The sequence below is a fragment of the Vibrio sp. 14G-20 genome, assembly GCF_026241515.1.
GTDB lineage: Bacteria > Pseudomonadota > Gammaproteobacteria > Enterobacterales > Vibrionaceae > Vibrio.
Genome location: NZ_JAPHPW010000009.1, coordinates 172,325 through 216,261, shown reverse-complemented (window position 1 = coordinate 216,261; position 43,937 = coordinate 172,325). Strand labels below are relative to the sequence as shown.

44 protein-coding genes and 3 pseudogenes (1 of these 47 cut by a window edge) are annotated in these 43,937 nt (G+C 43.7%); 29 read left to right on the top strand and 18 right to left on the bottom strand.

Annotated features, from left to right (window positions below; genetic code table 11):
• Positions 1-991 (bottom strand): IS110-like element ISVisp6 family transposase (locus tag OQJ75_RS10875; protein WP_266067178.1); only part of this gene is annotated, 991 nt, incomplete at its 3' end.
• A 106-nt stretch (positions 992-1,097) separates the two neighbouring features.
• Between OQJ75_RS10875 and OQJ75_RS10870 the strand changes: the two genes are divergently transcribed.
• On the top strand, positions 1,098-1,769 hold the full coding sequence (locus tag OQJ75_RS10870; RefSeq protein ID WP_265974970.1) for a hypothetical protein: 672 nt from the start codon (positions 1,098-1,100) through the stop codon (positions 1,767-1,769).
• Positions 1,770-1,901: 132 nt separating this feature from the next.
• Positions 1,902-2,372 (top strand): hypothetical protein, encoded by a 471-nt coding sequence (locus OQJ75_RS10865; protein WP_265974971.1) that lies wholly within the window; start codon positions 1,902-1,904, stop codon positions 2,370-2,372.
• Positions 2,373-2,726: 354 nt separating this feature from the next.
• Here OQJ75_RS10865 and OQJ75_RS10860 read toward each other — a convergent pair whose 3' ends face one another.
• Complete coding sequence (locus tag OQJ75_RS10860; protein ID WP_265974972.1) at positions 2,727-3,755, bottom strand: IS110 family transposase; 1,029 nt, start codon at positions 3,753-3,755, stop codon at positions 2,727-2,729.
• A 155-nt stretch (positions 3,756-3,910) separates the two neighbouring features.
• Between OQJ75_RS10860 and OQJ75_RS10855 the strand changes: the two genes are divergently transcribed.
• Positions 3,911-4,375 (top strand): DUF2846 domain-containing protein, encoded by a 465-nt coding sequence (locus tag OQJ75_RS10855; protein ID WP_265974973.1) that lies wholly within the window; start codon positions 3,911-3,913, stop codon positions 4,373-4,375.
• 397 nt (positions 4,376-4,772) lie between these two features.
• Here OQJ75_RS10855 and OQJ75_RS10850 read toward each other — a convergent pair.
• Positions 4,773-5,798: pseudogene (locus OQJ75_RS10850) on the bottom strand (IS110 family transposase).
• Between the two features lie 97 nt (positions 5,799-5,895).
• Between OQJ75_RS10850 and OQJ75_RS10845 the strand changes: the two are divergent.
• Entirely contained in the window at positions 5,896-6,657 is a 762-nt protein-coding gene (locus OQJ75_RS10845; RefSeq protein ID WP_323054478.1) for a PhzF family phenazine biosynthesis protein, read from the top strand.
• Positions 6,658-6,792: 135 nt separating this feature from the next.
• Here the strand turns inward: OQJ75_RS10845 and OQJ75_RS10840 are convergent, their stop codons facing one another.
• Positions 6,793-7,071, bottom strand: a complete 279-nt coding sequence (locus tag OQJ75_RS10840) for a type II toxin-antitoxin system RelE/ParE family toxin (RefSeq protein ID WP_265972914.1) — start codon at positions 7,069-7,071, stop codon at positions 6,793-6,795.
• Entirely contained in the window at positions 7,068-7,352 is a 285-nt protein-coding gene (locus OQJ75_RS10835) for a type II toxin-antitoxin system RelB/DinJ family antitoxin (RefSeq protein WP_265972916.1), read from the bottom strand. Before OQJ75_RS10835 ends, OQJ75_RS10840 begins: the two co-directional genes overlap by 4 nt.
• 184 nt (positions 7,353-7,536) lie before the next feature.
• On the opposite strand from OQJ75_RS10835, the gene OQJ75_RS10830 reads away from it, so the two are divergent.
• Positions 7,537-8,238, top strand: coding sequence for a lipoate--protein ligase family protein (locus OQJ75_RS10830; protein WP_265972918.1), 702 nt, complete (start codon positions 7,537-7,539; stop codon positions 8,236-8,238).
• 57 nt (positions 8,239-8,295) lie between these two features.
• Here OQJ75_RS10830 and OQJ75_RS10825 read toward each other — a convergent pair whose 3' ends face one another.
• Positions 8,296-8,697 carry an SAM-dependent methyltransferase gene (locus OQJ75_RS10825; protein ID WP_265972920.1) on the bottom strand — a complete coding sequence of 134 codons (402 nt, stop codon included), beginning with the start codon at positions 8,695-8,697 and terminating at the stop codon, positions 8,296-8,298.
• 35 nt (positions 8,698-8,732) lie between these two features.
• Positions 8,733-9,221, bottom strand: a pseudogene (locus OQJ75_RS10820) (EamA family transporter); the annotation flags it as partial.
• Between the two features lie 51 nt (positions 9,222-9,272).
• Here OQJ75_RS10820 and OQJ75_RS10815 point away from each other — a divergent pair.
• Positions 9,273-9,857, top strand: a complete 585-nt coding sequence (locus OQJ75_RS10815; protein ID WP_265972922.1) for a TetR/AcrR family transcriptional regulator — start codon at positions 9,273-9,275, stop codon at positions 9,855-9,857.
• 131 nt (positions 9,858-9,988) lie between these two features.
• Here the strand turns inward: OQJ75_RS10815 and OQJ75_RS10810 are convergent, their stop codons facing one another.
• From OQJ75_RS10810 to OQJ75_RS10800, 3 genes are all read right to left on the bottom strand, one after another.
• On the bottom strand, positions 9,989-10,864 hold the full coding sequence (locus tag OQJ75_RS10810) for a radical SAM protein (RefSeq protein ID WP_017087617.1): 876 nt from the start codon (positions 10,862-10,864) through the stop codon (positions 9,989-9,991).
• Between the two features lie 202 nt (positions 10,865-11,066).
• Positions 11,067-11,936 (bottom strand): SDR family NAD(P)-dependent oxidoreductase, encoded by an 870-nt coding sequence (locus OQJ75_RS10805; RefSeq protein ID WP_265972926.1) that lies wholly within the window; start codon positions 11,934-11,936, stop codon positions 11,067-11,069.
• A 172-nt stretch (positions 11,937-12,108) separates the two neighbouring features.
• Positions 12,109-12,954: an enoyl-CoA hydratase/isomerase family protein gene (locus tag OQJ75_RS10800; RefSeq protein ID WP_265972928.1), complete on the bottom strand. Its 846-nt coding sequence runs from the start codon at positions 12,952-12,954 to the stop codon at positions 12,109-12,111.
• A 330-nt stretch (positions 12,955-13,284) separates the two neighbouring features.
• Between OQJ75_RS10800 and OQJ75_RS10795 the strand changes: the two genes are divergently transcribed.
• Together OQJ75_RS10795 and OQJ75_RS10790 are read left to right on the top strand one after the other, a co-directional pair.
• Entirely contained in the window at positions 13,285-14,658 is a 1,374-nt protein-coding gene (locus tag OQJ75_RS10795) for an MATE family efflux transporter (protein ID WP_265972929.1), read from the top strand.
• Positions 14,659-14,667: 9 nt separating this feature from the next.
• Positions 14,668-15,582, top strand: a complete 915-nt coding sequence (locus tag OQJ75_RS10790; protein WP_265972930.1) for a LysR family transcriptional regulator — start codon at positions 14,668-14,670, stop codon at positions 15,580-15,582.
• Positions 15,583-15,713: 131 nt separating this feature from the next.
• Here the strand turns inward: OQJ75_RS10790 and OQJ75_RS10785 are convergent, their stop codons facing one another.
• Positions 15,714-17,786, bottom strand: a complete 2,073-nt coding sequence (locus OQJ75_RS10785) for an alkyl/aryl-sulfatase (protein WP_265972931.1) — start codon at positions 17,784-17,786, stop codon at positions 15,714-15,716.
• 189 nt (positions 17,787-17,975) lie between these two features.
• On the opposite strand from OQJ75_RS10785, the gene OQJ75_RS10780 reads away from it, so the two are divergent.
• Positions 17,976-18,878: a LysR family transcriptional regulator gene (locus OQJ75_RS10780; RefSeq protein WP_048610395.1), complete on the top strand. Its 903-nt coding sequence runs from the start codon at positions 17,976-17,978 to the stop codon at positions 18,876-18,878.
• Here OQJ75_RS10780 and OQJ75_RS10775 read toward each other — a convergent pair.
• Positions 18,875-19,774 carry a DMT family transporter gene (locus tag OQJ75_RS10775; protein ID WP_416340675.1) on the bottom strand — a complete coding sequence of 300 codons (900 nt, stop codon included), beginning with the start codon at positions 19,772-19,774 and terminating at the stop codon, positions 18,875-18,877. The two genes, OQJ75_RS10780 and OQJ75_RS10775, sit on opposite strands and share 4 nt — an antisense overlap.
• A gap of 196 nt (positions 19,775-19,970) precedes the next feature.
• Between OQJ75_RS10775 and OQJ75_RS10770 the strand changes: the two genes are divergently transcribed.
• The 5 genes from OQJ75_RS10770 to OQJ75_RS10750 all read left to right on the top strand — a co-directional run bounded on the left by OQJ75_RS10770 (position 19,971) and on the right by OQJ75_RS10750 (position 24,428).
• Complete coding sequence (locus tag OQJ75_RS10770; RefSeq protein ID WP_265972935.1) at positions 19,971-20,360, top strand: VOC family protein; 390 nt, start codon at positions 19,971-19,973, stop codon at positions 20,358-20,360.
• A gap of 51 nt (positions 20,361-20,411) precedes the next feature.
• Positions 20,412-20,936, top strand: a complete 525-nt coding sequence (locus OQJ75_RS10765; protein ID WP_265972936.1) for a hypothetical protein — start codon at positions 20,412-20,414, stop codon at positions 20,934-20,936.
• Between the two features lie 169 nt (positions 20,937-21,105).
• Positions 21,106-22,545 (top strand): 6-phospho-beta-glucosidase, encoded by a 1,440-nt coding sequence (locus OQJ75_RS10760; protein ID WP_265972937.1) that lies wholly within the window; start codon positions 21,106-21,108, stop codon positions 22,543-22,545.
• A gap of 110 nt (positions 22,546-22,655) precedes the next feature.
• Positions 22,656-23,654 carry a LacI family DNA-binding transcriptional regulator gene (locus OQJ75_RS10755; protein ID WP_265972938.1) on the top strand — a complete coding sequence of 333 codons (999 nt, stop codon included), beginning with the start codon at positions 22,656-22,658 and terminating at the stop codon, positions 23,652-23,654.
• Positions 23,655-23,867: 213 nt separating this feature from the next.
• Positions 23,868-24,428: a sugar O-acetyltransferase gene (locus tag OQJ75_RS10750; RefSeq protein WP_265972940.1), complete on the top strand. Its 561-nt coding sequence runs from the start codon at positions 23,868-23,870 to the stop codon at positions 24,426-24,428.
• 68 nt (positions 24,429-24,496) lie between these two features.
• Here the strand turns inward: OQJ75_RS10750 and OQJ75_RS10745 are convergent, their stop codons facing one another.
• Entirely contained in the window at positions 24,497-25,684 is a 1,188-nt protein-coding gene (locus tag OQJ75_RS10745; protein ID WP_265972942.1) for an MFS transporter, read from the bottom strand.
• 281 nt (positions 25,685-25,965) lie between these two features.
• Here OQJ75_RS10745 and OQJ75_RS10740 point away from each other — a divergent pair, with 281 nt between their 5' ends.
• A complete protein-coding gene (locus OQJ75_RS10740; protein ID WP_265972943.1) occupies positions 25,966-26,847 on the top strand; it encodes a LysR family transcriptional regulator in 882 nt (293 codons plus the stop codon).
• 46 nt (positions 26,848-26,893) lie between these two features.
• Here the strand turns inward: OQJ75_RS10740 and OQJ75_RS10735 are convergent, their stop codons facing one another.
• The 5 genes and pseudogenes from OQJ75_RS10735 to OQJ75_RS10715 form a co-directional block, all read right to left on the bottom strand.
• On the bottom strand, positions 26,894-27,805 hold the full coding sequence (locus OQJ75_RS10735; protein WP_265972945.1) for a LysR substrate-binding domain-containing protein: 912 nt from the start codon (positions 27,803-27,805) through the stop codon (positions 26,894-26,896).
• A gap of 165 nt (positions 27,806-27,970) precedes the next feature.
• Entirely contained in the window at positions 27,971-29,155 is a 1,185-nt protein-coding gene (locus OQJ75_RS10730) for a GGDEF domain-containing protein (RefSeq protein WP_265972946.1), read from the bottom strand.
• Between the two features lie 66 nt (positions 29,156-29,221).
• The gene (locus OQJ75_RS10725; RefSeq protein WP_265972948.1) at positions 29,222-29,980 is read right to left on the bottom strand and encodes a helix-turn-helix transcriptional regulator; all 759 of its coding nucleotides are present in this window, start codon (positions 29,978-29,980) and stop codon (positions 29,222-29,224) included.
• Between the two features lie 281 nt (positions 29,981-30,261).
• Positions 30,262-30,763, bottom strand: a pseudogene (locus OQJ75_RS10720) (transposase); the annotation flags it as partial.
• Between the two features lie 340 nt (positions 30,764-31,103).
• Positions 31,104-31,961, bottom strand: coding sequence for a LysR family transcriptional regulator (locus OQJ75_RS10715; RefSeq protein WP_265972950.1), 858 nt, complete (start codon positions 31,959-31,961; stop codon positions 31,104-31,106).
• A 412-nt stretch (positions 31,962-32,373) separates the two neighbouring features.
• Between OQJ75_RS10715 and OQJ75_RS10710 the strand changes: the two genes are divergently transcribed.
• The 14 genes in view from OQJ75_RS10710 to OQJ75_RS10645 are tightly spaced (at most 49 nt apart) and all read left to right on the top strand, a layout consistent with a single transcriptional unit that may run on beyond the window.
• Positions 32,374-32,598: a Flp family type IVb pilin gene (locus tag OQJ75_RS10710; RefSeq protein ID WP_265972952.1), complete on the top strand. Its 225-nt coding sequence runs from the start codon at positions 32,374-32,376 to the stop codon at positions 32,596-32,598.
• Positions 32,598-33,068, top strand: coding sequence for an A24 family peptidase (locus OQJ75_RS10705; RefSeq protein WP_265972954.1), 471 nt, complete (start codon positions 32,598-32,600; stop codon positions 33,066-33,068). Before OQJ75_RS10710 ends, OQJ75_RS10705 begins: the two co-directional genes overlap by 1 nt.
• A gap of 49 nt (positions 33,069-33,117) precedes the next feature.
• Entirely contained in the window at positions 33,118-33,960 is an 843-nt protein-coding gene (gene cpaB / locus OQJ75_RS10700) for a Flp pilus assembly protein CpaB (RefSeq protein WP_265972955.1), read from the top strand.
• A 2-nt stretch (positions 33,961-33,962) separates the two neighbouring features.
• Positions 33,963-35,327 (top strand): type II and III secretion system protein family protein, encoded by a 1,365-nt coding sequence (locus OQJ75_RS10695; protein WP_265972956.1) that lies wholly within the window; start codon positions 33,963-33,965, stop codon positions 35,325-35,327.
• Positions 35,324-35,809, top strand: coding sequence for a hypothetical protein (locus OQJ75_RS10690; RefSeq protein WP_265972957.1), 486 nt, complete (start codon positions 35,324-35,326; stop codon positions 35,807-35,809). The genes OQJ75_RS10695 and OQJ75_RS10690 overlap by 4 nt, the downstream gene beginning before the upstream one ends.
• Entirely contained in the window at positions 35,809-37,053 is a 1,245-nt protein-coding gene (locus OQJ75_RS10685; RefSeq protein WP_265972959.1) for an AAA family ATPase, read from the top strand. The genes OQJ75_RS10690 and OQJ75_RS10685 overlap by 1 nt, the downstream gene beginning before the upstream one ends.
• Positions 37,050-38,324, top strand: a complete 1,275-nt coding sequence (locus OQJ75_RS10680; RefSeq protein ID WP_265972961.1) for a CpaF family protein — start codon at positions 37,050-37,052, stop codon at positions 38,322-38,324. Before OQJ75_RS10685 ends, OQJ75_RS10680 begins: the two co-directional genes overlap by 4 nt.
• Positions 38,325-38,326: 2 nt before the next feature.
• Positions 38,327-39,232, top strand: coding sequence for a type II secretion system F family protein (locus tag OQJ75_RS10675; protein ID WP_265973175.1), 906 nt, complete (start codon positions 38,327-38,329; stop codon positions 39,230-39,232).
• Positions 39,229-40,080 carry a type II secretion system F family protein gene (locus OQJ75_RS10670; protein WP_265972963.1) on the top strand — a complete coding sequence of 284 codons (852 nt, stop codon included), beginning with the start codon at positions 39,229-39,231 and terminating at the stop codon, positions 40,078-40,080. Before OQJ75_RS10675 ends, OQJ75_RS10670 begins: the two co-directional genes overlap by 4 nt.
• Positions 40,080-40,793, top strand: coding sequence for a tetratricopeptide repeat protein (locus tag OQJ75_RS10665; protein WP_265972965.1), 714 nt, complete (start codon positions 40,080-40,082; stop codon positions 40,791-40,793). Before OQJ75_RS10670 ends, OQJ75_RS10665 begins: the two co-directional genes overlap by 1 nt.
• A 3-nt stretch (positions 40,794-40,796) precedes the next feature.
• Positions 40,797-41,318, top strand: a complete 522-nt coding sequence (locus tag OQJ75_RS10660) for a TadE/TadG family type IV pilus assembly protein (RefSeq protein WP_265972967.1) — start codon at positions 40,797-40,799, stop codon at positions 41,316-41,318.
• Complete coding sequence (gene tadF / locus OQJ75_RS10655) at positions 41,305-41,889, top strand: tight adherence pilus pseudopilin TadF (RefSeq protein ID WP_265972968.1); 585 nt, start codon at positions 41,305-41,307, stop codon at positions 41,887-41,889. Before OQJ75_RS10660 ends, tadF begins: the two co-directional genes overlap by 14 nt.
• Positions 41,890-41,891: 2 nt before the next feature.
• A complete protein-coding gene (locus OQJ75_RS10650; protein ID WP_416340676.1) occupies positions 41,892-43,535 on the top strand; it encodes a TadE/TadG family type IV pilus assembly protein in 1,644 nt (547 codons plus the stop codon).
• Between the two features lie 8 nt (positions 43,536-43,543).
• Positions 43,544-43,937, top strand: the 5' portion of a protein-coding gene (locus tag OQJ75_RS10645; protein ID WP_265972972.1) for an OmpA family protein. The gene runs 227 nt beyond the window's last position; 394 of the gene's 621 nt are visible here — the first part of the coding sequence; the start codon lies at positions 43,544-43,546; its stop codon lies off the right edge, out of view.

The following is a 43,937-nucleotide window of genomic DNA, read 5'->3' as shown; positions in this document are numbered from 1 at the left end:
GTAAAAGCGACCATATAATTCGTGCGTTCTTCGCGGCCAGTGCCACTATCGCTCGGTTCATTCCTCTCCGTTCTAGAACGCCTCGACACCATTGACTTAGCTTATCTTGCTTGTCGCCAAGGTTGGCAATCACGGTCCTTGCTCCGTGAACTAATAGCGTTCGTAAATATTTATCTCCGTGTTTGGTTATTCGGCCTAACCGAGGTTTTCCTCCTGTGGAATATTGCTTTGGTACGAGTCCTAACCAAGCTGAAAAGTCACGGCTTTTATCAAATTGAGAACCATTGCCTATCGAAGCAAGTATCGCAGTAGCGGTTTGCGGTCCAATTCCTCGAACTTTCATCACTCGTTGAACATTAGCGCTGACCTTAGCAAAAGAATCAAAGACTTGCTCAGTATCGGCGATACGTTGATTTAATTCTCCAAGGTGGTGATAAGCATCGGCTATTACTGTTCTAGCGAGATGTGGCAGCTCATTTTCTGCGTCTTCCAGCATTAAGGGAACGTGTTTCATTAACGAAGAGCGGCCAACAGGAATGATCAACCCGAACTCAGAAAGTAGGGCGCGCATGCGATTCATAAGCGCGGTGCGTTCACGAACCCAATGCTCTCTCATTCTATGTACCGATAAGATGGCTTGTTGCTCGGGGGATTTTACGGGTACAAAGCGAGTGGATGGACGCTGAACAGCTTCGCAGATAGCAACAGCATCATTAAGGTCGTTCTTTCCCTTAGTTCGATAAGGAATTACGTATTTAACGGCCATAATACGGGCGTCGTGACCCAGTTTATTGAGTGTTCTTGCCCAATAATGTGCACCACCACACGCTTCAACGCCTATACGCATGAGTGGCATATTTGCTATTGTAGTCAGTAGTTTAGAGCGGGTTACTGACTTATGAAGTATGACCTTACCATTTTGGTCTACGGCATGAAGACTAAAGTGGTTTTTAGCTAGGTCGATACCGCAGAAATAAGAATAATCAGACATGGTGCCTCCGATGCATTTAAGTACCACGTAAGTGTGGCAGATCCTCGGTAGGGGGAATCCATGTCATTCGTTAGGCCCAAATTGTAAATTTAAGTAAGGAGTTATTTTGATTTCAGGTACAGTATCATCAATATTAGTTTCATTAGGTGGAAGCGCAGCAATTTTATTAGCTTTTGGGAAGTTGTTTGAAAAATTACTAATCGATCAAGTATCTAAAAGAACAGCTGCAAATTTAAACCAAGATTTAGCAATATTGAAGTCAAAACACACTAATTCATTAGAAGAATTCAAAGCTAAAACAGCTACAGTATTAAAAGAAAGAGAATCTTTCGGAGCTATATCAACAGAGCTGTATCAAATATTTTTTAAAAAACGCATTGAAACATATCAGTTATTATTAAATTGGGATAATGAATATACAAAAGATATGTTAGAGGATTTTTCTTTAGCATTAACAGATGCTTATGGTGATAAATATTTTAAAGCTTATTCTGACTTAAGAGAGATAATAGTTAAAAATAAATTATATATTTCAAATGATTTAGATATAGCTTTTCAAAAATTTAGATACTCTGCGGCGGACTATATAAAAAAGGCAGATGAACATGAAGTAATGTCTGAAGCTCACGGTATTGAACCACAGGAATATTTCAGCGAGGTTTCAGAGATCTATAATAGTTTTGCTTTTGGGACAAATGACCTAATGGAAGAAGTGATAAAACAAATAAGTATTGATGTGGCAAAAATAAGATCCAGGGTTGAGGTTGATAAGGCCTAACAATCGCATCAACACGATTTGCTACATTCGGCATTCTAGATTTCTTTGGGTTTATCGTATTAAGTGGTAAATTTGGGCTTAATCTGTATGGTAGCAAACGTGTTATGCAGGCGTTAGCTTAAAGGAGAAAAAATGAGTGTAGAGGACGTTTCTTATTGGAGTATGTTAGGCACATGGTTAGCTGCAATCGCTACCACTTTTGCAGTCTTAGTCGCGTTATTTTTACCTAGCTATCAGAAGAAGCAAAATGACATAGAGAATAACCGAAATGCCAAGAAGCTATTGAGATCGCAGTTGGTCAACATTAATGAAAACGCTATTCTACATCAACAAGCTTTAGCGAAAATGGTGATTGCCGAAAATCCAGTTTTTAATTTCAATTACTTGCCTCACGAAGTTTTGAGTGCTTTGTCTTCTGCTGAGTTAACGACTATTTACAAACTAAAATCAGATCTCGATTTAGCTGAACAACTGAGAAAAAGTGCGTTACAAGCTAGTAAGGTTAATTGTTCAGGAGAAAATACAATTTTCTTTGCGGAAAGTTATTCTGAATATATCGATAAATTGGTTATGAAAACGCATGAAGCTTTGCGTGTGTGGTAAGTTTTTAAGCTAACAAGCAATTTAAGAGTGACTCCCAACGCGTGGCGGCTTCACTTCGAATTGAATTTTGTGTTTACGGTGCAATGGTTTAGTTTAGGTGTTACAGCGTTGTCGCACCTTAATTGGGCTACATGGACTCCCTCTTTTGTCAACAATAACTCCCGCTGACAACAGTGGATCGGACAGCAGCTCTACATTCGGTGTTTAATCGGATTCGTTCCGTCACCTTGATGATATTCGCTTGATGCCTGCCTCATTCGTTAAACAGTATTTATTACTTCCCAATTAAACAGGTTTAGGCATCTCGGTCTGGTCGTATTGTCATCATTTGCTATTGCTTTGACTCGGTGAGTGTTAACCGTTTACATAATTAATCTTGTACTCTTTTCCTGTTGTTAATAATGCCCATATTATACGAGCGTTTTTTGCTGCTAGGGCGACAGCTGCTCGTTTATAACCTCGTCGTTCAACGAGTTGATTTAACCAAATACTGTTGCGATCGGTTTTCTCTTTACATCGTGCAATAACGGCTCTTGTGCCATGAATAAGTAGAGTGCGAATATGTTTTTCGCCTCTTTTGCTGATGCGACCAAGATGAACATGACCACCTGTTGAGTATTGTCTTGGCACCAACCCTATCCAAGCGGCAAATTGGCGGCTAGAGCCAAATTGTTTGGCGTCATTGACGGTCGCGACAATGGCACTTGCACTGTGTTCACCGACACCTGGAATATCCATGAGGGCTTTGGCTGAAGCCATCTCACGAACTAAAGCAGAGACTCTGCGATCATAGTGCAATACTTCTAGGTTAAGGTTTTGAATCTTGTTCGATAGATCTTGAAGTAGCTCTCGAGCGAGTATAGGCAAACCATTTTCTGCATCTTCAAGAACGCTACCAATGGTGTTTTGAGCCGAGTAGCGACCCTGCGGCATCACAATGCCAAATTCGGAAAGCAAACCTCTGAGTTGGTTAATGGTCGCTGTTCTTGTTTTAATTAGCCCCTGCCGAATACGATGCAGGCAAAGCATAGCTTGTTGCTCTTCACTTTTGATAGAGACAAATCGTGTTTTGGGTCTAGATACCGCTTCACAGATAGCCTCTGCGTCATTGGCATCATTCTTCTCATTTTGTCTATATGGAATAACGAATTTGGACGCCATAATTTTTGGGTTATGACCGAGTTTCAGTAGCTCTCTCGCCCAGTGGTGTGCGCCAGAGCACGCCTCCATACCGATGAGGCAGGGCGGTAACTTCGCGAATGTTTCTAAGAGTTTGTTTCTTTTGACAGTTTTGCGTAGGACGCACTTGCCATATGCATCAACGCCGTGAATACTGAACACATTCTTGGCGAGGTCAACGCCAATAGTTTGAATGGTGGACATAGTAACCTCCAGTTCTTCAGTGTGTACTTAGTAAGTATGGCACGCAGAGTGTCAGGTAGAGGGAGTCCATATCATTCGTTATAACACTTCATTAATTGATCGAGTCAATAAGGTAATATAGAATTCATCCCTTCAATCAATGCTAGGTTAACATAATGAAAAATAAAGTAATATTATCATCAATCGTTCTTTCAATTTTGTCGGGTTGTGCTTCTGTTCCAACTGTAGATGCAGAAAAATCGAATCAAGCTAAAAAATTTGAATCTCCAGAAAATGGTAATGCAGGCGTTTATGTTTATAGGACGGATTCTCCTGTAGGAGGAGCCCTTAAAAAAGATATCTATATTGATAATGAATGTATAGGCGAAAGTGCTCCAGGGGTATTCTTTTATCATGAGGTTGAAGGAAACAAAACTCATATTGTTGGTACAGAATCAGAGTTTTCCGCAAATGAGTTAACGATACTAACTGAAGAAGGTCGGTTATATTTTGTCAATCAATACATAAAGATGGGCGCTTTCGTTGGAGGTGCTAATGTGGAGCTTGTTGATGAGGCAAAAGGTAAGGCAGAAGTTCTAAAAACAGATATGGCGATTAAAGGAACATGCACATCAATGTAGCTCTACAAGTGTTATAACAAAGCGTTTAAGACAGATTCCCAACGCGTGGCATTCTCAGTCCACGGTTGGGTTTTGTGTTTACGGTGCAATGGTTTAGGTTCACTGATTGCGTTGCTCACTACTTAACGCGGCTACATGGATTCCCCCGGTTGTCAAACATCCGCTAAACTTACGTTGATGGGTTTTGGACTGCCGCTCTACATTCGGCCTACTTATCGACGATTCGCATACGTCGTGGCCCTGATGACTTGCGCGACTGCGGTGCCTTATTCGTTAGATGACATCTAGTGTGTCCGCCGCATTAACAGGCTCTCCGCAAGTGGTCTTAACCTATCTCCATCATTAGCGTCTGCAATGACCCGGTGGGTTTAACTCTTTATGCTGCTTAGGTTTCTACTTAAGCAGCATAGTTTTCATATTCGGTTTGATTGTGTAAAAGCGACCATATAATTCGTGCGTTCTTCGCAGCAAGTGCCACTATCGCTCGGTTCATTCCTCTTCGTTCTAAAACGCCGCGACACCACTGACTTAACTTATCTTGCTTGTCGCCAAGGTTGGCAATCACGGTCCTTGCGCCGTGAACTAATAGTTTTCGTAAGTATTTGTCGCCGTGTTTGGTTATCCGGCCTAAGCGAGGCTTTCCTCCTGTCTAATATTGCTTTGGTACTAAGCCTAGCCAAGCAGAGAAATCGCGACTTTTATCAAATTGAGAGCCATTACCTATCGAAGCAAGTATCGCTGTTGCAGTTTGCGGCCCGATACCTCGAACCTTCATCACTCGTTGAACATTAGCGCTGACCTTAGCAAAAGAATCGAAGACTTGCTCAGTATCGGCGATACGTTGATTCAATTCTCCAAGGTGGTGATAAGCATCGGCAATCATTGTTCTTGCGAGGTGTGGCAGCTCATTTTCTGCGTCTTCCAGCATTAAGGGAACGTGCTTCATTAACGAAGAGCAGCCAACAGGAATGATCAACCCGAACTCAGAAAGTAGGGCACGCATGCGATTCATAAGCGCGGTGCGTTCACGAACCCAATGCTCTCTCATTCTATGTACCGATAGGATGGCTTGTTGCCCGGGTGATTTTACGGGCACAAAGCGAGTGGATGGTCGCTGAACAGCTTCGCAGATAGCAACAGCATCATTAAGGTCGTTCTTTCCCTTGGTTCGATAAGGAATTACGTATTTAACGGCCATAATACGGGTGTCGTGACCCAGTTTATTGAGTGTTCTTGCCCAATAATGTGCACCACCACACGCTTCAACGCCTATACGCATGAGTGGCATATTTGCTATTGTAGTCAGTAGTTTAGAGCGGGTTACTGACTTATGAAGTATGACCTTTCCATTTTGGTCTACGGCATGAAGACTAAAGTGGTTTTTAGCTAGGTCGATACCGCAGAAATAAGAATAATCAGACATGGTGCCTCCGATGCATTTAAGTACCACATAAGTGTGGCAGATCCTCGGGAGGGGGAATCCATGTCATTCGTTAAATTGCAATCGAGGGTGGTGAATTATCAAATTAGAAACATATGATGTGTTTGGTGGTGAGTCGGCTTCTGGTAACCCTTGTGGTGTATTAGAGCTTGATAGTTGGCTTTCTGATGAAGAGTTACAGAAAATAACTTGTGAAGCAGGGCTTCCAGTTACCTCTTTTGTCATCAAAATTAATGGACAGTTTCACATTCGTTGGTTTGCGCTGGATGGGGAAATTAACCTGTGTGGGCATGGTAGCTTAGGGGCTGGTGCTGCAATCATCTCTAAGTACAAACTCGATTGTGTACTTTTCAATAGCAAATACGGAGAAGTCTCAATTGCCAAAAAGAACGGTGCGTATACTCTTGAGGTGCCAAGCTGGAAAGGTGAAACATGTGTCGTTCCGCCAGAAATAGCGGATTTGGCAGTTGATGCTATTGACGTATTTTTAACTCGAGACTTAGTTATAGTCTTGCCCTCAATAGAATCTGTAAAAGATTTTAAGCCTGATGATATGCGCTTTAAACAGCTTGGTAATTACCATGCTTTAATCGTGACTGCAGCAAATGGCGAAAATGGGTACGTATTAAGATATTTTGCGCCCAAAATTGGTATATCTGAAGATCTAGCGACAGGCTCTGCTCAATGCTCTTTAGCTCCATACTGGTTTGACAGGCTTGACTCAGATTCACTTCAGGTACACCAACTTTCGTCGTCAGGTGGCTATTTTGGCGTAAGGCGTATTTTAGGTGGCTCAATCGTGTTATTAGCAAATGCAAAGCTACGGAAAAAAGCAATTTAACAAAGCGTTTAAGACAGATTCCCAACGCTTGGCATTTTTAGTGCTATCGTTGGGTTTTGTGTTTAAGGTGGTATGGTTAGGTTCAGTGGTGGCGTTGCTCACTACTTAACGCGGCTAGTTCCCCAGAGGAAGTGATCAATCCGTAGGGAATTTTTGTTTCTGGTGGAGTACACGCATAACTCGGATGATATCGCCCTCGACCCAGTAAGAGACAATCATCGAAATCTCAGGAATTATAAGTAATCGTCCACAAATGCCGTCTCTCTGTACACCCATTAAAGGTTGCTCAAGCAAGTTTTCTACTTTTGTTTCAATGAGGTTGTCAGCGTTCTCTGCCGCATCAGGGTTGAAGTCATAGATAAACTCAAAGATCCTTTCACGATCATTGAGTGATTCTTCTTCCCATAAAATCATTGCTTACCTCGATTACGGATTCTGGCTTTGCGTTCTTCCATTCGAGATTTAGCAGTTTGGTGTTCAACGAAAACGGATGTTCCTGAGTCAAACTTCTCAAATGCTAGGTTTACTTGTTCAGTTAGCCATGCATCGTGAGATAATGCTTTGCGTTGTTGTTCGGCGAGTTGCTCAGTAAGCTCACGGCATGCGTCACTCAGAGTGCGACCTTGGCTCTCAGCCATTTGTTGAGCTAGGCGTTTTGTTTCCTCATCAACACGAAATTGAATTCTAGTGTCCATGATTTATTCCTTTGTTGATGTGTGTACAAATGTTAGCACTAGGCTTTGAGATGGGCAACTGACAAGCAACTATGACATCAATAACTAAATTTTGGCGCTGTTTCTATCCTATATAGTCCGGTCTATCATCAACCATCCCAGAACGCTAAATACTAAGTCACCACAATCTGTAGAGGAAAGTGCATTGAAGTTAACGAATAAACTCGTACGTTACCCGCACATTGATGTTGATCGTGCGTTTGAAAAAGAAGCTGAGTTATTGCAGCAAATACAGGCGGGTGAGATTGGGCAAGCCTTAATGCTTTGGCAAGCAAAAACGCCAACACTCGTTTTGCCCGCAGGTAAAAAGTGGCCAGTGACGGTAGAGTCTAGAAAACAACTCGCGGCACAAGGCTGGCAACTCACCTCACGTAAAACAGGTGGCGCTCCCGTACCTCAACTACCGGGGATCATTAACTTATCGCACATTTACCATTGGCCTCGCGATGAAGCCTACAATATCCAAAAAGCGTATCGACATCTGTGCAATGTATTAACCCTGTTTTTCAAAGAATTGGGCATCGATGTGGATGTACACGCCACCCCCGGTTCTTATTGTGATGGTGACTACAACCTCAATATCAATAAACAAAAAATAGTGGGTACTGCGCAACGTGTATTGCTTAAACAAGGGGGCGGCCAAATTGTACTTTCGCAAGCTTGTATCTTGTTAGATGCCGACTTAGAGAACATCGTTGCGCCAGTGAATTTTTATAATCAAGTTTGCGGGAATCCAACCGTGGTGGATGCGCAGGTTCATACACTGTTGTCCGCACATTTGACGAGCCTTCCCAACGTAGACTCACTCTTTCAGCAGTTAAGCCAAGCTTTCATCAAGTATGCGTAATGTCTTCCTTTCGCTAACGCACAGCTCGCTCTTGGTTTAGGAAGACCAATTTCTTGCTTATCCTTTCTCTTTATAGATCGCAGGCTTGATATCCAATAGTGGTGTGTTGTTCAAGCAATCTAAACCTCTCACGGTTACGGTGCCATTCTCTATTTTTTCAATCGGTAGCACGGCTGCACCGATTGGGTTTGGTCGGTGTGGTGAGCGCAGTGCAAAGGTGCCTTTGGTCGGCGTCTCTTCATCCCAGCTTTGTATCAGTTCGTCTCGTTTTGCGCCTTCTAACCAATACAAGATCAAGATGTGCTCGCTACTGTTTAGGCCTAGCAAACCTTGTTGGTAAACGTCATCTAAGATGATTTCACAGATCGGGCCGTTGTCCGGTTGGATATTATTCGGGCACTCTGAAACCAAGTGATAAGGCGTGGCAATTCGGCCAATAAATTTCAGTTCAGCAGACATATTTAGCTCCTATTAGTCTCTTTATTAGTTCTTAATTATTCTTGGTTTTTCATCGTCACTAAGGTGTAGATGAAGATGGTAATCAAGATCACCACACCGCCGACAATACTGGTCAAAGGCGGAATTTCGGTGAAGAAGATAAACGCCCAAACTGGCGCTAAGACGGTTTCTAACATCAGAGTCATTGATACTTCTGGTGCGGTAATGTGGCGCGTTGCGACCATAGATAACACTCGGCCAACAGGAGCCGTAAACAAGCCCATCATGCCCATGATTAACCACGTTTCAACGCTGTAGCTTGACGGCGTTGCAAAGAAAAACATCACAACCGCGAGCAACAAACCACCTAGGCCAACACTCGCCAATCGGCTGACGTCTTGATATTTACGCAGCAAGGTAAACATCATTGAAAGGCAGATCACTGCGAACACAGCCAACGCATCGCCTATCCAATTACCTGAAGAAAATGAACCCGAAACGACGATCGTAATACCAATCATCACGGCGCCCGCAATTGCGAGGGTGAAGCCGAAGGTTCGTGTGTTTCTTACTTCTGCTTTGAGGTGTATGAAGTAATGAGCAAGATTGAGCAGAACAAAGAGAAGAAACGACTCGCGATCTTAAAAGCGGCGAAGGAGATATTCCTCGCGGAAGGCTATGTGCAAACCAGCATGGACCGAGTCGCTAGTGAAGCGGAAATGATTAAGCAAACGCTTTATCGATACTTCTCTTCTAAAGATGTGTTGTTTGAAGCGACGTTAAGACAAATGGGTAGCCAGACAGACGATAAGTTGGTGGTGCATTTGCAACACGAAGATACTCGACAAGCGCTATTGGGCTTCGCAAAAGACTTCGTTTTGTTTCATCTTTCGAGCGAACATATTGCGACCTTTAAGCTGTTGATAGCAGAAGGCAGTAAGTCTCCAGAATTAGTTAGCCGTTTTATGGACGTTGGCCCAGATGATACCGATCGAGTGCTTGCTCAGTTTTTCAATGAGCGATTCGATGTTGAAGAACCACAAACCAAAATTAAGCTGTGGCTTGGTATGGTGATGAGTGTCAGAGATGGTGTGTTGATGGGAATGCCTGCACCCACCGAACAAGAGATTGCAGCTCACGTTGAAGCGAGTACTGACTTGTTGTTAGCGGCTTTGGCTTAGGTAGAGCTGTGAACCTGAAAAAGTAAGATATACGTTAGGCGCTGCTGGACTTTGATTATTCCATAATATGGAGTTGCAACGCCTGTTGTTTGGTCTGTTTTCGTTTACTGGTTAGGAGTTAAATCGAGCGCTTACCAAGCAAAGGTTTTAATGACGTTTTGCTTAGTGATCGGGTTATGCGCGATGTCTTGATTGATTTTATCAAGAAACGGCTTACGCGCTTGAGGAAGCATGCCTCGCATCGGCGAGATATTGTTCCCATGGTCGCCCCAGTAGTAACAATCGAAGTCCTCTAAATTTTCGAGCAAGTACTTCTCTTCTTCTAGAATCTGCAATGGTGTTGGCAATACAAATTCGCCACGGTTTACTTCTTTCTCTAATACTGAGCCCGGTTGAACCGCCAAAGCCATGGGTGCAATTGCATCTGGCTGCATGATGTTCAGCAAGCTAGTGGTATTAATTGCATGCTCGACAGAGCGTTCTTTGCCACCAAGGCCAAAGATAAATGAAGCCAGTACTTTAATGTCGGCTTCACGCGCTAGGTTCATTCCTTCAATCGCATGCTCACGAGTCATGCGCTTTTGAATGCGTTCAAGAACAATAGGGTCACCTGACTCCAACCCTGAATACGCCATGCTCAAACCTGCCGATTTGATCTCTTTCAGTTCCGATAAGCTCTTACGACGGAAGTCGTTGAAGCCTGAATACAGAGAAATGTTCTTGATCTCTGGGAAGGTGATTTTAATGTAATCCAGAATCGAAATCAGCATCTCGGTTCTAATCGCCATCACGTTACCATCGACTAAAAAGATAGATTCAACATGCGGGTAGATTTTTCTCGCCGCATCAATATCTTCAAAGATGTCTTTGATATCTCTTACTTTGAAACGCTTATCATCAAACATCGTGCAGAAGGTACATTGGTTATTGCTGCACCCCAATGTTGTTTGGATGAGTACGCTTTCTGCTTCCATCCAAGGACGATAAACTTTGCCTTCAAAACGCATAAATGCTCCTCGGCCTTAGCCTGTATTGTTTCGACGAGGACAAGTCTAACAATCTGCATCTTGAGTGATAATTGGGCAAAGCGGGGAATCAGTATTAAAGATATTTTAATAATCGAAAGAGTGCGCAGTTCTTTGTCTGTATAGATAGAACTGCGGCTTGGATTGTTGGGGTAGTTTTAGTGGTATTTTTACTAATTAATGATCAGTGCGTAACGCACAGCTTTTCTTCGAGTAATTGATCAAGCACTGTCACCAGCTTGTGGTTCTTAGTGTTGTCTAAAGCGTCGGAGTGCGGATCTTTGAATAACCCAGAATCATTATCAAAATATTGACCGGAAGCGTTGGCAAACTCTTCACTGAGCGCTGCACGACAAAGGATATCGGCACCGATTGCCAGATCGTTACCATCAACGCCATAAGCATCTTTTACCAATTTACTGCCAAGGAAAGAGGCTGGGTTTACAGGGATAACGGCGGGGCCATTTTTTGATCCGGAGCTTGTTTGGTTATTTGCTTGGGAGCTTGTCTGGCTAGTTGATAGCGAATTGGCTAATTCGATAGACCACATCGTCAGTGCGAGCTTACTTTGTGCGTAAACCGGGCCATCAAGTTCACCCGCATTGGGGCTGATTAATGCCTCTAGATCTACGGGTGCTTGGGCTGCTGAAGATAGGTTGACGATACGACCTGTCGCATTAAAAAGAGGGAGCAACTTTTGTGTCAGTAGATAAGGCGCAATGGTGTTTACGACAAAACGCACATCAAGATTGTCTGGGGTGGTGATGTCCGACACCTTATACACACCTGCGTTGTTAATGAGTATATCGAGTCGTTTGTGATCGCTTTTGATTTGGGTTGCAAGCGCCTTAACTTCAGAGAGCCTCGATAGGTCTGCGATGTAGCTTTCGATGATTGCATTCTTAGACAGGCGAGACAGAGCGGTCACGACTTTATTGACCTTAGCTGGGTTGCGTCCATGAATCAGAACATGGTGCCCTTGCTGCGTCAGTGCTTTTGCGGTCTCTAAACCGATGCCATCTGTGGCTCCTGTGATCAGAATTATTTTTTGCATTTTTGGTCCTTCAAAAAATAGTTTGAACAACGTTATAACAAAGATTAATGACACATAGTTGCATTTGGCTCACAAGCTGAAGACTCAAATGTGAGTCTGTGGGACAAAAAAAGGCTAATTTAAAGATAAATGGGTCAGTTGTGTCTGACCCAAATTAAGAGATGTGAACGAACTATTTGATGTCTTGAACGTTCATAACAAGAGTTTCCCAGTTACGCTGGTTTTCCATATCGTGCTCTAGGCCTTGCTCATCGGCAATTTGGAAGCGCTTAACCGCAGGGGTTTTGCTCGTAGCTTGATACAACCAATAAGCTTCCGCTTTGAGTGCTTCGTCGATCGGTTTATCGATAGACTCATACACCGCTTGCTTACATGCATTGATCGATTCGGCAGGGAATTGAGCGATTCGCTTGGCAAGAGTATCAACATATTCGCCAATTTCATCCGGTTCTAGTGCCTTGTTGATGGTGCCGTATGCTTCGGCTTCGTCAGCATCAAAGTCTCGGGCACTTAGGACGATTTCGAGTGCGCGACCTAAGCCGACTTGGCGTGCCATGCGTGATGCGCCGCCACCGCAAGGAAGGATGCCCATACCCACTTCCATTTGCATGAATTTGTATTTACCGCGAGCCGCGAATCGCATGTCACACGCCAGTGCAAATTCGTGGCCTCCACCTCGAGCGAAGCCTTCAAGCTTGGCAATGGTGGCTTGTGGCAGTTTGCTGATTCTTTCTAGCACCACTTGCAGGTCGAGTAACTTCGCTTCATCACGAGAAACGGCTTCTGTCGACATGTCTTTTAATAGATTGGTGTCGTAGTGACAGACCCAAACTTCAGGGTTTGCTGACTGAAATACCACGACCTTGATGTCACGATCGCGCTCTAGTCTCATTGCTAAACCATTGAGGTCGGCAAGCATCTCTTGCCCTTGAACATTCACAGTACCGAAGTCAAAAGTGACGGTAAGAATCCCATCCTCGGCTTGAGCTTTAAACGTTGTATAACCTTGATATGCCATTTCCATATTCCTTCTGAGAGATTTCATTTCAGCCTATTCAGTGTGAATGCGACCTAAATTCAGGCTAGCGAGGAATGTTAGAACCAACAATTAACCATTAAGCGAAACACTATTAACGCATTATTAATAGTGTTGGCGCGTTTGATAACTACAATTTATTCAGTATCTTAGTGGGATATTTTAACGTTGAATGTATCTTGCCAATTTGATTGTCAACGAAATCTAAAAACTCATTCCTTGTTTGGTGCTCTTATCCTTTTTATTTAGCTTCGTATACTGCTCAGCTAGGCAGTTAGTGCCTCAAAGAACAGATTAAGAGTGAACCGACCTATGCAGATGAGATCCGCGACTTTGAAAACCATTATTGAGAAAACACTGCCACTGACGCTGGGTGTGTTTGCGATCATGATGGTGCAATTGGTCGATTCGATCTTTATTGGTCAGTTAGGGGTTAATGAGTTGGCGGTTCACGGTATCACCTTGCCATTTCAAGCGGCGTTTACCGGGGTTCAAGTGGGCATCGGTGTGGCGGCAACGTCCATTATTTCTCAAGCGGTAGGGGCAAAAGAGCAACGTAAATCCACCTCAATTGCCACATTGTCGGGCGGGTTTGGTGTCTTGGTGATTGCTTTGATCTGCATAGGGCTGATTGTTTTTAGCGATTCTGTTTTTGCGTCGTTTGTGAATGATGTCTCTGACGCTCAATACCAATCCATGCTGTCGATTTTTAATGTGTATTGGCCGTTGTGGCTGTTCAGTGCATTGATGGTGGCGGTGCTTTATTTGGCCACCTGCGTTTATCGTGCCAATGGCGATACCAAAACAACCGGCAGCATGTTCTTGGCTGCCAGCGTGATTAACCTGATTCTCGATCCTATTCTGATTTTTGGATTGGATATGGGCATCGCAGGGGCGGCGATCGCATCGAGCATTGGCTACGCATTCGGCGCAATCTACATGATAATCAAGTCTCGCGGCAAAGGTTGGTTTGGCTTCAATGGTGCGTGCCGTAACCAAATTAAAGGCTACAGTTTTGAGTTATTTAAGACGGTAATGCCAACCACTGCTAATCAGATATTACCTGCGGTCAGCGCGTTCTTTTCAATGCTTTTGATTGCGAGAATCGGAACCGATGAGATGGCTTTTTGGAGCTTACTCGCCCGTGTTGAAAGTTTTATGCTGGTGTTTTCTCTTGCTCTGACGATGTCCATACCGCCTATGATTGGTCGTTACCTAGGGGCGCAGCAGCGATGCAAAATCCCTGAGCTATTGAATACAACAGCGAAGTTGTTACTGGTTTTTCACACCGTGATGGCAGCATTGCTAGCGCTGTTTAGTGGCTGGGTTATTCCTGTTATCTCGGAAGAACAAAGCATACGCAGCTGGTTTGAAGTGACCTTGTTATTTATCCCGTTCAGCTATGGGCCGCTTGGGCTTTGCATGTTGGTTGCTTCGGTGTTTAATGCTTTGGGTGTGCCTCGTAAAGCTTTGAATGTCTCTTTCTTACGCTTGTTTGTTTTCTACATTCCAGCGTTATGGCTTGGCTCGATAACCGGTGACATGATCAATGCGGTTATTGCTGCGACAGTCGCCAATGTTTTAGCGGGCGCTTTTGCATGGTTTAAGCTTAATGCCTATATTAAAACTCACATTATTCCCCGTGCCGCTTCGGCCAATAAGCAGCGTGTACTCAGCGCAGGCTAGCCATTATTGATGAACATTGAACATCTAAAATTGTTTGTGCGACTCGCGTCTACGCACAATATAAGTCAAGCAGGACAAGAGCTTGGGTTGTCACCTCCGGTAGCCAGTATTCATATCGGAAAGCTGGAGGAGAGCCTAGGTGCGCGTCTTGTGCATCGCACCACGAGAAAGGTCTCCCTGACCGAAGAAGGCATGGCATTTCTTCCTCACGCCAAGCAAATCCTTTTGAGTGTCGAAGCGGGTGTTGCCTCTGTCGGAACTGGTAACGAATTACCAAAAGGGGTGTTGCGAATATCTGCGCCGTCATCGTTTGGTCGCATGCATGTTATGCCAGCGCTAAAAGGCTTTTTGGCTAAGTATCCAGATCTGTCGGTGGACATTTCACTCAGTGACTCAATCGTCGATCTGGTCGATGGCGGCTTTGATGTGGCGATTCGTAATGCGGAGCTACAAAACTCAAGCCTGATCGCTCGTAAGCTCTCGACTGATAAGCGTATTCTGTGTGCTTCGCCGGAATATCTGAAAGTTTATGGCTATCCGAAAACACCAGAAGACCTCAAGCAACATCAATGTATCAATCAAACCGGCTTAGAAGGTTGGACGTTCGATACGCTAGAAGGCGATGTCACCATCAAGAAGAAAGGTGCGATCCGCGTTGATCACGGTGAAGCGGTAAGGGATGTATGTGTCGATGGCTTGGGCATTGCTATGTGTGCGACTTGGATTGCATACAAGCAGCTCGCGGAAGGTTCGCTGGTTGAGGTGTTGCCAGATTACCCTTTAAAGGGTGAGGCGGCTATCTGGGCGGTATACCCGAGTGCACAGCTGCTTGCGCCTAAGGTTCGCGTATTTATCGATTATTTTGTTCAATACTATGGTTCACCTTCTTATTGGGATTGCGAAGTAAACGGTCAAGCTCAGTAGCGATTCAGAAGCACTTATTGATAAGAAATAAGAAAGCCCCGACCAAAAGGTAGGGGCTTGTTTTTATGTTCTTTATAGAACGTTTTTTCTAGCTCACTGCTGTTGTTTTATCTATTTAGCGTTTCGGACGTTTAATGCGCGTGTACCGCTGAATCTTGGTATAGCTCGGCATCAACTTCTTCGCCTTTATTCGGGCGCGGTACAATCTCAAAAGAGGTGTCAGCTTCTGTCAGTGAAGACAGCAGTTTGTTAAGTGATGATTTGTCACCTTTCACGCCTGCTTGTCCGTCTTCTAGCAGTTTTCCAAGGCTTGTTTTCTTAAGCACGATATCAGACACGTCAGACTTGTTGATGATCAGTGTTGTATCCGCATCTTGCAGCTCTGATACTTGAATGTTGTTCAGGTTACCGTTAGACATTTCAACGTAGTAGAACTCTTTAACATCAGGTAACTGAATGTTCATGGTAAATGGCGTGTTCTGCGCCTTCAATGAATCCACTTTTACCGCTAAGTAATCCAGCAAGTTTTCGATGGTCATGTTAGCCAATACATCCGGTGATGCTGTTTTTGGTGCGCCCGGTTGTGTGCCAATACGCAGTTCTTGAGCGCCGGTTAGGTAGATGTTTCTCCAACCTGCACCTTCTGATTGATAACCCAATTGCTCGTAAGTATCTGCCAATAAGCCACGTGCAACTTTGTTCTCTGGTTCTGCTTGGATCACCTTATTCAGTGCTGTCGCAACGAAGCGGTATTCACCTTCTTGGAAGTCTTGCTGCGCTTTTTCAATCACAGCGTCGCTGCCGCCCATGTACTCAACAAACTTCACTGACTCTGGCTTGATTGGTAGTGGGTTTAGGTTAGCTGGGTTCATGTCGAAGTAACCAAGATACATGTTGTACACAGCGCGAGCATTGTGAGAGTAAGTACCGTGGTAACCGTTGGTGTGCCAAGACTGTTGAATGCTGTCTGGCATGACCTTGTAAATCTCGTCACCGATGTCTTGTAGAACCACACCGTTATTGGCTAAACGAAGCGTTTGGTTATGAGTAAAACCGTAAGCATCACGCTGCATTTTTAGGTAATCAGAGATCTCTTGTTCACCCCAGATTGGGGCTGAGTGAGACGCAAACAACACCTCTGTTTCTTCGCCCCAAGTGACTAACATTTCGTTGATTTTCTTCGACCACTTCAAACCATCACGTACTTTTGCGCCACGCAGCGTGTACAGGTTGTGCATACCTTGGTAGGTCAGTTCGCCAGTCCAAAGTGCTTTCATGCTGGGAATATACGTCACCATTTCTGATGCAGCTTCGGTACCTGAAGCATCCATGAATTGCATTTCTAAGCCGTCGATAACCAGAGTTTCAATCTCTTCGTTATGGTTCAGCTCGTAGTCTGGCAATACGTAAGTAATGCTACCGGTTGATAGGCCTTTAGACAGTGCCGCATCTACAATACCGTGTTCGTGTCGGTTCAGGGTTGCGCCATATTGATATGCGGTACGACGCGACATTGCGTTACCCGCCAGTACGTTTTCGTCAACGATTTCTTTAGTGATGTTTTTCGAACCGTACACTTTTACATCTGGATACGCGTCTTTGATTGCTCTTGCGCCACCAAAGTGATCAGCGTGCGAGTGAGAATAAATCATTGCAACGACTGGTAGTTCGCCGCCATCAGGCACATTGTTTTTGAAGAATTTGAGAGATTTAGCGGCCGCTTCTTTGGTAAGAAGTACGTCATAAGCGATCCAACCGTTGTCACTACGAATGAAAGAGATAGACGCTAAATCCGCGCCTCGAACTTGGTAAACTTTACCCGGAACAACTTCATATAAACCTTCCGCCGCTTGGTTCAATACCGCTTGGCGCCACAGTGAAGGGTTTACTGAATCTGGTGCTTGGTCTGCATTCGTCACACTTGGGTCGATGAAGTTAAAGCTATTGCGAATGATGTCGCCCGTCTCTTGATCAAAGCTAGCAACAAGACCTTTATTGTTATTGTCGAAAGCGCGAGTGTCGGCGAAGTTAAGTGTTTTTGCGAACTCTTGGTTTGCTTTGGTGGTCATCTCGGTTGCGCTTTTGCCACCTTGGTCGCCAATTTCGCTGAAGTGTGCGTGATCATGGTTAGCTGCAACTGCAGGGAATGCGAGCGAGATAGCTAGGAATAGTGATGCGTTTTTGAACGTGCGAGAAGTTGTCATAAGAGCCTCTTCATTTCAGAATTTTGTTTCGTTGAGGCGATTATAGGAATAAGACATATAGCAAAAAATAAAGTAAGCTTTATTTAACACATCACGAACTGTTATGTGTTGTATGTTTAAAAGTAGCAGATTGAAGCGCAAAGCTTGTCGCATACCCAATGCGAGCGCACCTAAACATGGAGAGTGACCGTGAGTGATGTTGAAAAGTTAGATCTAAATTTACTGAGCGTATTTTTGGAAGTGTATCGACTACAGTCGATCACCTTAGCCTCAGAATCGCTTGGTATGACTCAGCCAGGGGTGAGTGGAGCCTTGAAGCGATTACAATCTCAGCTTGATACCGACCTGTTTATTCGTGAAGGACGCGGGATTATTCCGACTAACGCTGCGGTGCAATTGGCAAACCGAGTGGAACCAGCCCTTGAAGGCATAACCAGTGCAGTTAGCACCTTAAAGCAGTTCGATAATCAGCAGCATCATGTGTTTCGAATTCTGGTGAATGAGATCGGCTTAACCAAGCTTCAACCCCTTGTCGAGCAAGATGAAACGTTGGGGAATATCTCTATCGAGTTCAATATGGTGCCGAACAACGAAGAAGAGCTTCTTCAGAGTTTAAGTATGCAGCAAGCCGATTTAGCGATTGATATCCATTACCCGCAAGTTAATGGATATATGAAGCAGCCGATGATTGAAGATGAGTTGGTGTTGATAGCTCGAAAGGGGCATCCGAGAATCAATGGCTCTGTGACGCAAGAGCAATATTACAACGAAAAGCACGTTACTTTTAGAATGCGTCGAACCCGTTTATACACGGCAGATTATTTTACTAAGTCGCCACTGAAACAGAGAAAAGTGAGTGCAGAGTGTGACTCGCTGATGACCATGTGTGTGCTGGTATCGGGCTCAGATTGTGTCGGCAGTACGTCGCGTGATTTTGCCAATCAATTTTCTGAACCCTTCCAGCTTCAAGTCCTTGATCAGCCGTTTGAAATCTTGCCGATGCAGCAGTACATGATCTGGCATAAAAGAACCGATTTGAATCCTGCTCATCAGTGGTTGAGAAACAAGATTCAACAATATATGGCTGACTAACGAGCCGCTCTTGCTGCACGTTTCTGTTTGGCGCTCTCTATCATCTTAGAAGGCGTCATACCGGTCACTAACATGGTGCCGGTAATAACCAGAACTGATCCGAAAATAGTGTTAAGGCCAATCGCTTCGTCTAGGAAAAGGTTGCCCCACAAGATGCCAAACACTGGAATCAAAAAGGTAACAGACAGAGCCGAAGGCGCTCCCAATTCAGAAACGAGATTGAAGTAAAGCAAGTAAGCAAGACCAGTACAAACGGCGCCTAATAAGATCACTGATGTGGTGATGGTTAGATCCGGAGCCTCTCTCATTGGCATAAAGAAGACAAACGGCAACACGATCAAGACCGCCGCCCACATGCTGCCATGAGCATTATTGAATGCCTCAACTTTAGGTGCTTGCTTGGTATAGTTTGATGCGATTCCGTAACTAAAGGCCGCCATCACCGCCGCAAAGATAGGAAGCACAGCCTCACGGCCAATGTTCATCGCATCCCAACCGACTAACACGCCAACTCCCGTTACCCCAATTCCAAGCCCTAATAGAACACGCGCCTCGAGTGTAGTTTTGGTCCATATCGCACCGATGATTGCCGCCCATATTGGCGCAGTCGAGTTCAAGATAGCGAGTGTCGAGGCGTTCAGTGTCTGCGCGGCATAAGCGAAAAGTAAAAAGGGAACCGCAGTATTGAACAATCCAAGAATAAAGAAGTGTTTAGCATGTGAATTGAACGACAACTTTTTTCTCAAGTAGAAAGAGACCAATAATAGAGTGATGGCAGCAAACAGCACTCGCGCTTCAATCAACACCGCTGGGCCCAATGGATTAGCGGCAATTCTCATGAACAGAAACGAACCGCCCCATATTGCAGCGAGAGTTATTAATTTTAGAAAGTTCACGGCTTATATCTCAGAATGTGTAAAACCCGACTATGGAGGAAAGATAACTATTACACAAACATAGATACCAATACTGTGCAGTTATGGACATAAGTTTGAGTCCTTAAACAGGAACAGCTTCGATGAATTTCGTTCTGTATATTGAGCCTTATTTGATGAGTAATCTAGCGTTAGACATCAAACTGAGGTGAATAAAATGAAGATCGAACATATCGCAATTTGGACCAAACAACTCGACGTGTTGAAGCGATTTTATGAAGACTATTTCGGCGCGACATCGAACTCAAAATATCACAACCCAACCAAAGGGTTTTCTTCATACTTCCTCTCATTTGAAACTGGAAGCCGCCTAGAGATAATGGAAATGGACTCTGTGCCTGAATCGAAAGATGACATCTATGATCAGTTTACAGGTTTTGTTCATATGGCGATTTCACTAGGCTCGGAACAAGCGGTTGATGAACTTACAAGTCGCTTGGTCGAAGATGGTTATGAGCGCTTAGATGGCCCAAGAAGAACAGGCGATGGCTATTATGAGAGCTGTGTACTCGATCCGGATGGTAATCGCTTAGAACTTACCGTTTAATGGAGGGAGCTTGAATAGCTTTTAACTCACTAACTGAACTGAGGTATTACAATGATGAAGCATGCTGTGACTTTCCTTTTTAGTCTTGGGCTTATGGGATGTGCTACCTCAGAACAAGTACATGAGCAGGAGACGGACGCGAAGCCTGAACTCTCACAACCCATTGGGTACCTTGGTTTTAAAGCTCACCAAGAGTGGGCAATTCAATTCAATGATTGCACGGTCTACGATTTAATCGGCGCACAACCCTACCAGTGGTTTGATCGCACTTCAGCCTCTGTAAGCTGCTATACGTTTAAACCGACTGATGTTATCGAGCCTTTATCAGTCTATGCCGACGCAAACTTCGACAGTAATAAGCTAACCCCAATTAACCGCTTTCAAGAGCTGCAGGTATCAGAGTCAGGCTGGGGCAGCTTTCCTATCGTCTACGAGACTCACGGCACCAACTGGTTGAAAGTTAAAGAGGGTTGGATTCACCTTACACTAGCCGATCAGACACTCGTCCAGTTCTACCCGGGAACTCAAGACCTATCTGGCAAATCGCAGCATGATCAGTATTTTGAGCAGCATTGATCGTAACTCTGACTCTTGATTAGTCTTTAGCTCGATCCAAAAAGATCTTTTAACTGTTGCTGAAACCGGTTTCAATCTGTATCTTTGCTTGTATTGAAATCGGTTTCAGAGTTGTAATGAGCTCTCTAATCCTGATCTTTTTCACGAATAACTTGTAGCGAGTAATGGTATGAACAACGAATTTCCGAACGATTTTTTATGGGGCGGTGCAGTAGCAGCGCATCAGTTAGAAGGCGGCTGGGATGCGAATGGTAAAGGTGTCAGTGTTGTTGATGTATTAACAGCGGGCGCTCATGGTGTACAACGTCGAATCACCGATGGCGTGATTGATGGCGAAAACTATCCAAACCAAGTCGCAGTGGATTTCTACCATCGCTATAAAGAAGACATTAAGTTATTTGCTGAGATGGGATTTAAGTGTTTCCGTACCAGTATCGCGTGGACGCGTATCTTCCCTAATGGCGATGAAGCTGAGCCGTGTGAAGCGGGTTTAGCGTTTTACGATGATCTGTTTGATGAGCTGTTGAAATACGACATTCAGCCTGTGGTCACACTGAGCCACTTTGAAATGCCTTACCACCTAGCTAACGAATATGGCGGCTGGATGAACCGCAAAGTGATCGACTTCTTCGTTAAGTATTCAACTACAGTGATGGAACGATACCAACACAAAGTGAAATACTGGATGACGTTTAACGAGATCAACAACCAGATGAACACCTCGGCAGATATTTTCGGTTGGTTATGCTCAGGCGTGAAGTTTCCACAATGCGAAAAGCCGCAAGAGGCGATGTATCAAGCGGTTCACCACCAGTTTGTTGCAAGTGCTTTGGTGGTTAAGAAAGGTCACGAGATCAATTCAGATCTTCAAATCGGCGCGATGTGTGCGATGGTGCCTTTCTACCCTCGTTCTTCAAAGCCAGAAGATATTATGGTGGCACAGCAAGCGATGCGTGACCGTTATTTCTTCTCGGATGTAATGGTGCGTGGTCATTACCCAAATTACGCTAAGCGTGACTGGGCAATCAAAGGCTTCAACATAGAGATGCAGCCCGAAGATGAGCAGATCCTAAAAGAAGGTAAGGCCGATTACTTAGGCTTTAGTTACTACATGTCGAATACTTTGGATTCTTCTTCGCATCAGTCGACTGAAGAGGCGATGGACGGCGGTCATAAAAACTCGGTCGATAACCCGTTCATCCAGTCTAGCGATTGGGGCTGGCCAATTGATCCAACGGGTTTACGTTTCTGCTTAGCGTCTCTGTATGAACGTTATGAAGTGCCATTGTTTATCGTTGAAAATGGTTTTGGCGCAGTCGACACCATTGAAGAAGATGGTTGCATCAATGATGACTACCGCATTGCTTACCTTGGTGACCACATCAAAGAAATGAAAAAAGCAGTCGCAATCGACGGTGTTGATTTGATGGGTTATACCCCTTGGGGCTGTATCGATTTGGTGTCGTTCACCACCGGTGAGATGAAAAAGCGTTACGGATTCATTTATGTAGACAAGCACAACGATCAGTCCGGTACTTTAGATCGCAAACGTAAGAAGTCGTTCGAGTGGTACAAAGGCGTGATTGCATCTAACGGTGCCACTATTTAGAATGCCTCTTGCTGCGTCGTTATACGTAATATGAAGTTACACGCAATATGAATTAGCATTAAATTAGTCGGCTTATGTCGGCTAATTTTTTATATGAGGAAAAGAAGCGAATGGTCACCATGCTTGATGTCGCGAACCGCGCAGGCGTATCTAAATCGACGGTTTCTCGTGTCTTAAATGGCAAGAATATCGTGCGCCCAGATGTGGTGAAAAAGGTATTTGATGCGATTCAAGAAACGGGTTATCGACCAAACCTGTTAGCTCAACAATTGGCGACCAAGAAGACCAATTTCATCGGCTTTGTAATCACCAATGAGTTGTTCAATGGCCCTTATTTCTCTTCCTTGATGTATCACGCGGCCTCTTATAGCGAAAAGTCGAATCACCAGCTGGTGATCACCGATGGCAAACACAGCGCTGAAGACGAAAGAAAGGCGATCAACTTCCTGTTGGATATGAAGTGCGCGGGCATCATCATCTATCCGCAATGCTTAACCGAAAGCGAGATTGCAAAGATCATCGAAAGCACTGAAACACCGATTCTGGTACTCAACCGGGAAATGCCGTCGAAGCCCAATCATGCAATTACCACCGAGCACTATCAGAGCGCTTGTTTGATGGTTGAACATATCATCGAGCAAGGCCATACAGACATTGCAGTGATTCGTGGTAAAGCCGGTTCTTCGACTGATGAGTTGCGTTACCAAGCCTATCAAGATGTGCTCACTAAGCACGGTATTAAACTGAACGAATCTAACGTAGTTCGGGGTGATTGGACGATGGAGAGTGGCTACCGTGCCGCGCAAACTTTAGTGGAAAGTGAAGCAAACTTCACTGCGATCTTGTCTGAAAACGATGATATGGCGATTGGTGCGATTAAGGCGTTAACCGAACTTGGGTACTCATTACCTCAAGATGTTTCGATCGTCGGCTTTGATAACAGCAAAGTGGGGGCGTTTTTAACGCCAAGCTTAACGTCTGTGAGTGTGCCATTAGAGCAAATGACGCAAAAGGCGATCCTGCAAATTGTCGGTGATACTGAGCAAGCTGAGGTATTAAGTACTACTGGCAGCTTGGTTATTCGCGACTCGGTTACCCCGCGTGTCTAGGCTTAGTTAACCGCGATTGAGTTTCATATTTCACCTACAAAAAGTGACTGGCTACGCATCTCTTAAACCAAGCTCAAACACTCCTTATTCACTGTTATTTAGATGTGCGATATTGCGTTTTTTGGTCGATGAATTGACCACCATTAGTTAAGTAATGTGAAACTAGCTAAGTAATATGAAAATAGCTAAGTTATGTGAAAGCAGGTAAGTAACGTGAAAACAGAAAAACAAAAAATGCTAGCAGGCGAACCTTATCAAGCTTGGGATAAAGAGCTTTATGTTGCTCGTATCGAATGTCGTAAGGTGCTTCAAAAACTCAATAACAGTATTCCAGACACACCTGAATGGGAAGCGGCAACGCAAGAGCTCATTCCGGGCTGTGAGAACGCGCACTTAGAGCCGCCGTTCCGTTGTGATTACGGCTCGAACATAAAGTTGGGCAAGAACTTCTACGCTAACTTTAACTGCGTGATTTTGGATGTGGCTGAAGTGACTATTGGCGACAATGTGCTGCTTGGCCCAAATGTACAGATCTTAACGGCAGGTCACCCATTAGATGTGAAAGGTCGTGTTGAAGAAGGCGTTGAGTTTGGCACACAGATTAACGTTGGCGACAATGTTTGGCTTGGCGGTGGTGTGATCATTTGCCCCGGCGTCACTATTGGCGAAAACAGCGTGATTGGCGCAGGCAGTGTGGTAACCAAAGACATCCCAGCTAATGTGGTTGCCGTGGGTAACCCATGTAAAGTTCTCAAGCAGATTGATAACGAATAGTCATCTGATTCAAATGACAAAGCCCGAATCTAGATTCGGGCTTTGTTTTTTTCAATTCCTGCTAGATGCTAAATGCTAGATGGAACAGCCTGTTGAGCTTGCTTCTTATCCAATGCACCACTGAATCGAGTCAGAACTAGAGCGATCAAAACAATCACAGCACCGACCCAAGGGGTGTTCATTAATCCAGAATTCGCGACAATCAAACCACCACCCCATGAGCCTAATGCGATACCGACGTTGAAGGCTGCAATGTTCAACCCAGAAGCGACATCGACTGCGTCTGGTGTGTATTTCTCAGCCAGTTTCACAACATACACTTGTAGCCCCGGAACGTTACCGAATGCGAATGCACCCCAAACCAAAATGGTAGCAACAGCTGCGTAAGGGTTTACTGCGGTAAAGTTGAATACCACCAGTACTGCGGCTAAACCAGAGAAGATAACGGTTAGCGCTTTAATCGGGCCCATCTTGTCGGCCATTTTACCGCCCCAGATGTTACCTATCGCCACTGACACACCGTAAACCAACATGATGAGACTGATAGAGCTCGAATCAAACCCTGATACGTTTTCCAGTATTGGAGCAAGGAACGTAAACGCTGTGAATGTGCCGCCATAACCTAGTGCTGTGATAGCGTAAACCAACAGTAAGCGTGGTTGAGTTAGAACCTTTAGTTGTGCCGAAATCTTAGCGGCAGGTGGCTGCTTAAGGTTGCTCGGGACCAAGATAGCGCTGCCAATCAGAGCGATAAGACCAAGCAGAGCAACGATCAAGAAGGTTGCTTGCCAGCCAAATGTTTGGCCGATGTAAGTACCCAGTGGTACACCCGTTACTAATGCAACGGTCAAACCGGTAAACATGATCGCGATGGCGCTCGCTGCTTTGTCTTTTGAGACCAGCCCAGTAGCGATGGTTGAACCAATCGAGAAGAACACACCATGGGCAAGGCCAGTCAAAATTCGTGCGGCGATCAGCGTGTTATAGCCTGGAGCTTGCCACGCCAATAAGTTACCAATGACAAACAATGCCATCACGGTCAGCAACACCGCTTTACGATTCCATTTGCCGGTTAATGCCGTTAAGACTGGTGCGCCAATAGCAACGCCAAGTGCATATAAACTGACTAATAGGCCTGCCGATGGCAGAGATACATTCAAGTCGCTCGCCATGGTAGGAATCAAGCCTACGATGACAAATTCTGTAGTTCCGATGGCAAAGGCGCTGAGCGTCAATGCGAGTAATGCTAGTGGCATAATCATCTCTCTTACTGTTCTTTGTTAAATACCGAGCGCGATAAAATGGGGCAGCTTGTGACTGCAATAGGAGCGCTTCGTTTGATGGCGAGGATTATCTAGCAAAATATATTTGTGAAAAATGCTCCCATTAACAAATAACCTTTGTGATATTTGCAATAATAAGAGAGTTAACCGATCATTGGATTAAGCTGATGAGATCGAAAAGACTCAGAAGATTTGAGCTGTGATGAGCACAAGCGAGACGACACTAAACAACATGAAAATAGCGAAGGAGCCTCATGCTAACCCGTTCAGATTATTTAGAAATGGTACTCACCGTCGTCGATGCTGGCGGTTTTTCTGCGGCGGCAGAGGCGCTGGATGTGCAGGTCGCCAAGGTGTCTCGTTCGGTGAGTAAGGTTGAGTCACAACTCGGCGTCTCGATATTCAACCGAACAACGAGACGCGTGGAATTGACGGAGGAAGGGCGGCAGTTTGTCGATTCAGTCAGGGTAGGATTACAGATGATTCAGAGCGCGGAAGAAGAAATCGTGTCGCGTGGTGAGTTACCAAAAGGTCGTTTAAGAGTCGATGCAGCCAGTCCTTTTGTATTTCATCAGTTAGTGCCGTTGGTGCAGTCATTCAAAGAGGCTTACCCAGACATTGAGTTGGAACTCACTTCCAACGAAGGCTTCGTTGATCTTCTGGAAAAGAGAACTGATGTTGCGATTCGAATCGGTAAGCTGTCCGATTCAACACTGCACGCTCGCCCGTTAGGAAAAAGTTTACTCCATATTGTAGCGTCACCTGATTATCTCGCTAAGCGTGGGCTACCCACTAAACCTGAAGATTTGAGTTCACATCAAATAGTCGGTTTTGCAGGGAACAAAGTGCTTAACCATTGGCCTTTACCAAACCAAAGTTATGTCGCGCCTACCGTGACAGCCAGTAATGGTGAAACGGTGCGTCAACTGGCACTAGCTGGAAATGGGATTGCTTGTTTATCGGGGTTTATGGTGCAGGAAGATATGGCAGCAGGGCGTCTAATCCCTATTTTGGAACAAGATAAACTTGCCAACACAGACCGAGAGCGAGTGAATGCGGTTTATTATAAGTCGTCTTCCGTCTCTAAACGTATCTCGGCGTTTATTGATTTTATTCAGCCAAGGTTGAGTTTGTAATCCGAGGCTCGATTCTCAATAGACTAAGCTTTGAGAGCTTGTTTAACTAGATACGAAAGCTGGCGTCCGACACTAAATGTCTTAGCCATCGATGTCCGACGTCATTGTGCCGTGCTGGATGCCAAAACATCGCGACTTTTACACTTTCTGAAATGAAATCACAGGGTAGGAGTTTTAAATCTGAACATTGAAGGTATTTATTAAGTAACCGCTTCGGGAACAAACCAACATGGTGACTATTTTCAATGATACTCATCATTTCAACGATGCTGTTCGCGCTCCACGCGATATCTCGTTGTTTCAGGATATTATCATAATCCAATCCTTTGCCGTGTAAGTAAGCTTGTTTCTGATTGGATGTGGTGTGTACGACATGTTTTTCTGACAAAAATTGCTCAAGTGATACTGTTGGGTTTGTTAAGCGAGGGTGGTTTACGTGACATAAAACACATAACTCTTCTCGTAAGATCTCTTCAGATTTGAGTCCAGGATATTGCCCATGATCAATATCTATCGACAAGTCATAGTGGTTTCTGAGCAATGAACTCATGTCTTTGTGCGCTAAGTTTGAATCCGCCTTAACTTTTACCTTAGGAGCTTGCGTAAATATAAGATTCGAAACAACAGAAAGAATACTTAGTCCGAATACAGATGCAGTTGAAATCATGAACTTTCGGGAACTGGTTTCTGGATTAAAGCTTGAAAGAGGTGGGGCTGCGACTCTGATTTGTTGAACAGCTTCGGAAAGCTGAGGGTAAATGCTTTCTGCAAGCTTACTAGATGAGACACCGTGGCTTTCACGAAAGAAAAGAGGGTCGTCAAATAGTATTCTAAGCCTGTTAATACTTTGACTTACTGCCGATTGGCTGATGTTTAAGCGGTGCGCTGCTTTACTAATGCTTCGCTCTTCCATAACGGTAACGAAAATGGGAATTAGATTGAAATCGGAGTGCTTCATAAATCAACTTAAACTGAGGCTTAGAAGGTATTTTGTTTACTTGGAGCGTAAATCTGTGATTAACCGAGAACGTTTAGTTGACAATATTACAATTAAGCCTGCGTTTTGTAGACTTTGCAGTCATTTCTGCAAACTAGGGGCCGCTATGCTTAGACGTTACTGCGTTTAAATGTAACTTTGCACTAAGTTTCGACCTTGTCTTTTGGCTTGGTAAAGCATCTCATCTGCGATTGAAACAACTTCTTCAACGGGTTGGTTTGGTAGTAATACTGCTAGACCTAATGACGCTGAAATCCCTCCCATCGATATAATTCGAAGCTTTTCATCTTTAGCGATTCTTTCCCTCAACCTCTCTGCTAGTTTTTTGGTGTCAGAGAGAGTATGAGACTTGACGATGACAATGAACTCGTCTCCCCCACAACGGTAACATTCGTCATTGCAGCGAACATTCTCAGATAGAATTTGTGCCACTCTTATGAGGATTTCGTCTCCGGTAGGATGCCCATATTGATCATTGATATCTTTAAAGTGGTCCAGGTCGATAACAATCACAGAGATACACGTGTGCTTTAGGTGCTCATGTTTTAATCTAATGTTTGCCGATTGTAGATAGGTTCGATTCTTCAAACCGGTTAGGGTGTCAGAAGTTAACTTGATATTCGTGTTGTGTTGATAGTGTGCAAAAGTTGCTAAGAGGATATAGCTCGCAAGAAGAAGTAATAGGATCTCTACAAGGCTTTGCAGTTCATTTTTCAGCTGGATGGCTGAACTTGTCATATCATCGAAGATGAGTACATTTCCATTGAAAACTGGTAACGGTACTTTAATCAGATGAAAGTACCGATTTTTCTGCGAGTCTAATTGGTATAAATCGAGTGAAAGCAGGGATACAGGTGTTACTTTGAGGTATATTTTTTCTGAATCAGGCGACAAGGAAGAGGAAAAAGTAACGTGAATGGGGCTTCCTGAAAGTAGAAAATATCGATTGTTTTGGTCTTGAAGTATCATGTTTTGTACTTCAGAAGAGGGCATTTTTTCAAAGTAGTGATTTAAGTTGAAGTGACTTTCCGAATCTTGAAAAAGATCTTTAGCTATACTCCCTGCGACCAATTCGTTATTTACTAAAGCAGAGGCAGTCTCAAATTTAGTGATAAAATCCCTTAAAAAAGAGAGGTTGTAATCGATATTATTTATAATTAGGTTTGAGATTAAATTCTCTCTTTTCCCTTTTTCGATTTCTATTGTTTTTACTAAACTATGAATACTATTGTAGTGGAATACTAGTATTAGTAAGCTTAGTGAAGATATCAGTATATTCCTTTTGATAATCAGAAAGTTAAGAATATTCATGATGGTTTACCCTTTAACCATTAATTAACTGACAACTTGAAGTCGATTCAATATCATTTGCTAATTTTAAGAGTAAACTCCTCGGTGGTTACAATTGATAGTCCATTGAGATTGAGAAAATCTCGATATCAGTTGGTTTTGACTATGACAGTGAGTCTTATGAAGAATACTCTTGATTTGAGTTCGTACAGTTTCCTTTGATACGTTTCTAATGCTGGATATCTCTGGCCCAGTGAACCCTTTTATCAATAACTCTAAAACGTTGAATTCTGATTTGGTTAACGTTGAAGTAATATCTATGTTCTTAGGTTCGGAGTACTCTTTCCAATAGTGCAACATAGTGTTGTGGGCAACCCATGAGTTTGACCATGCTGTCATGATATTAGCGACCAGTTGTAGGTGCTTAGTTTGATGTTCAGATAATGATTCAATGCTGTGAAAGATAGCTACCATTCTATGATCGTAGTTTATAGGAGAAGCAATAGAATATTTACTCAGTTTGTTAGTAATTATTGACAGCTTTTCGTGATCAAATATTCGATCATCCAAAACATTATCATAGGTAAAGTGCAAAATATTTTTCTCATGGCACATGACTGCGTCAAGATAGCTTTCAATGCTCTCCGATATTCTTTTGCTAATGGATATTCTATTTGAAATACTCTCCAAACTTTCAAAAACGATGTCCTTCCCTTCGGAAAAAATGATTAGGCTCACATGTTCAACTCCAACTTTTTCTAGCCCTTCACGAACTTCACTTTCCAGTTCGTTCGGAAGATAGGAGATGCTTGGGTTTGTCAATTCGTTATTATTTTTTTTAACCATACAGTAGCCAACGCTTTTTTAATTGTATCGATATCGAACGTATTAATATTAGTTCATTTTGTTAGATTACTATCATCACCCTATTGGGTGAAATTTAAAGAAAATTTAACAAAGTGATGAATTAAATGATTGAGATCAAATTACATTAGATTAATTAATTTTTATGTTTAACTATAGATAGTAGTTAATCAATGGTATATCCCTAATATCAGATATAAGCTGTAAAACTTTTCATTATCGCTATAATGCAACATGTAACTTTGGTTCTTGTTTTACCTTAACCGCTTTTTCCACTTCTTGTAAGAGCCGTGGAGCTTCTGACAACCTACAGCTAGATTACAAGGGTGTCCTCGCTCCCAAAAGGCAGCTCCTTCTCGTGGCGGGATAAGTGGAATCGCTCGCTAGATCCGTATGGCATTATGGCAATTCCGTGTGTCATAAGCGCCATCACCTGATATCTCAATGATTTTACGGCGTGTCTGCTTGAGTAAATTGGTAAGCACTTCGGCATCGGTTACGTTGGATAAGTTCAGCTCTGCTGTGATTATTTCGTGAGTGCTGGTATCTACTGCGATATGTAGCTTACGCATGCTCTGCGTTTCCCATCAGTTCGGTAGCGATCGCCAAGTCGCTGAATCGGCGAGGTCTACCACGCTTACCTTGTTTGTGTTGTTTCCACTCGGCTATTGTTTTTTCATCAATCCAAAAGGTCAGAGAACTACGGTTGATCAAGGCTCTATTGTACTGTTTCCAGTTGGTTGTTTTGTAACTAGGTTTAGGCATGAGGCTACGACGATTGATGGGTGTAGCCGATCAGATCGTAGCTTCTTGATTTAGTTCCATCGATTTAAGCAACAAAGCCGCTTTTCTCATGAGAACTCCTCTTTCTCAATGGAAGATGTCTAGCGATATGAACTGAGTAACCCTTACCTACACGGTCACTAATTTTGATATAAATCACGAATACTATTTTAAAATATAGAAATGCTAGTTTTACAAATGATATTAATTTCTATTAACTTCTCCCCTAAAAATATAGGAGTAGTTTAAAACTAATAGTATTTAAGTACTTATTTATAATGTACCTAACCAATAGATTGAAAAGGGGTATTTGGCTTACGTATTACACAACCCTTATAACTTTCCTTGGTGCCAGTTGTTCACAGAACCATTGATGGTATCGACTCTGACTTTCATTCGCTTGGCTGATGATAGCCGTTGTCACTTTTCGGCCAAATAAATAAGGGTGATTGTTTACCTTTACAAGATGATCATTATTCAATGCTTCGATGATAAAATCGGGAAGTAGAGCGATGCCTGATTGTTGGCAGCAAAGGTTCACAATGGTATTGAGGTCTTCACACTGCCAGATGTGATGTTGTTTCATTATTGATGCATTATTAATTTCTTTGCAACCTTCAAGTAGTAATAATCTTGCATCCTGATCACAGATTAATGCTTTATGAGCAACCCACCAAAAGTTGATGTTAAAAAGCTCAGTAAATCTAAATTCATAGATATTTTTATGGTAGGGATTGGCAAGGGCGAGATCGAGTTCCCCATGGGCAAGCATCTCACCTAATACTGAACTAGGTTTAGTTACGAGTTTGAGATTTGTATCCGGAAAGGCTTTGGAAAATTCGTGAATTGCTTGGCGCACTGCATGGTTAGATAAAAGGGGGTCAATCCCCAAGCGATACACCACTTGCTCCGAGTCTTTCATCGCATATGCAGACTTCAATAGAGTTAGATACTGCATAAGAAGCGGGTTTGCTATCTCGCTGAGATGTTTACCTTGGTTCGTCAGAACCGCCTTTCCATGTTTACGTTCAAACAGAGCGATTTCTAACTCTAGCTCCAAGCTATGAACGGCTGCACTAACCGTTGGTTGTGTTTTATGTAGCTTTCTCGCGGCAGCTCGAAAAGACCCTTCTTCAACCACAGTAACGAACGCTAATAACTGTTCAAAGCTCGGATGCATTATATTTCCTTATATTTATACATTAAGCAGAGTAACTATTTACTCTAGATGTTTAGAGTACTTGTAAAGTTGAGCATTTGTCTTCACCTAATTGGGTTAAGACGTGGTGAACTACCAGTGTTTTTATTAACTTTTATTTTTGGAATATGAGAAGAGCATAAAAAATCGTGACTAAGTTCAAATAAACAAACTCATATTTTATTAATTAAAATTGATTTTGATCAATTATACCCCCGTGAGTAAATTAGGAATAAAGCGTTTATACATATTTATTAGATTGGACCAAAAAACGATGTACTGAGTGATAGGTCATATCTATCATCATGAAAAAATCATGCTGTGTGTTTTTGTTACATTTAAATCAAAGGGAAAAGGATTTAATACCAAAGTTAACAACCAAAGGAGAAACGTTATGTTGACTAATCTATATTGTAAAGTAAGTACATTTTTAACCACCTTTAAAAATGATGAGCGCGGTGTAACTGCGATTGAGTATGGTTTAATTGCTGCTGCAATGGCTGCATTACTTTCAGTCGCATTTTATGGGAGTGGTAACTTTGTGACTGAGTTGAAAGAAGTCTTTACTAATATATCGACTGTGCTTTCAGGTTTAGCTGAAAAAATCACAAAAGCTTAATGGTTGATTTTTTTTTAAGTTCATTGCTTTTTCAATGTCTCTATATATCTTATATCGACGTAACAAGCAGAACTATAACTAATTTTCAACTGTTGTTGTTGATCTTTGTTCATTTGTTCATTTTTATGTCATTTCATTGGGATGTATTGACTTACTCAATATTGATAGTGTTATGTAGCGGATGGGTTATCTATACACTTGGATTGCTCGGTGCAGGCGACATTAAATATGCAGCAGTTCTGTCACTGAGCTTACCAATGGATTTATTATCACAGGCGTTGCTGCTAACAACGTTAACCGGTGGAGTATTAGCGTTTATTTATCTTTTACTCCACTTGGTTAGACGAGTAAAAGCCAATTTATATAAAGGGATGGAAGAGGTGCAATATAACCCCGGCATCCCCTATGGCGTGGCAATCAGTGTTGGATTTTATGTGATGATTTTTAGTCATTGGGTGAACTATTTATGACTTAGCGTTTTTACCCCTATCTTTAAATGATGTTGAATGGAGGCGACTTATGAGATCGCGGATTGTCCTGTTTATTGCGTTGCTTGCCTTTGGTTTCGGCTGTTATGGCTTAATTGACATGATAACCCAGACTCAACAAGCGTCTCCTACCACTGCTGACCAACCAGCACCTGTCATTGAGCAATTCGTCGCGGTTTGGTCACTCGATCGTTCCTTGTCTCGTGGTGAGCCTATTTCTACCTCGGACGTCACCAAGCAACAACTGGAGTTACAAGACGCACTTTCTTACGGCATCAAAGAAGATACCGTCATTGATTTCTCACCCTCAACGTTACTCAACCGCGACCTGAGCAAAGGTGAAATTATCCTTCCTGAATATCAAACCCCGCAAGGTGGGGCTGGTTATATTGACCTGTTGATCTCTGAGGATATGACCATCTATCCGCTGCAGGTTAGCGCAACCAATTTAGTTGATGACTATATTCGCCCTGGCGTGTTTGTCGATGTTCTCACTGTGAGCTCACCTTCCAGTAATTTAGCGGACAATGCCGACCATCCATCCGAATTTCATGGCGTGAAAGCTTCACTATTTTTAAAACACGTCAAGGTACTAGCAATCGACTATATCGATCCTGAAAGTAAAACCTCAAGCGCTAAGGTCATTAAGCCGAGTCAAGAAGCGAAAGCCGGTTACAGCACAGTGGTGATTGAGATTCACCCAGAGCAGTTAGCGAACATTGCATTGGCGCAGCGCACCATGCATATGGAAGTGTATCGCAGCCAAACCTATAAAGAGCCTGTCTATGCTGAGGTGCGTAATGTGATTACCAATTACACCGGCATTGAAGAGTATCGCGGAACAAACAAAACAGCGAGCACAGAAGGATTCTAGTTATGGAAAACAGAGTAATTATAAGAGCAAACTCTTCCTTGTTGGCGCTGCTGTTTGCTTTGCTATTCAGTGTTAGCGCATGGAGTGGTGACCGCTATATCACGCTGAATGATGCAAGGCACATTCGGTTGAACGAAGCTATTGGCAAAGTGTTTATCAGTAACCCAGACGTGGCTGATTACAAGGTCATGAACGACAACACAGTGGTGGTGTTTGCCAATAGCATTGGTCAAGCTCGATTGCTTGTGTATGGCGTGTCTGAGAACGTGCTGTTATCTGAGCGAATAGTTGTCGATTTGAACTTAACCCAAGTACGCCGTCAAATTGACTTCTACTACCCTGAGTTGGATATCAAGTTAGAGTCAGTCGGTCCTCAAGTCGCGGTCAGTGGTGTGGTTGAGTCTGAAGAGCAGCGCGATGATATCTATCGCATGGTTGCCATACTTTTGGGGCGTGAAAAGGTTGAGCGTTGGAATGAAATACAAACGCTAGAGTTTGAGTCAGACACGTTATCCGTGTCAGAGCCGGAGAGCATGATCTTTGCGCGCAATATGACTTGGGAAGGGATTATTGAGCGTTTAGTGGTGGCTGGTACACGACAGGTAAACGTAAAAGTTTCGATTGCTCAAGTTACCGAATCGTTTGGTGAAACCATCGGTGTGGATTGGAGTTCGGTGGGTTCTAATGTGGGTGAGTTCGTCTTCAATCAGTTTGAGGCGGAAGACCTTGTTAGCGTTATCTCGGCTATTGGCAACGACTCAGTCGCTCAGGTTCTGGCTGAACCTAATCTCAGCGTGATGTCCGGAGAATCCGCCAGTTTCCTTGTTGGTGGTGAAGTACCTGTCATTGTTTCAACCAATAGCAATGTCAATATTACCTTTAAAGAGTTTGGTATTCGCCTCGACTTGACCGCAAAAGTAGAGAGTGATGATCGTATTCGCATGCAGCTCTTTCCGGAAGTGAGCGAGATTGATGGTTATGTGACCGCTGCTGGTATTGAAGTCCCTAAATTAGCCTCAAGACGAGCTATGACCACGGTTGAGCTAGGAGATGGTGATAGCTTTATTCTGGGTGGATTGATGAGCAGTGCGGACTATGAAGAGATGCAAAAAACGCCACTAATTGGTGACATTCCGATTATTGGCGCGGCATTTCGTAAGGCCATCACCGAAAGGCGTAAGACAGAGCTCATTATTGTTGCGACGGTTAACCTGGTTAAACCGATTCGTTCCACTGAAATCCAAATGCCTTATATCCACAAAACCAACACACTGACTCGCTGGTTAAATATTGAGTTGGATGACCATAAGGCTCCGCAGTCTGATGCGACGATTCGTTTGCTATCTGAAGGAGGATTCATCCAATGAGAAATTATCTAATATGCAGTTTGATGCTTTTGTTGGTTAACCTTAGTGGTTGCTCTGCAGAACGTTACTATACCGGTAATGGTGCAGAAGCCGTGGTGTACGAAGAGTGGCATTCGTTTGATATTGATTTGCGTGGACATGAAGATCAAGAAAAAGTGATTGCGAGATTAATTGAGAAAATTTACCAGCAAGATCCATATGCCCAATACACGGTGTTGCACCGAAATAACAATAGCAAACAAGTGTTTTCTGCGGCTACGCAAGGATTGACTGAGTTATCTAGCGCGACGAAGCGTGTTCATTACATTTACTCGCCAGACAATATTGCTGACCTCACGATTAGAGCAAAGGTGTTAGCAGCCCATACCGAGTTGTGTCAGGCCATAGAGTTGTTTAAGAAAACAGGGCAGATCAATTGTTTCGTAGAATCTGCACGCACTAAGCAAGTCGCGAATAAACAGCGGTTGATAGGAGGTCAATAATGTTTGATTTATCTAAGGCGCTAAGTAGTAAATCGCAACCAGCGACTCTCCGAGCAAAAGTGGACAATAGTGGTATTCATTGCACCTTTATCTACCAAACTCAGGAGTGTTTAGGTCTTGTTCAAGAGGTGTTTCGCTTCGAAGGGTGGGATGAACCCAAGTTACTTCGTTTTAACCTCGCTCATATAGATGAACAAGAAGAAGATGAAATTATTCTTTTTGAGCTCAGTGAATCTAATGATGTCGTTGAAGATGCTAAACGCTTTGCTAGCAAGCTCCCTACTCACAAAGGGATCATTGTTATTGGTAAAGAAGACTCGATCTCTACCGTACGGGCGCTTCGTGATGTTGGATTCTATTACATGCTTTGGCCTTTTAGTAAATCCGATTTGGCTGACTTCTTAATGCACGTAGAGAGCAACTTAAAATCGTTTGCCGGGGTGAGCGAACACCGCAAAGCGAAGCGTGTTGCTGTTGTTGGTGCAAAAGGTGGGCTTGGGGTGTCGTTCATTTGTTGTGAGTTGGCATCGTACTTATCCATTCGAAGCAGTGACACTATCGTTGTTGATCACCACGGTAATCACAGCAATATGGATGTTTTGCTCTCCTTGGATGATTTTTCTCGCCAAAACATCGACGAGTTTACCGCACCCATTCATGAGTTGGACGAAGAGGGCGCTTTAAGTTATCTCATTCGAGTTCGTCAGAACTTACGCTTGTTGGCCTTGGATAGCGAAAAAAAGCAAGAAGATGTTCTGCAATATACTAATACCTTGTATGAACTGCTTTCTCGCTCGACCAACTTTGTAATTGAAGATTTCTCAGGCAGTGTTGATTTTGAGGTTATCCCTCAAGAACTCATCGATAACTACGATGTGGTCGTGGTCGTCAGCGACGCATCGGTTTCTTCTGTACGTAATGCGAGAGTCTTGCTAGAGAAACTGCAAAACGCACGTATTTCTCAATCTCGTAAAACGCGCTTGCTTACCGTTGTGAACCATCATCGCCCTCATAAAGCCTTTGTGCTGCATTCTAAAGAGCTAGAGAACTATTTGGGAACACCTGTTGATTTGCTGTTCGACTACTGTAGCAACCTTTCGCACATCATTGTCGATGGTAAGAGTGCACACAAGCATGACCGACATATTCGAGATTCAATTCGTAGCCTTGCTAGTTTGATCCAGGGGCAACCTGTAGAGCATGGCTTGTTCTCACATTGGTTAACAAAGAAGGCACGTAAATGAGTTCAAATAAAGAGTTGTACCTCGCATTTCGCAGCCAAATTTTTGAAGCCATGGATGTGGAAGCGGCTCAGCAGATGAGTCAAGACGAGCTAGAAAGCCAGATTCGTAATGCGGTTGAGATGTTAGTGTCGAACTATGGCCGACCTATTACGGGCTTGATGAAAGCGGGCTTGGTGAAAAGTTTGATCGATGAGATCTTTGGGCTTGGTCCGTTACAACCCTTAGTCGAAGATCAGTCCATCACCGATATCATGGTCAATGGACCTGAGCGTATTTTCTATGAACGAAATGGGCGAATCCACAAGTCTGATATCACCTTCGTTAATGAAGACCAGGTGCTAGCAATAGCCAAGCGTATCGCCTCTCGTGTCGGCCGCCGAGTCGATGAATTATCGCCTACCGTGGATGCGCGCTTGGAAGACGGTAGTCGTGTAAATATCGTTATCCCTCCAATTGTGCTTGATGGCACATCCATCTCTATTCGTAAGTTCAGGGAACAGAACATCGGTTTTGAAGACTTGGTAAATTACGGAAGCATGTCATCAGATATGGCTCGAGTATTGATGATAGCGGCTCGATGCCGAATGAATGTGCTGATATCCGGAGGAACAGGTTCAGGTAAAACAACTTTGCTCAACGCATTATCTCATTACGTTGCAGATGATGAACGCATCGTGACCATTGAGGATGCGGCTGAATTGCGACTCCATCAAATGAACTTAGTGCGTATGGAAACTCGTGCTGAAAGTGTGGAGCGAACAGGTGCTGTCACTCAGCGAGACCTTGTTATTAATGCTCTGCGTATGCGACCTGATCGGATCATCTTGGGTGAGTGTCGTAGTGGTGAAGCGTTTGAAATGCTCCAAGCTATGAACACAGGCCATGATGGCTCAATGTCGACACTTCATGCCAATTCACCGCGTGATGCAATTGCTCGTGTTGAGTCTATGGTGATGATGGCGAACCTGAACCAACCCCTTGATGCGATTCGCCGTTCGATCGTTAGTGCGGTCCAACTTATTATTCAAATAAACCGCTTGAGAGACGGTTCGCGAAAAATCACCAGCATCTCTGAGGTTGTTGGATTAGAGGGAGACAACGTCGTATTAGAAGAAATTTACCGATTTGATTCCAATGATAGTGAATATCGCGACACCGTCACCGGTGATTTTGTCACTAGCGGTATCATGCAACGCTCAGAGTTGGTGAAAAAAGCCCACTTTTACGGTTTGTATGATGAGTTAATGCAGTCATTCAAAGGGGAGAGATAGTGATGCTTTGGGTTGCGTTGATATTAGGCTCCATCGCTATTTTGATGATGAGAGGCGACAAGAAAAAGAAAATTAACCAGTACTTCGATTTCGAAGGCAGTGGGGATTTGGTGAACTTGCATGCTATTAATATTAACGAACTCACGAATCGAAAGCGTTGGCAGAGTTTGATGTCGGATGCCCGATTGGTTGCCGATGTTTTAGGTCCAAGATCGGCACTTTACATCACCTTATATACTTTAGGTACGGCATTCATGTTGTGGTATGTGATGACAGAAATGGCTCGATTTGGCTCGCTCTGGATGTTTGTCGTCATGTGGTTGGCGCTGCTATTTATCGGTTATCGATACTTGGTCAATCGTCGTCGCAAGCTGTTTACCAATAGCTTTCCTGATGTGCTGAATATGCTGATGAGTGCCGTCACTGCGGGTGACAGCTTAATGCATGCGATTGGTTACGTTGGCGAGAAAATTGATACTGCCATCGGACATGAATTTAAGCTCATGAGTGAGCGCTTAAAAATGGGCGAGGCGCCAGAGGTGGTATTAGAGCGTGCCTGTCGTCATTACCCTTACCCAGAGTTTGTGTTCTTCACACTCACGCTTAAAGCCAACCTTGCCCGAGGTGGGCAACTTAAGAGTGTGCTCGCTCGATTGATTCGAGTACTGGTTGATTCGAGGACTCTAGAGAAGAAAAAAATGTCGATGACTTCGGAAGCGCGAGTGTCTGCAAAGATCGTTGCCGCCATTCCTCTTGGTTTCACCATATTGATCAGCCAAATCGCGCCACACAACTTAGAGATCCTGATGGAAGATCCTATTGGTAATTGGGTGATTATCTATGTGATTGGCAGTGAGTTATTGGGGTTGTTTATTGTTTGGTTGCTTGTGAAAGGAGTCAGCTTATGAATGGCACCATTGCGATACTTCTTTTTTTGGGCGCCGTATTGTGGGGAATCTTTGAGCTGTATTTCCAACAACAACGTCGAGAACGAATTGGGAAATACGTCCAAGGTTCACATCGAACAATAGGTTCTGTCATTGGTGGTTATTTCATCAGTTTCGGACAGCATTATCGCAGCGAGGTAGAGGTCAAATTGGTTGAGGCTGGCCTTTATCATCGCGACTACGCCAAGTACTACTTTCCGTTGAAAGTTGCAGTTGCGCTAGTCGTTATCGCAATAGTGTTTATTGTCGAGCTTTCAGCTCAGGTGCGAATGATGGCGGTGCCAATGGTGTTGGTGTTGACCATCATTGTGCCAGATATCCTACTTAATATGCGCAAAGCCTTGTTGATCAAAAAGATCTCAGGAAAGCTACCTTATTTGCTAGATATGATGGCAGTTTGCGTGCAAACCGGAATGACAATCGAAGCCTCGTTAGATTATTTGGGACAAGAGTTTGAGGCGTTCGATAAGGATCTCTGCTACCAAGTTAAACGTACGTCAGACTCGGCGAAACTGATTGGCCTTGAGCGTGCGCTGAATGACTTCTCTGAGAGAGTGCCTACCAATATCGTGCAAAGCTTTGTGCTGACAATATTACAAAACCTGAACTACGGTACCTCAATTGCGCAAGTGCTGGGGGACTTGGCAGAAGACATGCGCAAGATGCAAGTTCTCACGATTGAAGAGAAGGTTGGCAAGCTCTCTTCAAAAATGAGTGTCCCACTTATTTTGCTTATTCTGATGCCGATTGTGGCTCTGATTTTAGCTCCGGGCATTATTCAAGTTATGGACGCAATGGGAGGCCAGTAATGAACCAATTATTCCGTATATTGGCCCTCCAATTGTTATTTGCCTCTCTTGTAGGTTGCCAATCTACTCCTGATGAACAAGCTAGCTCAATGCAAAACATGCTGAATATTGGTAACTATCAAGGGGTAATTGCACATTATCGACAACGCTTGGAAACGGATCCCGATGATTATGAAGCTATGGATGCGATTGCGCATGCCTATTATCAAATTGGTGATGTTGAATCTGCGAGTTTCTATACCCGTTATCTCAGTGAACATGGTTATTCTAATGAAAAAATGGCGCTTTTGATGGGACAAGTGGCGGCTGATATGGGGAATGATGAAGAGGCGATATCCTATTATTTTGATTCGTTAGAGCTCGGTAATAATGGGGCTCAAGTATACAACTTGATAGGTATCTCTTACTCACGATTAGAGCACTTTGAACCAGCAACAACGGCTTTTAATCGAGCGAGAGTGCAGGGCTACGATGAGGCGACGATTAAGAATAATCTCGCCGTGGTCTATTTGGCTAAGTCCGATTACCGCTCGGTGGTAGCAATGTTAGCTCCGCTTATTGAACGGCAGCCGCAAAACAAAACGGTTAATGCGAATCTGGCATTAGCACTATCTAAGCTAGGGCGTTATGAGGATGCTCGCTCCTTATTGGAGGCGGATTATAGTGATGAGGACATTCACCACATTCTTTACCAAGTAGGACGTGAGGAGTGATGCATGAACGTTAACCTCCGGAAGCGCCAAAAGGGTGTCACAACAGTAGAGTTTGCGCTCGGGGCCTTAGTTTTAATTCTATCGACTGTGATTATTTTTGAGAGCAGTTATCAGGTATATATTACTAACTTAGTGGACTACTCACTACGAGAAACAATAAGAAATACCAAGATTAAACTGCATGAAAGCAAAGAGCCAAGTGATATACACGAGTTCTATCAAGACCAGTTTGACGCATTGATCAAACAAAGCGGTGAACTGTGGAGCTTTTTGGTTACACCAGACAAGTTTTCAATTACCGGTGTTTATTATGACGATTATACCGCGTTTGTAGCGGGTACCACGTCCATCAGCTTTGGCGGTGAAAGCAGTGAGGTTGAGAGCTTTGATTATAGCCTTGCGGAGCTGACGGTAAGTTACGATTTTTCACCGATGACTCACTTTTTTACATCGAGCAGCATGCCTATCTCTCGAACTATGGTGTTGAACCTCGAACATGAGGAGTGGCCAGATGAAAACGAATAGCCGACTTTTACAAACGGGTTCTTTTACTGTCGAGCTTGCTTTAGTGCTGATGGTCTTGTGTTTGATTTACCTTTTTTCGACAGATTTAAGCCACAAACTACTTATGCAATCTGCGCTAGACCGCACCTCATTTGCGCTGGTGAACATCCTTAAAGAGCGGACTCGCTATTACGCCGGTGATGTTCAAGATGGAACAAACCTAATCGTTCAACAGCAGCAGTTGGAAGATATGCAAAAGTTGGCCGCACGGCTACTTGGTCAAGAAGCTGATTCAGTGATGATTAACATTCAATCTCTAGTTAATAAAACTACACCAGTGAGTATCGATAGTGACAGCCTTGAAAATAACAATGAACCTGAAAGTCCCGAAGAAGTAGATAAGTCGGTGAATTGCAATGTACCTGAGATTGAAAGTGAAGCGTTTAAGGTATTGGTTCCAACAGAGGATGGAGTGGATTTTCCACTCTATAGCGTGACAGTATGTGAAACCTATCCATCTTGGTTTGGCGTCTTCACCAACTCATCTGAGACCTTAACACTATCTTCGACATCGGTGATGCCGGGGAGGTAATGATGAAAACAAATTTGAGTTTGAGACAGAAGCAACAAGGTGTCGCAGCCATTTGGCTCGCTTTGGCCTTGGTTCCAGTTATGGGCTTTACTTTCTTATCCGTAGAAGGAACAAGATACATCCAAACATCGGCACGCTTGAATGATTCATTAGAAGCGGCAGCGATCGCTGTCACTATCGCTGACTATAGAGACGAGGGGGAGACCAACAAGTTAGCAACAGATTATGTTAAGGCCTATGTCCGCGGAGCAAAGGGCATTGGTATCACTTCGGAGTGGGAACATCAAGAGTGGATAGAAGAAACGGAAACGCCAGAACATATCCAATATAGCGTTGCTGCAAGTACAACACATCAATCCTGGTTTGCCAGTCAATTCATACCATCGTTTGATGAAACACAAGTTATTACGGGTCAATCGGTAGCGAAGAAATACCCCATGTTTCTTGGTGATAATAATATTGACCTCATGTTGGTTTCAGATTTCTCTGGGTCTATGAATTGGCGTTGGGGATCTAACAACTCATGCACTAATTCCAGCTGTAAAATCGAAGACTTAAAAGCTGCAGTTAGGGGACTTGCCGAAACCGCACTGTGCCACAAAATAGAAAAAGGTGAGTGCAGTGTTAAGGTGAAACAAGCTAACGGTAAGTATGAATGGGAAACCACACCAGATAGGTTAGACAACAGAATTGGTATTGTACCGTTTAATATCAGGACACGAGAGTTGGTCTCTTTTAATGGAAATGCCCAAACAGTTGCAGCAACACAACTGGTTTACAGAGACGATGTTGAGCCCAGTGTTGCTGATGATGATTATGATGATGTTCCTTGGGACGATTGGAGGATATACAGTCGAAACTACATTAATGAATGTGTGAACGACCCTAATAAATGCAACTCAGATCATCGCTATTGGCATCAGTCGACGTGGTGGCGGGGATGGTATGAAGCTAATGAGGATATAAAACGCCTTCGTCATGTTCTTGTATCGACTAATGATTATTGGTATCCGGACAATCCGAACTATGTTGACTACGAAGGGAGTGTCAATAGGTTACTTGAAAACAAAGTGATTAATGATAGTACTTTCTATCGCGTTAAGGATGTTAGCTTATATCAAGGATATGGGAGTAGTAATGAATCCCAGTTCCAGAACGTAGAGTTAACTAATGATCTGATCACTTTGTTAGGTGAAAAGTACAACGGAAAAGAGCATGAAGCTTTCGGTGTTTACGATATGTGGGCAAATGGCAGCACTGCAGCGTTTCAAGGCATGTTGCGAGGGTTTCAATTGCTTGCTGCTGGTAAACCAGAGACGAATGACCCGGATGAGGTCGAGGCTTATGGCAATAAGTTAAAAATGTTGTTTGTCTTAACTGACGGTCAAGAAAGTCCTAATAACGGCATTCTGGGTAACTTAGTTAAAGCTGGTATGTGTGATAAAGCCAGAGAACTGATTCCAGGCTTGTTCATTGGTGTGATTGGCATTGATTTCCAGGCTTCTCAACAGAGCGGGTATCAGGACTGCGTAGTTGATGACAATCTGGATATTATTGATGTAACCGACCTAGACCAACTGAAAGAAAGTATTGAAGAGCTTATTCGCCGTGGGGCGAAAAGTAACGGTGTGACTCAACTTTATTAGGAGTGCTTATGAACAGGAATTCGACATTGAGCCTTGCGACTGCGTTGGTGCTCACCGCATTTTCGGCGCAATCAGAGCCTCAACAATATTACTGCGATACCGGTGTGATTGAGTTTCAACATGCAGTGGATATTGGGGCTGTGACCGGCATAGGTACGCACCGACAAGGCTATTTGGCTGTGGAGGCTCGTCCAGATGGGAATCACGTACAGCAAGCATTACTGGACAAGGCTATGCAGAATCGTCGTTTAGGTGATTGCAACAGCTTTGTTGCATCGCCTTCGATGCTCAATGACCAGTCACCTGTCGTGATGCGCGTGAACTTCGCCTTTGATAGTGACGCTATCACTCCAATGGCTCAACGAGCATTGGAACACTTTAGCTTGGGGTTTGCCGAAGCGG

Bases quoted from the DNA above. Each gene is read 5' to 3' on its own strand.
- OQJ75_RS10865 (WP_265974971.1), top strand. From the start codon at position 1,902: ATGAGTGTAGAGGACGTTTCTTATTGGAGTATGTTAGGCACATGGTTA.
- OQJ75_RS10860 (WP_265974972.1), bottom strand. From the start codon at position 3,755: ATGTCCACCATTCAAACTATTGGCGTTGACCTCGCCAAGAATGTGTTC.
- OQJ75_RS10855 (WP_265974973.1), top strand. From the start codon at position 3,911: ATGAAAAATAAAGTAATATTATCATCAATCGTTCTTTCAATTTTGTCG.
- OQJ75_RS10840 (WP_265972914.1), bottom strand. From the start codon at position 7,071: ATGATTTTATGGGAAGAAGAATCACTCAATGATCGTGAAAGGATCTTT.
- OQJ75_RS10835 (WP_265972916.1), bottom strand. From the start codon at position 7,352: ATGGACACTAGAATTCAATTTCGTGTTGATGAGGAAACAAAACGCCTA.
- OQJ75_RS10825 (WP_265972920.1), bottom strand. From the start codon at position 8,697: ATGTCTGCTGAACTGAAATTTATTGGCCGAATTGCCACGCCTTATCAC.
- OQJ75_RS10815 (WP_265972922.1), top strand. From the start codon at position 9,273: ATGAGCAAGATTGAGCAGAACAAAGAGAAGAAACGACTCGCGATCTTA.
- OQJ75_RS10810 (WP_017087617.1), bottom strand. From the start codon at position 10,864: ATGCGTTTTGAAGGCAAAGTTTATCGTCCTTGGATGGAAGCAGAAAGC.
- OQJ75_RS10805 (WP_265972926.1), bottom strand. From the start codon at position 11,936: ATGCAAAAAATAATTCTGATCACAGGAGCCACAGATGGCATCGGTTTA.
- OQJ75_RS10800 (WP_265972928.1), bottom strand. From the start codon at position 12,954: ATGGCATATCAAGGTTATACAACGTTTAAAGCTCAAGCCGAGGATGGG.
- OQJ75_RS10795 (WP_265972929.1), top strand. From the start codon at position 13,285: ATGCAGATGAGATCCGCGACTTTGAAAACCATTATTGAGAAAACACTG.
- OQJ75_RS10790 (WP_265972930.1), top strand. From the start codon at position 14,668: ATGAACATTGAACATCTAAAATTGTTTGTGCGACTCGCGTCTACGCAC.
- OQJ75_RS10785 (WP_265972931.1), bottom strand. From the start codon at position 17,786: ATGACAACTTCTCGCACGTTCAAAAACGCATCACTATTCCTAGCTATC.
- OQJ75_RS10770 (WP_265972935.1), top strand. From the start codon at position 19,971: ATGAAGATCGAACATATCGCAATTTGGACCAAACAACTCGACGTGTTG.
- OQJ75_RS10765 (WP_265972936.1), top strand. From the start codon at position 20,412: ATGATGAAGCATGCTGTGACTTTCCTTTTTAGTCTTGGGCTTATGGGA.
- OQJ75_RS10760 (WP_265972937.1), top strand. From the start codon at position 21,106: ATGAACAACGAATTTCCGAACGATTTTTTATGGGGCGGTGCAGTAGCA.
- OQJ75_RS10755 (WP_265972938.1), top strand. From the start codon at position 22,656: ATGGTCACCATGCTTGATGTCGCGAACCGCGCAGGCGTATCTAAATCG.
- OQJ75_RS10745 (WP_265972942.1), bottom strand. From the start codon at position 25,684: ATGCCACTAGCATTACTCGCATTGACGCTCAGCGCCTTTGCCATCGGA.
- OQJ75_RS10740 (WP_265972943.1), top strand. From the start codon at position 25,966: ATGCTAACCCGTTCAGATTATTTAGAAATGGTACTCACCGTCGTCGAT.
- OQJ75_RS10735 (WP_265972945.1), bottom strand. From the start codon at position 27,805: ATGAAGCACTCCGATTTCAATCTAATTCCCATTTTCGTTACCGTTATG.
- OQJ75_RS10730 (WP_265972946.1), bottom strand. From the start codon at position 29,155: ATGAATATTCTTAACTTTCTGATTATCAAAAGGAATATACTGATATCT.
- OQJ75_RS10725 (WP_265972948.1), bottom strand. From the start codon at position 29,980: ATGGTTAAAAAAAATAATAACGAATTGACAAACCCAAGCATCTCCTAT.
- OQJ75_RS10715 (WP_265972950.1), bottom strand. From the start codon at position 31,961: ATGCATCCGAGCTTTGAACAGTTATTAGCGTTCGTTACTGTGGTTGAA.
- OQJ75_RS10710 (WP_265972952.1), top strand. From the start codon at position 32,374: ATGTTGACTAATCTATATTGTAAAGTAAGTACATTTTTAACCACCTTT.
- OQJ75_RS10705 (WP_265972954.1), top strand. From the start codon at position 32,598: ATGGTTGATTTTTTTTTAAGTTCATTGCTTTTTCAATGTCTCTATATA.
- cpaB (WP_265972955.1), top strand. From the start codon at position 33,118: ATGAGATCGCGGATTGTCCTGTTTATTGCGTTGCTTGCCTTTGGTTTC.
- OQJ75_RS10695 (WP_265972956.1), top strand. From the start codon at position 33,963: ATGGAAAACAGAGTAATTATAAGAGCAAACTCTTCCTTGTTGGCGCTG.
- OQJ75_RS10690 (WP_265972957.1), top strand. From the start codon at position 35,324: ATGAGAAATTATCTAATATGCAGTTTGATGCTTTTGTTGGTTAACCTT.
- OQJ75_RS10685 (WP_265972959.1), top strand. From the start codon at position 35,809: ATGTTTGATTTATCTAAGGCGCTAAGTAGTAAATCGCAACCAGCGACT.
- OQJ75_RS10680 (WP_265972961.1), top strand. From the start codon at position 37,050: ATGAGTTCAAATAAAGAGTTGTACCTCGCATTTCGCAGCCAAATTTTT.
- OQJ75_RS10675 (WP_265973175.1), top strand. From the start codon at position 38,327: ATGCTTTGGGTTGCGTTGATATTAGGCTCCATCGCTATTTTGATGATG.
- OQJ75_RS10670 (WP_265972963.1), top strand. From the start codon at position 39,229: ATGAATGGCACCATTGCGATACTTCTTTTTTTGGGCGCCGTATTGTGG.
- OQJ75_RS10665 (WP_265972965.1), top strand. From the start codon at position 40,080: ATGAACCAATTATTCCGTATATTGGCCCTCCAATTGTTATTTGCCTCT.
- OQJ75_RS10660 (WP_265972967.1), top strand. From the start codon at position 40,797: ATGAACGTTAACCTCCGGAAGCGCCAAAAGGGTGTCACAACAGTAGAG.
- tadF (WP_265972968.1), top strand. From the start codon at position 41,305: ATGAAAACGAATAGCCGACTTTTACAAACGGGTTCTTTTACTGTCGAG.
- OQJ75_RS10650 (WP_416340676.1), top strand. From the start codon at position 41,892: ATGAAAACAAATTTGAGTTTGAGACAGAAGCAACAAGGTGTCGCAGCC.